Source organism: Blautia marasmi (assembly GCF_900258535.1).
In the GTDB taxonomy this organism is placed as follows: domain Bacteria; phylum Bacillota; class Clostridia; order Lachnospirales; family Lachnospiraceae; genus Blautia; species Blautia hominis.
Genome location: NZ_OIWX01000001.1, coordinates 288,357 through 346,027 on the forward strand (window position 1 = coordinate 288,357; position 57,671 = coordinate 346,027).

Annotated in this window: 43 protein-coding genes and 1 pseudogene (2 of these 44 cut by a window edge); 7 read left to right on the plus strand and 37 right to left on the minus strand. The window is 43.3% G+C overall.

Features of this window, described 5'->3' with window-relative positions:
* From C6P39_RS01220 to C6P39_RS01290, 15 genes are all read right to left on the minus strand, one after another.
* Positions 1–698 carry the beginning of a glycosyltransferase family 2 protein gene (locus C6P39_RS01220; RefSeq protein ID WP_104802497.1) on the minus strand. It extends 1,783 nt beyond the left edge of the window, so 698 of the gene's 2,481 nt are visible here — the first part of the coding sequence; its start codon is at positions 696–698; the stop codon falls past the left edge of the window.
* Positions 691–2,931, minus strand: coding sequence for an SAM-dependent methyltransferase (locus C6P39_RS01225; protein WP_104802498.1), 2,241 nt, complete (start codon positions 2,929–2,931; stop codon positions 691–693). Before C6P39_RS01225 ends, C6P39_RS01220 begins: the two co-directional genes overlap by 8 nt.
* A 29-nt stretch (positions 2,932–2,960) precedes the next feature.
* The gene (locus tag C6P39_RS01230; protein WP_104802499.1) at positions 2,961–4,259 is read right to left on the minus strand and encodes an ABC transporter ATP-binding protein; all 1,299 of its coding nucleotides are present in this window, start codon (positions 4,257–4,259) and stop codon (positions 2,961–2,963) included.
* Positions 4,260–4,271: 12 nt separating this feature from the next.
* Complete coding sequence (locus C6P39_RS01235) at positions 4,272–5,081, minus strand: ABC transporter permease (protein WP_104802500.1); 810 nt, start codon at positions 5,079–5,081, stop codon at positions 4,272–4,274.
* A 15-nt stretch (positions 5,082–5,096) separates the two neighbouring features.
* Entirely contained in the window at positions 5,097–5,663 is a 567-nt protein-coding gene (rfbC, locus tag C6P39_RS01240) for a dTDP-4-dehydrorhamnose 3,5-epimerase (RefSeq protein ID WP_104802501.1), read from the minus strand.
* 21 nt (positions 5,664–5,684) lie between these two features.
* Entirely contained in the window at positions 5,685–7,004 is a 1,320-nt protein-coding gene (locus C6P39_RS01245; protein WP_104802502.1) for a D-alanyl-D-alanine carboxypeptidase family protein, read from the minus strand.
* 252 nt (positions 7,005–7,256) lie between these two features.
* The gene (locus C6P39_RS01250; protein ID WP_158661421.1) at positions 7,257–9,188 is read right to left on the minus strand and encodes a DUF2142 domain-containing protein; all 1,932 of its coding nucleotides are present in this window, start codon (positions 9,186–9,188) and stop codon (positions 7,257–7,259) included.
* Complete coding sequence (locus C6P39_RS01255) at positions 9,172–9,570, minus strand: DUF2304 domain-containing protein (protein WP_104802504.1); 399 nt, start codon at positions 9,568–9,570, stop codon at positions 9,172–9,174. Before C6P39_RS01255 ends, C6P39_RS01250 begins: the two co-directional genes overlap by 17 nt.
* 28 nt (positions 9,571–9,598) lie before the next feature.
* Positions 9,599–10,288 (minus strand): glycosyltransferase family 2 protein, encoded by a 690-nt coding sequence (locus C6P39_RS01260; RefSeq protein WP_104802505.1) that lies wholly within the window; start codon positions 10,286–10,288, stop codon positions 9,599–9,601.
* A 15-nt stretch (positions 10,289–10,303) separates the two neighbouring features.
* On the minus strand, positions 10,304–11,440 hold the full coding sequence (locus C6P39_RS01265; RefSeq protein ID WP_104802506.1) for a glycosyltransferase family 4 protein: 1,137 nt from the start codon (positions 11,438–11,440) through the stop codon (positions 10,304–10,306).
* 1 nt (position 11,441) lies between these two features.
* Entirely contained in the window at positions 11,442–12,722 is a 1,281-nt protein-coding gene (locus C6P39_RS01270; protein ID WP_104802507.1) for a lipopolysaccharide biosynthesis protein, read from the minus strand.
* On the minus strand, positions 12,712–13,590 hold the full coding sequence (locus tag C6P39_RS01275) for a LicD family protein (protein ID WP_104802508.1): 879 nt from the start codon (positions 13,588–13,590) through the stop codon (positions 12,712–12,714). Before C6P39_RS01275 ends, C6P39_RS01270 begins: the two co-directional genes overlap by 11 nt.
* A 3-nt stretch (positions 13,591–13,593) precedes the next feature.
* The gene (locus C6P39_RS01280; RefSeq protein ID WP_104802509.1) at positions 13,594–14,439 is read right to left on the minus strand and encodes a LicD family protein; all 846 of its coding nucleotides are present in this window, start codon (positions 14,437–14,439) and stop codon (positions 13,594–13,596) included.
* A gap of 44 nt (positions 14,440–14,483) precedes the next feature.
* Positions 14,484–15,593: a UDP-galactopyranose mutase gene (glf, locus tag C6P39_RS01285; RefSeq protein WP_104805829.1), complete on the minus strand. Its 1,110-nt coding sequence runs from the start codon at positions 15,591–15,593 to the stop codon at positions 14,484–14,486.
* 112 nt (positions 15,594–15,705) lie between these two features.
* Positions 15,706–16,764, minus strand: a complete 1,059-nt coding sequence (locus C6P39_RS01290) for a pyridoxal phosphate-dependent aminotransferase (RefSeq protein WP_104802510.1) — start codon at positions 16,762–16,764, stop codon at positions 15,706–15,708.
* A 217-nt stretch (positions 16,765–16,981) separates the two neighbouring features.
* Here C6P39_RS01290 and C6P39_RS01295 point away from each other — a divergent pair, with 217 nt between their 5' ends.
* Positions 16,982–20,599 (plus strand): hypothetical protein, encoded by a 3,618-nt coding sequence (locus C6P39_RS01295; protein ID WP_104802511.1) that lies wholly within the window; start codon positions 16,982–16,984, stop codon positions 20,597–20,599.
* Positions 20,600–20,649: 50 nt separating this feature from the next.
* Here the strand turns inward: C6P39_RS01295 and C6P39_RS01300 are convergent, their stop codons facing one another.
* Entirely contained in the window at positions 20,650–24,129 is a 3,480-nt protein-coding gene (locus C6P39_RS01300) for an N-acetylmuramoyl-L-alanine amidase (RefSeq protein WP_104802512.1), read from the minus strand.
* Positions 24,130–24,487: 358 nt separating this feature from the next.
* Here C6P39_RS01300 and C6P39_RS01305 point away from each other — a divergent pair.
* Both C6P39_RS01305 and rffA read left to right on the plus strand, forming a co-directional pair.
* Positions 24,488–26,219: pseudogene (locus C6P39_RS01305) on the plus strand (IS1634 family transposase).
* Positions 26,220–26,619: 400 nt separating this feature from the next.
* On the plus strand, positions 26,620–27,747 hold the full coding sequence (rffA, locus tag C6P39_RS01310; RefSeq protein WP_104802514.1) for a dTDP-4-amino-4,6-dideoxygalactose transaminase: 1,128 nt from the start codon (positions 26,620–26,622) through the stop codon (positions 27,745–27,747).
* A 60-nt stretch (positions 27,748–27,807) separates the two neighbouring features.
* On the opposite strand, the gene C6P39_RS01315 is transcribed toward rffA, so the two are convergent.
* The gene (locus tag C6P39_RS01315; protein WP_104802515.1) at positions 27,808–28,146 is read right to left on the minus strand and encodes an EamA family transporter; all 339 of its coding nucleotides are present in this window, start codon (positions 28,144–28,146) and stop codon (positions 27,808–27,810) included.
* Positions 28,139–28,504 (minus strand): EamA-like transporter family protein, encoded by a 366-nt coding sequence (locus tag C6P39_RS01320; protein WP_104802516.1) that lies wholly within the window; start codon positions 28,502–28,504, stop codon positions 28,139–28,141. The genes C6P39_RS01315 and C6P39_RS01320 overlap by 8 nt, the downstream gene beginning before the upstream one ends.
* 172 nt (positions 28,505–28,676) lie before the next feature.
* On the opposite strand from C6P39_RS01320, the gene C6P39_RS01325 reads away from it, so the two are divergent.
* From C6P39_RS01325 to C6P39_RS01335, 3 genes are all read left to right on the plus strand, one after another.
* Entirely contained in the window at positions 28,677–29,606 is a 930-nt protein-coding gene (locus C6P39_RS01325) for a glycosyltransferase family 2 protein (RefSeq protein ID WP_104802517.1), read from the plus strand.
* 67 nt (positions 29,607–29,673) lie between these two features.
* Complete coding sequence (locus C6P39_RS01330; protein ID WP_104802518.1) at positions 29,674–30,636, plus strand: hypothetical protein; 963 nt, start codon at positions 29,674–29,676, stop codon at positions 30,634–30,636.
* 64 nt (positions 30,637–30,700) lie between these two features.
* Positions 30,701–31,912 (plus strand): ATP-grasp domain-containing protein, encoded by a 1,212-nt coding sequence (locus C6P39_RS01335; protein ID WP_242986860.1) that lies wholly within the window; start codon positions 30,701–30,703, stop codon positions 31,910–31,912.
* A 305-nt stretch (positions 31,913–32,217) separates the two neighbouring features.
* On the opposite strand, the gene C6P39_RS01340 is transcribed toward C6P39_RS01335, so the two are convergent.
* From C6P39_RS01340 to gpr, 17 genes are all read right to left on the minus strand, one after another.
* Positions 32,218–35,187: a L,D-transpeptidase family protein gene (locus tag C6P39_RS01340; protein WP_104802520.1), complete on the minus strand. Its 2,970-nt coding sequence runs from the start codon at positions 35,185–35,187 to the stop codon at positions 32,218–32,220.
* Positions 35,188–35,361: 174 nt separating this feature from the next.
* Positions 35,362–35,667 (minus strand): AzlD domain-containing protein, encoded by a 306-nt coding sequence (locus C6P39_RS01345; RefSeq protein WP_104802521.1) that lies wholly within the window; start codon positions 35,665–35,667, stop codon positions 35,362–35,364.
* Positions 35,664–36,368, minus strand: coding sequence for an AzlC family ABC transporter permease (locus C6P39_RS01350; RefSeq protein ID WP_095173855.1), 705 nt, complete (start codon positions 36,366–36,368; stop codon positions 35,664–35,666). Before C6P39_RS01350 ends, C6P39_RS01345 begins: the two co-directional genes overlap by 4 nt.
* Positions 36,369–36,569: 201 nt before the next feature.
* Complete coding sequence (locus C6P39_RS01355; RefSeq protein ID WP_065540924.1) at positions 36,570–36,833, minus strand: HPr family phosphocarrier protein; 264 nt, start codon at positions 36,831–36,833, stop codon at positions 36,570–36,572.
* Between the two features lie 25 nt (positions 36,834–36,858).
* A complete protein-coding gene (locus C6P39_RS01360; RefSeq protein ID WP_104802522.1) occupies positions 36,859–38,178 on the minus strand; it encodes a CdaR family protein in 1,320 nt (439 codons plus the stop codon).
* Positions 38,156–39,040, minus strand: coding sequence for a diadenylate cyclase CdaA (cdaA, locus tag C6P39_RS01365; protein WP_095173851.1), 885 nt, complete (start codon positions 39,038–39,040; stop codon positions 38,156–38,158). Before cdaA ends, C6P39_RS01360 begins: the two co-directional genes overlap by 23 nt.
* 45 nt (positions 39,041–39,085) lie before the next feature.
* The gene (locus C6P39_RS01370; RefSeq protein ID WP_104802523.1) at positions 39,086–40,144 is read right to left on the minus strand and encodes a hypothetical protein; all 1,059 of its coding nucleotides are present in this window, start codon (positions 40,142–40,144) and stop codon (positions 39,086–39,088) included.
* Positions 40,141–40,572 carry a hypothetical protein gene (locus tag C6P39_RS01375; protein WP_104802524.1) on the minus strand — a complete coding sequence of 144 codons (432 nt, stop codon included), beginning with the start codon at positions 40,570–40,572 and terminating at the stop codon, positions 40,141–40,143. Before C6P39_RS01375 ends, C6P39_RS01370 begins: the two co-directional genes overlap by 4 nt.
* 196 nt (positions 40,573–40,768) lie before the next feature.
* Complete coding sequence (locus tag C6P39_RS01380) at positions 40,769–41,551, minus strand: ComF family protein (protein ID WP_242986862.1); 783 nt, start codon at positions 41,549–41,551, stop codon at positions 40,769–40,771.
* Positions 41,476–43,710 carry an SF1B family DNA helicase RecD2 gene (recD2, locus tag C6P39_RS01385; RefSeq protein ID WP_104802525.1) on the minus strand — a complete coding sequence of 745 codons (2,235 nt, stop codon included), beginning with the start codon at positions 43,708–43,710 and terminating at the stop codon, positions 41,476–41,478. The genes C6P39_RS01380 and recD2 overlap by 76 nt, the downstream gene beginning before the upstream one ends.
* A 160-nt stretch (positions 43,711–43,870) precedes the next feature.
* On the minus strand, positions 43,871–44,863 hold the full coding sequence (mreB, locus tag C6P39_RS01390; RefSeq protein WP_095174341.1) for a rod shape-determining protein: 993 nt from the start codon (positions 44,861–44,863) through the stop codon (positions 43,871–43,873).
* Between the two features lie 109 nt (positions 44,864–44,972).
* Entirely contained in the window at positions 44,973–47,813 is a 2,841-nt protein-coding gene (gene uvrA, locus C6P39_RS01395) for an excinuclease ABC subunit UvrA (RefSeq protein ID WP_104802526.1), read from the minus strand.
* A 570-nt stretch (positions 47,814–48,383) separates the two neighbouring features.
* Entirely contained in the window at positions 48,384–48,833 is a 450-nt protein-coding gene (locus C6P39_RS01400) for a CBS domain-containing protein (protein ID WP_065540917.1), read from the minus strand.
* A 269-nt stretch (positions 48,834–49,102) separates the two neighbouring features.
* Positions 49,103–50,245 carry a radical SAM family heme chaperone HemW gene (gene hemW, locus C6P39_RS01405; RefSeq protein WP_104802527.1) on the minus strand — a complete coding sequence of 381 codons (1,143 nt, stop codon included), beginning with the start codon at positions 50,243–50,245 and terminating at the stop codon, positions 49,103–49,105.
* Positions 50,246–50,273: 28 nt separating this feature from the next.
* Positions 50,274–52,088: a translation elongation factor 4 gene (gene lepA / locus C6P39_RS01410; RefSeq protein WP_104802528.1), complete on the minus strand. Its 1,815-nt coding sequence runs from the start codon at positions 52,086–52,088 to the stop codon at positions 50,274–50,276.
* A 145-nt stretch (positions 52,089–52,233) separates the two neighbouring features.
* Entirely contained in the window at positions 52,234–53,556 is a 1,323-nt protein-coding gene (locus C6P39_RS01415) for a stage II sporulation protein P (protein ID WP_104802529.1), read from the minus strand.
* A 287-nt stretch (positions 53,557–53,843) separates the two neighbouring features.
* Positions 53,844–54,749, minus strand: a complete 906-nt coding sequence (gpr, locus tag C6P39_RS01420; protein ID WP_095173832.1) for a GPR endopeptidase — start codon at positions 54,747–54,749, stop codon at positions 53,844–53,846.
* Positions 54,750–55,151: 402 nt separating this feature from the next.
* On the opposite strand from gpr, the gene rpsT reads away from it, so the two are divergent.
* Positions 55,152–55,412: a 30S ribosomal protein S20 gene (gene rpsT, locus C6P39_RS01425; protein ID WP_095173831.1), complete on the plus strand. Its 261-nt coding sequence runs from the start codon at positions 55,152–55,154 to the stop codon at positions 55,410–55,412.
* A gap of 217 nt (positions 55,413–55,629) precedes the next feature.
* Here rpsT and holA read toward each other — a convergent pair whose 3' ends face one another.
* Both holA and C6P39_RS01435 read right to left on the minus strand, forming a co-directional pair.
* Entirely contained in the window at positions 55,630–56,607 is a 978-nt protein-coding gene (holA, locus tag C6P39_RS01430; RefSeq protein ID WP_104802530.1) for a DNA polymerase III subunit delta, read from the minus strand.
* Positions 56,608–56,801: 194 nt separating this feature from the next.
* Positions 56,802–57,671, minus strand: partial view of a DNA internalization-related competence protein ComEC/Rec2 gene (locus C6P39_RS01435; protein WP_158661422.1) — the end only. 1,344 nt of this gene lie beyond the right edge of the window; only the last 870 of its 2,214 coding nucleotides appear in the window; the start codon falls outside the window, past its right edge; its stop codon occupies positions 56,802–56,804.

Genomic DNA, 57,671 nt, shown 5'->3' on the forward strand with positions numbered 1-57,671 from the left:
TTTTTTAAGCGTCCTTTTCTGGAATGTTCAAAATCAAACTCCTTCATGTTTATTACATAAGATTTTTCAGCCGTACCGTTTGAAAAGATAATGCGCAGTTCTTGTCCCTGTATCTCTTTTCGCATAATGCTGATATTGAAGGCACATTTATAGTCCTGATTGGCTAATTTGTAATTTTTATTAACATCTGGCCGTACCAGGCGTTCCATTCTATGGGGCAAAGATATTCCTCTTTCATCCTCCACTTTTATGCTTTCTTTTTCATCCAGATCAATGACCCAGCCACGGATCACAATCTGCTTTCCTACTAATTCCAGATAATCAACATTAAAAAATATTTTTGCAAACTCATACTCTTTTTGTAATTCTTCTGTCTTCTTGGAGAAAATCTCTTCTTCCCCGTCCGCTGAAATCACGTATATACCAATTGTCTTAAATTTTTCCACAATATCAGGAATATCAGACAGATAGAACGCAAAACCTGCATCTTCTGGAATTTTAATCCCTTTCAGTACCTCTTTCAGGTCTTCCCTTTTCCGTGTAAGTCTTTTACTTGAAAGTACGGCAGAGTTATCCCCCCTGACCTCAAGTGTAAACTCCATACCGTCGGTAAAAAGACACCATCCTTCTATCCTATACTGTCGTTCCTTATGCATCTCTATCTGTGTCAGATCTATACTTTTCAGCAACTCACTCATTTTTAAAACCCTTTTTCATCATCTGGTATGCTCTCCAGACTTTTGTATTTTTCATTTCCTGTATCAAAGCTTCCCTGCCTGCCAGAGTTTCTTTCAACACTCCAACTTCAGAGGCCAGCTCTTCTTTTTGTTTCTTTTCCTTCAGAAGTAATTCTAAAACTTCTTTTCCGCATTCTGCTACCCGAAACTCCACAAGGACAGAAATAGTTTCTTTTGGAAGATAATCCGTTACGAGATAAGGATCCTCCGTATTAAATATCAATCTTTTATCAGAACTGTTTATCCCATTGGCAGCATAGGGTAACGGAATGCAGCCTTCTTTTTCTGTTCTGGCCTTAATTTTTACATCTTCCAGGATGCAACTGCTGCAGCAGGGATCTATCCGTATACGTCTGACATCAGGAGAAACCAGTATCTCGGCTTTAAAACTGCCATCTTCCCTTGTCAGGAATCTGGAATCTTCCTCACTGAAATCATCACCATAATCCTCATAAATCTGCACTTTATCCTTATATTCTAAACTTTGCAGGGCACTCCTGTCCCTAAGGTCAAAGAGGACTCCGGGAGAAATATCCTGGTACATATCACGAATCGGCACCTTATTTCCCAGGATATACCGCTGAAAATTACTTTCCATAATTTCATAAGCTTCTATCTCTTCCCGGCAGATTCCTGCACGAGTGAAAAAGTCCAGTTCTAAAAGTCTGCCTCTGGCAGTACTGGTATATAAGTAATATTTAAGGACACGGAAAATCTGATAATGGACAGGAACCGGAAATTCAAAACTCCATTCATAATCCAGCATCTGCCAACGATCTTCTTCCCATACTATATTATTACAGACTGGGTCAATATTGGTCATCCTAGCACATTTAAGCCCCGTTGGCAGGGACACATCACCAAAGACTTCTCTGAAGCCATCTGTCATAACAAAATCACGGTCATTTCCCACACTATCCAGCACATCAAGATATCGCTTCAGTGTCTGCCATAATTTCTCAAACTTCTTTTTCCGCAGAAAACCATCCAATACCGTCTCCAGTGTAATACCTGTCAGATATTCCAGTTCAATCCCTTCCCCTGTGCTGACACAACGGTTCAATTCTATGGGAGTGCCCGCATAAATATCCGAAAGTTTTTCATAAGTATAAGCAATATGCTCCAAATGCGTTTTCCCCTCCTGGGTCTCAGGGAATTTGCACACTTTTTTTTCTCCATTACTTTTTTTCAATATTTCTGTCCTGATAGAAAAGAATGGTGAACGTTCATTGGAATATTTTACAAATATCCTTGCAAATTCCTCTTCTTGTTCCTGCTGCTTCTCCAGCAAGACCAAAAAAGAATTGGCATACAGATGGAACAATCCATTCTCCAGAATAGAATTATACGTCCTTGTCTCGTCAAACAGACGAACCCGCTGTCTGTCAAAATTATAATTTATTTCCCGCAGTTCCCCTACCTTTGGCAGCCACATATCTGAATAGACATACATGGGAAATTTATAATCCGGATACGGATAATAAAAAGTAAAGGTATCCAAATCTGCTTCCCTAAAAATTTCTTCCAACTCTTTTCTGGTAAATGTCCTGACACCATTTGTATTGGGATATCCTTCAATTCCTTCAAAATATGTCCCCACATGGTCTTCCGTACATCCTGCCCAATATTTCAAACCAAACCTGTTTTCAATTGCGATCACTAATTTTCCGCCGGGCTTTAGATGGCCTGATATAATGCGGAGCATATCCACATACGGGTTATCCGTACCGATATATCCTTCCGAATACTCAAAAACCCCTATGAGAGTGATGTAATCATAATCCGATGGCAGTGTCTTTTCAATATCCTGAAAATTCCCTACCATAATCTCAATGTTTTTCAGTTCCTGGTGCCGATAAGCATTGATCCTGCTTCTCATTTTAGACAAATCTATACATGTGACCCGTCCGGCTTTTTTTGCAAGGGAGCCAGTCACCGCACCGCATCCGGAACCAATTTCCAATACTTTATCCTTCTTACTGATAGGGAGCCAGTCCGTAATATTGTTTCTAACATGTGAAAAATGATATAAAACCGGCCAGCTTTTTTTCTCTGCTATGATTCTGTTAAATTCCTCTCCCTTATGATTACTGGCAATCTCAAGAAGTTCTTCCTCCACTGCTCCATCACTGTATAAATCTTTTCCAGGGTAGAACTCATAGTCTAATACAACATTTCCTATTTTTTCTTTCATATCCTGCCCATTCCGTTTCCCAGCTTGTTTTACTGATAGAAAACCTTCACCTTGGAGTTCATATCATAAAAACCAACTGTATTTTTACTCGATATTACGGTGACATTACAAATATCATAAAGCCGGTGGAATACTACAAATTCCCCATCCTGGTAACCTGTACATCCAAGTGACAGCAAATATTCGCCACCCTGCATATTCATTTCCTGGGTGAATAATACTACCACCTCATTCCCTTCATTTTGCGGCAGTATTTCCACTTTTTCGTACATGGTATTCGTCCCTGTGATTTCTGTACCCTGAATATTCTTAAATGTGTATGCAAAAATAGGCTCAGACACAGGCTTATTGAACCGTACTTTTATCTTTATAGTAAAGCTGCTTTCTTTTTCTATTGTATTTGTCGGAATTCCCTGACTGTCTACAATAGTAAAATCCATAATCTGTGCACACCTGTCCCCATACTCCAGACGCTCAGGGTTAAGCGCAAATGGTTTTGCCCAGGAGTCTTCCTGAGAACCGGATTTTCCTGTTTTTTTACCAGGTTCTTCTTCAGCCGGAGCATCCACCTCTTCTGCTGTATCATCTTCTGCCTGTCCCACCAGGATTTTTTTATAAAGGTCAACCATCTCTTTCGGTTTTCCCTCAGCCATCTTGATCCCCTGGTTTAGAAGTACTACTCTGTCACAATATTTGCTTATGCTTCCCAGGTCATGGCTAACAAACAAAATGGTACGTCCCATCTTTTTAAATTCTTCAAATTTGCGGTAACACTTTGCCTGGAAGAATACATCGCCAACAGAAAGAGCCTCATCTACGATCAGAATTTCAGGTTCTATATTGATTGCCACAGCAAATGCAAGTCTCACAAACATTCCGCTTGAATACGTCTTGACCGGCTGATGAATAAAATCACCGATATCTGCAAAATTTAATATATCATCCAGCCGAACATCTATCTCCTCCCTGGAAAAGCCAATCATAGTTCCATTAAGATAGACATTTTCCAGACCAGAATATTCCATATTAAATCCTGCACCAAGTTCCAAAAGCGCAGAAATCCTGCCGTTTACAGTTATCCCGCCTCCTGAAGGATTCAGAACTCCTGTGATGATTTTCAAAATCGTAGATTTACCGGAACCATTCGTACCTATTATTCCTACTGTTTCCCCTTTATTTACATCAAAAGAAACATCATTTAAAGCAAAATGTTCCTTATATTTTTTCTTTTTTGTAAGGCCCAGGGATTCTTTTAACCGATCCATGGGCTTATCATATAATTTATACATTTTACTAAGGTGGTTCACTGAAATTGCAATATCTGACATGCTTTTCTCTCCTTACAGTACGTCCGCAAAATGTGGTTTCAGGCGTTTAAAAATAACAGATCCAAGGGCAAACAACAAAATAGTAACAATCCAGAAGTAAAGCCCCCATTTCCAATGTGCCGTCAGCCAGGTTCTGCCCAGAATAGAATCCCTGTACCCTGAAACGATATAATAAACCGGATTTAATTTGAACAACTTACTCAAAAAAGGATGTCCGCTCATTCTCGATAAATCCCACATAATAGGAGTCATCCAGATTCCCACCTGAAGAAAGATATTGATAATTTGTGTCAAATCTCTGAAAAATACTACTATGGCACTTGTCGCATAGACCAGTGCCAGAGAAAATAAAAATGTACATCCTGAATAATAGAATATCTGTATCGTGTGTATTGTGGGTGCGTATCCGTTCGCAGCGCATACCACCAACGCGAATGCCACAAAAAATACATGCACAAGCAATGCAGATATCACCTTTACAATAGGAAGGATACTGATTTTAAATACTACTTTTTTTACCAGATAATTATATTCCAACAGAGCATTTGTACCACCGTTCAAGCTGTCCTGAAAGAAAAACCACGGGACAATACCGGATATAAGATATAATACAAAAGGATAATCTTCCATGTCGCCAGCTTTTAGTCCGATAGTAAACACAAACCAATATACCATAATGGTGACAACCGGCTGTATAAACGCCCAGACGATTCCCAGATAAGAACCTGCGTATTTTGTCTTAAAATCATTTTTTGCCAGTGACAGAATAAGACGTCGATTTTGGTATAACTCTATTGGTAAGCCTAATATTTTTTCTTTCATATGTGTCGCTCCTGTTTATTTATTATCCCTGTAAGCCTGAATACCGCCCCACTTGTGGTCCTTCTCAGATATTATCAGATCCTTTTCTTCCATCCCTTTTGGCATGGGCCATTTCACACCGATATCCGGATCATTCCATTTTAGTCCGCCTTCGTCATTTGGATGATAAAAGTCTGTACATTTATATGCAAATTCAGCATAATCGGACAACACTACAAACCCATGTGCAAAGTTTTTAGGGATAAAGAACTGTTTCTTATTCTCCGCTGAAAGCAGTACTCCATGCCATTTTCCAAATGTTTTAGAACCAGGTCTTAAATCCACAGCCACGTCATACACTTCCCCGCTTACGACACGTACCAGTTTGTCCTGGGGATAATTAATCTGGAAATGCAGGCCCCTGAGCACCCCCTTTTTTGAACTGGACTGATTATCCTGGACAAATTCCATATCTATACCTGCCGTTTTATAATCATTATAATTATATGTCTCCATGAAATATCCCCTCTCATCCCCAAAAACTGCCGGTGTAATGATTTTCAGACCTTCAATTTCACATGTTTCCACTTTGATTTTACCCATCGCTTTTTCCTCTTTTCCATATTATTTATTTGTTTTGTTATTTGTTTTATTCTTTCTTTTCTTTCTTCTCTTCTTTTTTCTGTCGTGGCGAATCAACGCAGCTAAAAGGACTATCAGTACAATAGTAAAAACGACCATAAGGATTATAAGAATATTCATTAGCGACCATCCCTTTTGCTCCTTATTTGGGGATTCTTTCAAATCTTTCTTTTTCGTATCCTCTACGTCTCCAGTCTCTGTCTGCTCTTCTGGTTCCGTTTGGACCTGCTGCTCTTTCTCTTTTTTATAGGCACTCCCTACTTCCTGGCCTGCAAAGGTATAACGAATCAATGTCCGTCCATCAGACTGCACTTCTTCTGTCGCATCCAATTGTTCCACTGTGACATCTTTTGGTACAATCACATAACCTTCTTCCAGTTCCACTTTCTCGAAACTTTCAAAGCCATAGTCAAAAAGATTCCTGGTGTCCAGACAATTAGGTCCCATGTCTGCACCTTTCATTACTACCGCTATATAAGTTTTACCATTTTTTTCAGCACCAGTCACCAGGGTTTTTCCCGCCGCCTCTGTACTGCCGGATTTTCCGCCAATACAGCCCTCATAATACTCTGGACTTTCCGTTGCCATAAGCGGGTGGTGTGTGTGCATACTCCGCTCGGCGGCCGTCATATTTGTGGCAGGGATTATATAATTCTGTGCGGAAATCACTTCCCGGAATGTATCATTTTTCAATGCTTCCCGAAAAATTAATGCCATATCATATGCCGTTGTATAATGGTTTTCATCCGGCAGGCCACTGGCATTGGTAAAATGTGTATTTTTACACCCAAATTCTGCGGCTTTTTGGTTCATTAACTCTGCAAATGCACTCTCCGAACCAGATACTACTTCTGCTAACTGGACAGCCACCTCATTTGCTGATTGAATCATCAGACCATACAGACAGTCTTTTATAGTTATTGTCTCTCCTGCAAGCATATGAATCGTACTGCTTCCAGCTATCTGCTCTGCCGCCACTGCCGTTTCTGAAAATGTCACCTGTGTATCCAGTGAGGTATTTTCTATAGTTAAAAGGGCTGTCAGAATTTTTGTGATGCTGGCCGGGTATCTCAGTTCATTCATTCCTTTATTATATAACACAAGACCGCTGTCCGCTTCCATCAGCACTGCAGTCTCACAAGCCACCTCCGGACCCTTGGGCCACCCCTGGATTTCATCTGTGGTAATAGGATAAATCGTACCGTTTGAAACCGCTTCAACCGGAACTGAGGTCATAAAACAACATATCATGGCAACAATTAACGTAATCTTGAAGCACTTTCCACTTTTCTTTTTAATCATATATTAAAATTACTCCTTACACGCAAACCAGCAGTACCCTGTGGATACTGCCGTCCGACTTCATTTATTTGCTTATATATACCTTACCATACTTTTGGCTGTAACCATAAGTATCCATAAAAGGTTTCCTCCCACTTCGCAAAGCTGTAGTAATCTGTTATACTATATCATTTTCAGAATTAAATTTCAACGCCTTATTTCACTCATCCGTTGCTGAACGTTATAAGTCACGAAAGAAATCTTAATGCTTTGCTAAAAAGTTTGAACTATAATTGTATTATAAATAACCGGTAACAGGATAAACAGGGAGCCTCCCGACACAATCACAGTATGAATATGATCTGGAATATCGTTGATCAGATTTTTACTTCTAAAAGCCATGAAAAGTAAGATCGTCACAGGAAAATAATACCTTCCCTGCACTCCGTTAATCTGTCCCGCTCCAACTGGTGTATAACTTAAATAAAGCGCTGTCCAAATCAAACACATAATTCCAAATGAAACAAATACAGCCAATCCTTTCTCCCATACTTTCAGCCCTTTTCTGTAATCTCTTTTTGTAGCCCCCATAATTGTATACATAAATAGAATTACAGCCGGCACCGTCCTGTCTATCACCATAAAATGCCCCATCCGGCTCATTCCTTCTGACCCAAATACAAATCCAAAAAATGTATCCGAAATACTCTTTAGCAACAATTTTGTATAAAACAGCGGATGAGAAAATATATTAGACAATTGTCCTGCAACGCTGGTATCTCCCCCTCTGGCATCTCCCCCCATACTCTGTGGATTCGATATTGCCGGAAGCATAAAAGTGCTCAGCATAAGAAGCATCACCAAAAAAACTGCTCCCCTGAAAATACTGCTTTCCTTTTTTGTCCTGAACTTTTCCTTTGGAAAAAAGCATGCCAAAATGATCATGGGTATATATACAGGTTTTGGAAGGCTGGCTAATACAAAAGCTACTGTAAATATAGCAACATTTTTGTAGGAAATCTTTCTGTCTCTGTCCATCCATTCCATCAACAAGTAAGAAATTCCCAGCATGCTAAATGCATTTACCCAGGCGTCATAGGTGTAAGTAAGGGATGACATCAACGCAGTAGGCATCAACGCAGCAGCCAGCATCAATGCCTTCCCGGTTTTCAGATGCCTGATTGCAAAATATATTACTGTGCTGTACAAAAACAAATTGCCCATACGCCCCATCTTATAGACGATCGTAAACGGCAGATGCAAAAGCATTCCCAATTTTAGCATAAGCCATTGAAAAATATAGCTGAACGTATAAAGATTTAACGAATAGCTACCATCAGTTTCCCATCCTTCCCCAGATTTGTCCATGTAATTGATCGTTTCATTCCAGTATTCATTCTCCGCCTTTTGCTCCTGTTCTGACTGCGGCAGGTGATACGGCCAATTCCGTATAGAAGGATATATCAAATCTTTGATGCCGGCCGGGAATGCAATTTCATCTTTTCCTGCCAGTGTGTCTGCGAAGAAATAGGCTCTTCCAAAGTGTATCTCCTCATCAAATCCTACCTTATGGGACGGCATAGCCATAATGGCAAGCATACCCACTGACATGATAATGACCAAAAACACCACTTCTAATTTAACCGCTATTTTTTTATATAATACCAGAAGTAAAGACAATAAAAAAAAGGCTGCCAGAGTGACGAACCCTATCCTGTAAAAGGAATAATTACGGGTATTGTTCAGTGCAATATTATATATTGTCACATCTGGCACATCTTCCGGCAATCGGATCGTAATTTGATCTGTTACAGCCCGAATATTGACTGTAGAACTACAAAGTATATAATTGTTGGAATCATGAATAGTTCTATTGACAATATTATCATCTGATATATATTCTTTTATATCTATATCACATTCCAATGCATCCCCATAGGAGTATTCATAATAAAATTTGTCCACATATTGTTTTTCAAATCTTATTGTCAAAGAAGCCTTTTGCCCTGAACTGACATACCTCCCATCTTCCTGAAGAGAAAAATCCTGAGGTTCAATTTGATCTGCAGCCATATATTGAAAATCATTTTGTTTTTCAATTGGTAAATTATATATAATCTCACCTAAAACACCTGCCATAAGTGCTAAAACAGGCAGCCAGACAAACTTTACATATTTAAAATATTTTTTAACACTTTCCTTCATACCTGTCTTCCCTCTCAGCATCCGGTTCCTGCCCTGTTCCCTCTTTATGATTTACCTGCTTTTCCAGCAAAGCAATCTCCTGCGTCAATCGCTTCACCTTCACAGAAAGCCTGGATACTGCCGTTGTGAGGGAAAATATAATCAGAAGCGCAAAACAGAAGCCCGCAAAAAACAGCAGGTTGACTGCCTGTCCAATTCCAAAGGTTTTTGCAAGCCAGCTTGTAAGGCTCGGAAAGCAGTCAAAGATAAGGACGCCAATTCCAAGCAGAAACCAGAGTAGTGCATATTTTAATTCTAATTTATTTTTTCTGATCAGGTTGATCAAAATTCCCAGTGACAGAAAAACCACGGCTGCCACCAATATTTGTGTTTTAATGTTCATACAGAATCCCTCCATATTGGATGTCCGGCTATTTTCGTATCCGCTCTATCAAGATGGCAAGCGACACTTTGATCATATAGTAAACAGACTTTTTCGCTGAAATAGATGATACCCCTCCTGTACGCTCATGCATAACGACTGGAATTTCACCCACTTTCATCCCTTTGCGGATAATCGCCACAACGCTCTCAGGTTCCGGGTAATCTTTCGGATAATTCACTGAAAAGATTGACATTATAGTCTTATTTACCATCCTGAGACCAGAAGTAGGATCCGTGATGGTCTTTCCTGTCAGTACTTTGATCAGACCGGTAAAGTAACGGATACCCAATCGGCGAAGACCTGTGGACTGGAATCCTTTTTTCTCTATAAACCTGGAGCCGATTACCATATCCAGATTATTTTGCTGCAGTGTATCTGCCATCTTTTTCAAAAAAGCAGGATCATGCTGACCGTCTCCATCGACCTGAACAGCCATATCATATCCATTACGGCAGCCGTAGAGATAACCTGTCTGCACCGCACCGCCAATTCCCAGGTTCTGGGGAAGGTTGATCACATTGAAATTGTTTTTTTTACATATTTCAAGTGTATTGTCTGTTGAACAGTCATTGATAATGACATAATCAAATTCATCGGCAAATTTTTCTATATTCCTGACTGTATCTTCTATGCTTTCACTTTCATTATATGCAGGTATGATAATTAACTTTTTCATTTTTTTCTTCCAGTCTTACAAATTTCTCACTTTCTCTGATGTGATATCCCAAGTGAAGTTTTCCAATAACCTCTTATACGCCTTTTCGGCGGCTTTTCCCCTGTACTCTTGTTTTGGGATCAGCTGCTCAAGTGCGTGCTGTATAGTCCCAACATCATTGTCCCGGATAATACAGCCATATTCTTTGCTGGTGATCAATTCTTTTGAGCCGCCCTGTTCAGTCGTCAGCACATAGCATTTGCAGGCCGCGGCTTCCAGTACAGAAGTGGAAAATCCCTCTGAATCAGAGGGGAGACAGAAAATATCCGTCTGCATAAGCAGCGCTATGATATCCTCAAAGCCCAGGCGTCCCAGAGGGAAGACTCCCTCCTCCTTCATTTGCATGATGGTGTCCTCTTCGTCCCCATCCCCGGCAATCATGAGATAAAGATCCGGATTTTTTTCTCTTATATTATGAACAGCTTTTATTAACTGTAATATTCCTTTTTCCTTCAGCAGGCGGCCTGTAAAGGTGATCACAAGGGCTTCTTTTGGTATTTCGTATTCTGCCCTGAAATCTCTCTTCTCTCTTTGCTGCACTTCTTTTATTTTCTCCATATCCACGGCATTATATAAGGTTCCCTTTGCCTTAATATGAAAATGTTCCAGCCATTTTACACAGGCTTTTGACACCCCGTAAAAATCTTTGCAGAATATTTGATCTAATTTTGTGATCGTATGCTCCACCAACTGTTCAGCCATATCTCCAATGGGGTTATGAACCGTCATATGGGATGTACCATGGTCAATGATAATGCATTTTGCTCTCTGTTTTCGTGCAAAAAGCGTACCGTACAGGGAATGTGGATAAAACCGGGTGTTGATTATGACAAGATCAAACTGTGTCCGCATCAGTATGCGGTTTATTTTTAAAAATTCACGGTTTATTTTCAGCACAGGATAACGGCCATCCATAAGGCTGATGCAGGGAACACGATAAACTTTCACCCCCTCCATCACCTGGCAGGCCACAAGTTTCTCCACATTTGATGTTACGATTACAACCTGGTCGCCTTTTTTAATAAGATACTTTGCCAGATTGTATGTATAGCGCTCCACACCACCCAGATGCGGAAAATATTGAGCTGAAAATATACAGTATTTTTTTCCCACCTTATAATTCCTCGTTTGTAATATTCTTTCTTTTATTCGTTACTATTCCTATCGCAGCCGCAAAAAATACGGCTGTCAGCATCATCGGAAGCCCATATGAAATGGATGCGCCGTGTATGGCAAACCGTTTTACAAGCAGGGGCGCCAGAATCCAGGCACTTAAAAATCCGATACCATAACCAACCAGCACCAGCGCCTGTTTTCTCATCACTGTAAGAACATAATAAAATACCGTGATAAAAGCATTCATACTTCCACCCAGCATGATCAGCACCAAATCCAGCCTGTAGAGATGCAGATCAAGGCCCGAGAAAACATTCAGAATCGGAATACCCAGTAAATAGGCTCCTGCAACACCCCCAACAGTCAAAAACAGAATCCAGGCTGTGGATTTTTTTATGACTCCGAAAAATTCTTTCTTTTTATCATCCTCCCAATACACTGCCAAAGTAGTCAGCATAGGCCGGAAAACGAATAAACTAAACAGATTGATGACAAATGCCGGCATCAGGAGGAAGCCAAAATAATTCTGTATTTCATCTGTCAGGTAACGGTCAATGGCATATTTGGGCGCACTGATAATATAACCCGCCATAAAACTTCCTATAAACAGCGGCAGGCACTCCCAAAACAGCCTTTTTACCGCCGATAGGTTAAACCGAAATCCAAATAGTGCATAATGGGCTGAAATTTGCTTGTCAAACAAAAGTATTATAACAATAGAAACTATACACATGATCATGCTGGCGGTCAACAGACTTTTCGTGAACAGTAAGGCTCCGGCAAAAAAAAGTGTGCTGAAAATCACTCTGATCCCCAGAGACATACCTGATAGATCAATCCTGTCCTCAAGCTGAAACAGACCCTGAAAGGAGTCTGACAGGCAGTCCAGCGCTTTGTAAAAACAGATCAGAAGAATAACCGCTGCTTTCATTCCTTTCTGTCCCGTCCATACCACATATACAAAAGCCCCTGCCATCATCAGAACACAGGTCATGACACGGAAGGAAAAATAATCCTTAAATGCCACCCTGCCTTTTACATCTGTCGCCTGTATTGCCCTTGTCTCAAAACAACCAATCGTGGTTAAAAACTGGGCTGTGGAAAATGCCAGAGAAAAGATTCCCCCATCTGCACTTCCATTTATTCTGGTCACGATTGCCAGCAGGAGGAAAGATGACAGCGCATTGCTCATGCTCCCCACCATGTTCCATATAAATTTCTGTCCCGAGGAGGCTGTCCCTTTTAATCCCCACGGCATTTTCCGATTATCATAAGTCATGTGTTTCTTCCTGTTCCTTACCAAAATCCAGAACATGAGGACAGTGGTTTACCCTCTTGTCCGGCTCTGGCATTTTCATATAGTCACCGTACTGTCTTCTGAGTATTATGTCGTGCTGTTTCGGTACACTTATGAAGGTATCCTCAAAAGGCTTCTCTGCCAGAGGAAAGACTTCCTGCCTTCTGACCCTGGATTTCCATGCCAGCGGATCCACATACTGTACCATATACTCTGTTTCTCTGTCATTATAAGTCTGCGCAAGTTCATCCAATCTTTTGTAAATCTTCTGCCCTGTCAGACCAAACAGCTTCATTCCATAATGACCGCAAAAGCACACTGCCTGTGCAGCCTTTTTCTTAACTCCGCACATAGGGATATTCGGATACGGGGTCCCGGCCAAAAACAGGAGCCTTCCCAAAAACCACGTCTTCCGTATTATTTTTTTCCTGCTTTTCTTATCATCCGGCAAATTATCAAAGGGATATATATCAATGTTTATACCCATGTGGCATTTCATCCGTTCTCCAAAACAGGGAACAAATGTGGTTCCTTTTTTCTGGAGATGTGTGATCGTGCAGGTAAATCCAGGCTGTATGAGCGGAGTCAGGACTTCATATTCTCCCCCCATCTCCTGTTCCCATATCTGAAGAAATTTCTCATAATCTTTTCTCGTCATGGCCATGTCAATATCATCGTCCCATGGAATGAACCCTTTATGGCGTTCCACTCCAATACCTGTTCCCCAGGAAACAAAACAGGACAGATCATGACGGCGGCACACTTCCATAAAATCTTTTAAAATCTGCAGTTGTACCTGGTGTACCTTATGAAGTGTCACCTCATCATACTGTTTATATGTAACAGACATTATTTATTCCTCTCTGCCATCTCCAAAATCCAGAAGGTATGGGTAATGGTTCTGCCTTTTTTCCGGCGGTGGCATCTGCATATAATCCCCATACATCTGTGATAATATTTTCTCATTCGCCTTTGGTACACATAATTCAAAATCTTCAAACGGAATTTTCTTAACTGGCAGCAGCTCATCTATAGACAGGGCACTTTCCATTGTCCCGCTGTCACACAGCTGTGTCACCATGCTGCTTCTGCCGTTAAACGCCGTGGCGTGTTTCAGGTACTGTCTGTATATAAAAGTACCGGGAACGGCCTGCGCCAGGCAGTGTGCTATAAGGCTGGCAAGTCTTGGTATGAAGTTCCCCTTTTTTGACACACTGTTTGTAAAAAAGTTTACGTTCCTGACCATATTCAGGCGTCTCCAGAAACTGGTGCAGGCAATCTGCCTTTTTCTGTCTTTTTTATCTTCGGCAAGACCATCATAGGGAAAAATATCCACAAGGATTCCCACATGATATCTTCCGTGGTCATACTGTGTACATAACCGAGTTCCCACTTTGCTTACATTAGGAATCAGGTTGTAATATTTTTCCTTTGTATCAGGGCCTGAGATTTTATATTTTCCCTTAAATTCTTTTGGTGCCACCTTTAAAAAATGTTCATAGTCTTTTCTAAGCATACCAATATCAATATCGTCATCCCAGGGTATGAACCCTTTATGGCGTACAGCCCCAATCGCTGTGCCAAACAGCGCAAAATAAGTTATATTATGTTTTTCGCAGACCCTGATGATTTCCTTCAGTACACCAAGTTCCTCCTGCTGCAGTCTTTTCAGTACTTCCGGTTTATATTGTCGATACATGTTAAAACCTTTCCTCTCACTGTTTATGAATTTCCGGACAGGCTCTAAATGACAGCATTCAGTTCTTTTTTCGCCAGTGCAAATGCAGCTTCGATCACCTTATCCATATCGTAATATTTATACTCTGCCAGACGCCCACCGAACAGGGTGTCTTTTTCCCGGGAAGCCAAGTCTGCATATTTTCCATATAATTCCTGATTCCTGGCATCATTAATGGGATAATAAGGTTCCTGTCCCTCTTCCCAGTCCGCCGGATACTCTTTGGTAATGACCGTCTTTGGCTGTGTCCCATATTCAAAATGTTTATGCTCTATGATCCTGGTATATGGAGTCTCCCTGTCTGTATAATTGACAACTGCAACTCCCTGATGATTTTCCTCATCCAGAACTTCGGTTTCAAACCGTAAGCTCCGATACTCCAGCTTTCCGAATTGATAATCATAATAAGAGTCCAGTGTTCCGGTGTAAAGGACTTTATCTCCTGATTCTCTGTATTTTTCTCTGTTATTGTTAAAGTCTTCTCCTGTTACGATTTCACATCCGTCAAATAATTTTTCTATGAGGGCATTATACCCCCCTATTGGAATACCCTGATATAAATCGTTAAAATAATTGTTGTCATATGTGTACCGCACCGGTATCCTCTTAATTATAAATGAAGGAAGTTCTTTACAGCTTCTTCCCCACTGTTTCTCTGTATAACCTTTTATTAATTTTTGGTAAATATCATTGCCCACAAGGCTGATTGCCTGTTCTTCCAGATTCTTTGGCGTCTCTTTGATGGCAGCTCTCTGGCTCTCTATCTTTTCCCGGGCCTGCGCAGGTGTTCTCACCCCCCACATTTTATTGAATGTATTCATATTAAAAGGCAGGTTGTAAATTTCGCCACGATAATTGGCTACCGGTGAATTGGTATATCTGTTAAATTCCACAAGTGAATTTACAAAATCCCACACTTTCCGGTTACTTGTATGAAAAATATGTGCTCCATACATGTGTACATGGATGCTCTCCCGGTCTTCACAGTACAAATTACCGCCAATTGTATCTCTCTTTTCCACTACAAGGCATTTCTTACCATTCTCCATTGCCAATTTTGCAAACACACCTGCGAAAAGTCCGCTTCCAACAATAACATAATCATATTTTTTCATAATATTCTCCGATACTTCAATTAATTCAAATACGTTTATTATATCCCGATTTTCAACAAAAAGAAACCATTTCACTCAAAAAACTTCTTAATACTATTTTCTGCACTGTGCCCTATACATCCAATTCAAAAAACGCATCCAGGAATATTTTCATTGCCCCCTCGGAACCTACAGACACCCGGATATAGTCTTTTAACAACTCATTATTATAGGCATGGACTAAAACTTTCTTCTCATTTTCCAGCCTGTCTGCTATAACTTTTGCGTTATGTTTTGGCTTAATAAAAATAAAATTTCCCCTGCAGTCCCTGCATTCATATCCACGTTCCTGAAGCATGTCCAGCGTATATTTTTTACCTGCGTTTTCAGTGCGGATCAAATTCTCAATCATTTCAGGATTCTGCAGGATTTTTTCTGCGAATAACAAAGCGATCGCATTCGCATCAAATGTCAGGCGGGCATTCTTAACATAATGTATGATTTCAGGATTGCTTATAATTACCCCTAAACGGCAGGCCGCAATGGAAAAAAGCTTTGAAAACGTCCTGAGTATGATTACGTTATCTCTCTCCAAGGCATATTTTAAAAATGTCTGTGGATAAAAATAATGATAAGCTTCATCTATAATAACAACAGCGCCAACTTCCTCTGCCCTGTCAATAACACGCTGCAATTCCTCTTCTGTATATACATTTCCGATCGGATTATTTGGGTTGAGAAGCACAACGATTCTTGAGTTTTCACTGATAGCTGCTATTATATTTTCGATTTTGATTGTAAGATCTTTTTCATAAGGAACAGGGACATGCTTAAGCCCAAGAATTGAACAGTTCACCCAGTACATTTCAAAGGAAGGAGCAACTGTAACTACCTCTTTGCCCTTTTCACCGAAAGTCTCCAGAAGATAACGGATTGCCATATCAGAACCATTTGTAGTCAGTACATTTTCGTATTTTGCACCTATATAAGAAGCATATGCATTCAAAAAACGGTCCGGCTCAGGATAAATCGTGAGAAATTCCGGTGTGATCTCTTTCAATACCGAATCCACAAATTCTTTTGGCAGCCCTTCCGGGTTTTCATTCATATCGTACCGGTAATATCCGTATCTTCCCTGTTTCGGAAATATACGCTGTGTATTTTTTATATCTTCATTAACAAAATATTTCATATTCATCCTCCTAAACTGTATCTTCTGCATAGTTTTCTGGTACATATTTGAAGAATTATATAGTCCCGTACCAGAACCTTTTTATACAAGATAACACACTCCTGCAAGAGAACGCAATAGATATCTTAAATGAAGACCGGAAAACTTGCATTAACAGGCAAATAAATGGTATAATAGTGATAACAAAATTTTAATATTTTATGGAAAGGGCATTATCATGCAAAAGTATTTGAATCTAAAAAAGCTTTTTTGCTACTTGCTGGCCTTTGTTTTATTTTTTTGTGTTGATATTTATACCCCCGGCTCTGCCAGGGAGGTAAAAGCAGCAGGAAATGACTGTAAAATCCATTTTATCACACTATCTGATAATTCAGATGCCATCCTGCTGGAATGCAATGGACAGTTTGGAATGGTTGATTCCGGTGAAGATAGCGATTATCCCCGCGGTGATAATCCCATATACCCACTAAGGGCCGGGATCACGATTGGCAATGGCTCGGAGAAGAAAGTCATATCCTATATGCATTCTGTGGGAGTGACGCCCGATAATTTTGAATTTTATATCGGCACACATGCGCACAGTGACCATATTGGCTCAGCCGATGAGGTGATCAATGAATTCAAGCCCAAACGTGTATACATAGAGAAATATTCAGACAATGATATCACTGTCCCCTCTAATCTGTGGGATAACCTTTATGTATATGATAATATGGTATATGCTGCTTTGGAAAACGACTCTACGCTCATCCAAAGTTTTAAGGAAGGTGCACCTCTCTACCCTGAAACGGTTTCCGTAACTGGAACAATCGTCTGGGAAGCGCCTGCCGCTGAAAGTCCGGATGATACAGCCCCTGGCAGCCAGGATGAGAACAGCATGGAACCGGTGACTCCCACAGATCCATCTGCTGCAGAGACCGGTCTTACGAATACCGCTGCAGTATCTGGTGCAGAACCAACAGAAAAAAACGACGTCTCTGAAGAACAGGACGACGATCAGGACATAACCAATTCCCGCAGTCATAATAGTTCCGATGCACAAACCATCCCTGAAAGTCAGGTTAACAGCAATGAGCTGGATATACCTGAAGAAACAGAAGAATCTAAGGAGCCGGAGGAATCAAAAGAACCTGAGGCGTCTGAAGATACAGCGCCTGTGGTGACTCCGGCACAGCCTCCAAAGAGCATTTCGGTAAGCCTGCAGTATTCCACAACAGATGCCGAAACCACAGTTCCGCAACCTTTGACGGTCACTGCTTTAAAAGATCCCCAAAAGGATATTTGGACTTATAAGTTTACCGGTGTCAGGAAATACGATGATACCAAAACACCTTTTACTTACGCAATTGCTCCAGAAGCAGAGGGATATGTTTTCATTCCGTCTGAGGCAACAGAGGAAACAGAACATAATTTCACCTGTCAGCCTGCGGCTCCTGTCCAGAACAGACAGGCACTGGAAGAACCTTTCCCCCAGGAGATCACCCCTGAGGAAGGAATCAGCAGTATTACAGATGAAGTACCGGAACCTCCCGCAGATTCAGAGTCCGATGACCTGACTACTGAAAACATTCCGGAGACTGACCAGGTAAATCCCAGCCTGCCGGCCGACCCAACAAATGCTAATATTTCCACATATGCAGCCCCTGCCCAGACAGGTGTTTATGAAGATCTTTCGGGGTATCAGTCCACACCTGTTTTCTATCTGGGAGGAAAGAATGGAGCAAAAATAGAAATAAAGAACTATAATGCTCCCCGCCCCCAGCAGGATGCCAACTTTTTCAGTCTGGGCGTGAAAGTAACCTCAGTCTCAACAGGCAAGACAGCCTTTCTTTCCGGAGATATCAACAATTATACAGGTACGGAAACAGTTCTTTCCAATGAATTAGGAAAAATCAATGTACTGAAGCTTGGTCATCATGGTTCCTACGGCTCCAATACTTACACTTATTTAAAAAAATTGAGCCCTGATCTTGCAATCATGACTGGAAATTATAATTATGTTTCCAACACTACCTTCGGCAATGAAATGGGAACCCTGGATACCCTGCTCCAATTGGCCAGGGATGGTACCCCGCTGTATGCAACCAGTTGGTATACCCCTTATGTGGACGCATTTGTGATACATCTGGACGGCCGGCTCAGCAACAATATCCCCAAAGGCAAATCTTTTGTAGCCTGTGCAGAGCGGATAAATCCTTATCATCATATTTACTACCGTGACGGCTTTCCTACTGCTTATACTGGATGGCAGCAGGCCGCCAATAAATCCTGGTATTATTTTGAAAATTCCTACAACGCCTCTGCCAATAAGTGGGTAAAAGACAGTTCCGGTAAGTGGCTTTATCTGAGAAATGACGGTACTATGGCCGTTGGATGGGTTTCTGTAAACGGCTACTGGTATTACATGGATACCAACGGTTACATGACAAAAGGATGGCAGCAGGTAAACGGTTCTTGGTATTATATGGATGAGGCCGGCCATATGCTGACCGGACGCCACAGGATTGACCAGGATTACTATTATTTTCACTCCACAGGTGCTATGGCCACAGATGAGTATGTGGATGGACAGTACTACAACACTTCCGGAAAATGGCAGCCTGACTTTAGAGATGCAAGCTGGAGACAGGATTCTACCGGATACTGGTATCGGTTCGGGGATGGTACTTATCCCAAAAATACATGGATGAAAATACACGGTACATGGTATTACTTCTATCCATCCGGCTATATGGCTACTGGCTGGCTGAAACTTGGCGATACCTGGTACTATATGGGCGGACGCAATGATGGCGGCATGAAAACCGGATGGTATAAGGTTGGTAATACATGGTACTTTTCTAATTCTTCGGGAGAAATGATGACCGGCTGGCTGAAAAACGGCAATGCCTGGTATTATCTCAGCAGTTCCGGTGCTATGCTCACCGATTGGATCAATCTGGGCGGCACATGGTATTACCTGAACAGTTCAGGTGCCATGCTCACTGGCTGGCAGTATATACGCGGCTCCTGGTATTATATGGACGGTTCCGGTAAAATGCTTACAGGACTGCAGAAAATCGGGGGGCAGACATATTTCCTCAACAGTTCCGGCGCCATGGCAACCGGATGGGTATATCCTAATGGAAAATGGTATTATCTCACATCAAACGGAGCTGCCGCAAGAGGCTGGTATAAAATTGGCAGTACCTGGTACTACTCCAACTCATCTGGAGAAATGCAAACAGGCTGGCTGAACCTGGGAGGAACCTGGTATTATCTCAGTGGTTCCGGTGCTATGCTCACTGATTGGATCAATCTGGGCGGCACATGGTATTACCTGAACAATTCCGGTGCCATGCTCACTGGATGGCAGTATATACGCGGTTCCTGGTATTATATGGACGGCTCCGGCGCCATGCTCACTGGACTGCATAATATCGGAGGACAAAAATATCTTTTCAGTGCTTCCGGTGCTATGGCTACCGGCTGGGTATTCCAAAATGGAACATGGTATTATTTTAATGCCAGCGGTGCAGCTATGAGAGGCTGGTATCTTGTAAACAATATATGGTACTATTCCAACGCTTCCGGAGAAATGCAGACTGGTTGGCTGGATGATGGAGGACATAAATATTACCTTAGCAGTTCCGGTGCCATGCTTACTGACTGGATTCACCTAAACGGGAATTGGTATTATATGAACAAATCCGGTGCCATGCTCACTGGCTGGCAATATATACGTGGTAATTGGTATTATATGAATCCGGCAAATGGTATTATGTACGCAAATACATGGACGCCGGATGGGTATTTTGTTAATGTAAACGGTGCCTGGACGGGCCAGAAACGCTGAATTAAAAAAAGAAGTCAATCGCAGATATACTCATTGCGATTGACTTCTTTTTAGATACTTTTCAATTTTTTTATCATATCCACAAGGTCCGTGCCATAACCAGCTGTCGCTGCCCATCCAGCCTTTGTGGGGTTATCAGGAATTCCCAGCCATTCCACATAAGGTGCGCTATTTCTTGTCACATTATCAAAACGTAAATCAACACAGGTATTGTTCAAATTCTCGGTTGAGGCATACGCCTTCAAATGCTGAACCTGCGCACGGATACCCGTGCGCACATCCTTAAAGGAATTTCCTTTTACTCCGTTTCCCGTTGCACCAAGACCACAGAAATTAAACTGTTCAATAGAAACATCACCACCAAACTTTAACCAGCCTGTTTCCTTCATAGCCTGAGTAAATACCACTTCTGCCCTTATCCCTTCGGCGTTGGCTTCTTCCAAAACAATTTTTGAAAATGTTTCAATATTAGATGCACCACCCTTTGCCAACTCCGCTGACGGATACTTTACTTTGGCGGAATTAAAATATTTTGTCATCTGATCCGCCGTAACGCTACTGTTTCCAGCTATAGCATACAAGTTTTTATTATCTATTACCGGTTTCGTGGTCTCCTCTTTTTTTGCTCCCGGAATCCATACACCGGATCCATTCATATAATATTCTTTGCCGTTAACCGTAATCCAACCGGTCATCATAGCTCCGCTTCCGTTTAAATAATACCAGCTCGACCCAAGCTGCAACCATCCTGTCTGCATGGCTCCGCTTCCGTTACTGTAATACCAAGTATCCCCAATTTTATACCATCCTGTACACATAGCTCCATTTATAGGGTTCATATAGTACCAAACGCCCCCAACGGCTATCCAGCCTTCTGCCATGGCTCCACTTCCGGTCAAATAATACCAGGTCGACCCTTGATGCAGCCATCCTGTCTGCATGGCTCCACTTCCGCTGCTGTAATACCACCTTCCGTTTGCTTTATACCATCCTGTACACATGGCCCCATTGCCAGGTGTCATATAATACCATGCTCCCTCTATATAAGCCCAGCCTTCTGCCATGGCTCCGCTTCCGGTCAGATAATACCAAGTTGCTCCCTGATGAAGCCAGCCTGTCTGCATGGCTCCACTTCCACTACTGAAATACCAAGCGCTTCCTACCTTATACCAGCCGGTCTTCATTGCTCCGTCTCCAGGTGTCAGATAGTACCAAGTTCCACCAAGTGCGACCCATCCTTCAGCCATAGCTCCACTTCCAGTCAGGTAATACCAAGTTGCTCCCTGATGAAGCCAACCTGTCTGCATGGCTCCATTACCATTACTGTAATACCAGGTGTTTTTTACCTTATACCAGCCAGTTTTCATAACTCCATTTCCAGGCGTTAGATAATACCAGGTCCCTCCGATATATACCCATCCCTCTGCCATGGCCCCACTACCAGTGAGATAATACCAGGTTCCTCCCTGGTTCAACCATCCAGTTTGCATGGCTCCGCTTCCAACACTGTAGTACCAGGTATTTCCTACCTTATACCAACCGGTACGCATAGCACCTGTTCCTGGAGTGAGATAATACCAGGTTCCTCCCTGATTCATCCATCCTTCAGCAACAGCTCCATTGCTCTTCATATAGTACCAGGTGCCACCCAAGTTATGCCATCCCTGGCCCAGCATGGCTCCGCTTCCCTGCAAATAATAGCGATTTCCTTCGATAGTTTGCCAACCGGTCTGCATACTTCCTGAAGCATTCAAATAATAATAACTACCATTTATATACTGCCATCCAGTGAGCATATGTCCTGAAGAATTCAAATAATACCAATATCCCCCAATGCTCTGCCAGCCTTTCAGCATCACTCCACTGCCGTTAAAATAGTACCATATGTTATCAATTCTCTGCCAACCGGTCTGTTTTACATTACCAATATAATAATATGTATTGCCTCCAGATTGCCTCCACTCCCCTTTGGGTTCCGGAACCGGCTCATATGTCTCTCCGCCTGTTTCAATGTTAAAATACTGTGCAATACCATAAGCATCTGCTTTAGCAAGATTTTTGATAGACGCTTCATTGTTCAAATACTGTTTATCCTGCGCCCCTGTCAAAAATGCATGTTCCACAATAATAGAAGGGATGGATGCCTTCATACCTTCCCTGATAACGGCATAATAATCAGCTGTGCTTCCATCACTGTATTTGCCGCCATTTTCCGAATCTCTTTCCTTCAATCCCCTGTCATAAAGTCCAAGGGATGTCAGTCTTTTTAATATATTATTGGCTGCCTTCTGCGCATTTTCTGCAACTGCAGAATTGTACCTTCCTGTTTTAGGAACCAATACCTCTGCTCCATGTGCAGTTTCATAATCGAAAGCGTTTAAGTGAAGGCTCACTAACAGATCTGCATGTTTATTAGCAGCAAAATCCACTCTTTCTTTCAGTGTCATTTTAACTGCCTTGGATGCCCCTACCGTGTCGTGTGTCATATAGACAGTAATTTCAGGATACTTTTCAAGTTCTTTCTTCACATAATTGGCAATCTTCATAGTAAGATCAGCCTCTACAAACTTTGTTCCGTCACTAAAAGTATGGTCAGCTCCTGGATCATAACCATCTGTATCAATTGTCCCATGTCCGGGATCCAAAACTACTATGTACTCTTCTTTTTTTTGTGGATCCACCGCAACTGCAGACGGAACATCTGTACTGTCTCTCAGTGAAAATGTAGAAATATCATCACTCGATGATTCTGCCAGGGCATTATTATTTATTATAGCACCTTTAATGTCATCAGCAGAAATTCCGTTTTCATCTGCGGCAACTACTCCATTTTCTACCTGCTCTGCCGTCTGGGCATCCAATCCAGCTTCCTCATTATTGCTTTCTTCTACAACCTGCGCCGCTTCCTCGCTACTCACTTCAACCTGAGCCATGTCTTCTTTTTGCCCCAAAGAAACATCATATTCCTGCCCACCTACAACTGCTTTCACTGATAAAAAGGCTCTCTCCTGTCCTTCTACAGGAAGTTCAAGCAAAAAGGCCGCAATATTTTCCACAATTTCTTCAGCCTGTGCTGTCTTTATATCACCCTCTTTGTCTTGATAAAAAAGAATTACACTTTCCAGATTCGTAGAGGATTCCTCCCCTAACTCAATAATTACAGATTGATGGATATCGTCCTCCTGTGTAAAAATGTAATTACAAATCAAGTCACCTATCTGTTCTCTCTCACCATTCTGTTGCAACATTACATCATTATCTGGCTTTGCTTCCGATTCATTGACACTAGACGGCTTCTCCCCAGGCATATTTCTTTCTGCTTCCTGATCCGATTGTTCATCCCCGTCTGCTTCCGTCTGATTTTCTTGTACAGTCTGGTTTTCTCCAGCGATCTGCGTCTCCTCGGTTACCTGTTTTTCTGTAACTTCCGTTCCTGGCAATGCTTCAGCACCGAAGACCGGTGTGTACATACTCAAAAGCAATGTAAGAACCAATACATACACCAGAAACTGTTTCCCTAATTTCCTCATCCTCTACCCCTTTTCTTTTTTGTTTCTTGCAATTTTGTTACATATATTACTGAAATATTACATATTATACACTATTATTCATAAGAAATCAATCGATTCACAATTTAATGTTTTCTTTTTTTAGGGACTGTGCTACAATGTTAGTGTTTTTAATAAAGTATCCGAGAGTTCTCCTGTTTTCTTTATGCGGGAGACTGATTGCTCGTACACCACACTTTTGCAGTTACTTTCTAAGATGATATATCTCGATTGCTTTATTCATAAGGCATTCGGGCATTTTTTGTTTTATTTTTTTGTCATGTTTTACTGGATATATGTGGATGTATATGATATAATAAGGGTATTGGAGGTGTCAATTATGCATTTAAGAAAAACTAAAACATCAAAAGGACGTATCTATCTGGCAATTGTAGATTCCTATTATGACAAACAGCGAAAAATGTCTCGTTCTAAGACTGTTGAATCTTTGGGCTATCTTGATGAATTGGAAAAACTATATGATGATCCTATTGCCCACTTTCAAAAACGTGCTGAAGAATTAAAAATCGAAAAAAATGCGATGCAAGCTCCCATTAACTTTACTTTTTATCCTTCCGATCGTTTGTGCACGGATGATACTTCTCTCCGAAAAAACTTTGGCTATGCTGCTCTAAGTAAGATTTATCATGAACTTGAAATTGATAAGTTCCTTATTAATCGCAGGCGCCATTCAAAAGAGAAGTTTGATGCAAATACTATCATGAAGATGCTTGTATATTCAAGGCTTCTCTTTCCAGCATCAAAGAAAGCTTCTTTTGATAACAGGGAACAGTTCTTCGAAAAAACAGACTATTCTTTAGATGATGTTTATCGCTGTCTTTCCTTCTTTTCAAAACACAAAGAAAGCCTTCAAGTCTGGATGAACGATAAAATCAAAGAGAAATACGGTAGGGACACCAGCCTTATTTATTACGATGTGACGAATTACTATTTCGAATCAGATGACCAGAATGATTTCCTTCGAAAAGGTGTTTCCAAGGAACACCGTCCAAACCCAATCGTACAGATGGGATTATTCATGGATAACAATGGAATTCCTATTACCTACGAACTTTTTGCAGGAAATACCAACGACTGCCTCACCTATCGTCCAAACTTTGGGCGAATCAAAAAAGAGTTTGATCTTGGTCGTGTTATTTCTGTTGCAGATAAAGGAATGACCACTGGTGATAACATTTGGTATACCATTAATACTCCCACAAAAGATGGCTATGTATTCAGCATGTCTGTACGTGGTGCTGATAAAGAAATGAAAAAGTATGTGCTCGACGAAGAGGATTATACCTGGCTGGGCACTGAATATAAAAGAAAGTCACGCAAGCACCCTCGCACGATTCAAGTCACCTCTCAAACCGGACGCAAGCTAAAGAAAACTGTACATGAAAAGCAGGTTGTCTTTTGGAGTGAAAAATATGCGAGACGAGCAAAAGCCGATCGTGCTGCGGCTCTTGCAAAAGCTGCAGACCTTGCAAAAAATCCAGGTGGTTATACCCGAGCAACTTCTTATGGTGCAGCAAAATATGTAAAGAAAATCGATTATGATAAAGATACTGGTGAAATTTTAACCGCATCTTCCATCTTAGAAATTGACGAAGCAAAGCTTCGTGAAGAAGAGGCACTTGATGGTTATTATGTTTTACTTACAAGTGAAATGGATGAAAGTGATGACAAAATCATTGACATGTACCGAGGACTTTGGAAAATCGAAGAATCATTTAAGGTAACTAAAAGCGAATTAGAAGCCAGACCCGTATATGTATGGACAAGAGAACATATAGAAGCACATTTTCTTACCTGTTTTGTGGCCCTTACCATCGCTCGCATACTTGAAACAAAGTTAGAGCAAAAATACAGCATTGGTAAGCTTCTGGAATCACTCTCTAAAGCAAGCTGTACCCTAATTCAACAGAACTATTACTTGTTTGATTACTACGACAATGTACAGAAAGACATCGGCAAGGTTCTTGATATTGATTTCAGTAAGAGAATCAGAACTCTTGGTGAAATAAAAAAAGTTTTAGCAGCCACAAAAAAGTGAAAATACACCATGAAAATATGACAAAAAGACAAACCCGTTAGTCAGCTTATTTGCTGGGCTAACGGGTATTTTTATACTTAATCATCTGCAAAAGTCAGGTTATNAATAAAAAAAGTTTTAGCAGCCACAAAAAAGTGAAAATACACCATGAAAATATGACAAAAAGACAAACCCGTTAGTCAGCTTATTTGCTGGGCTAACGGGTATTTTTATACTTAATCATCTGCAAAAGTCAGGATATTATACACTATTATTCATAAGAAATCAATCGATTCACAATTTAATGTTTTCTTTTTTTAGGGACTGTGCTACAATGTTAGTGTTTTTAATAAAGTATCCGAGAGTTCTCCTGTTTTCTTTATGCGGGAGACTGATTGCTCGTACACATTAATTGAAATAAAAAGGAGTTCTTTATGATTGATTTTAATATTCCGCCCTATGTTGGAAAAGAATTAATTTACATAAAAGAGGCGATAACAAACCGCAAAATATGTGGTGATGGAATATTTACAAAACGCTGCAGCAACTGGATGAAGGATAAGTTCCATGTAAACCAAGCCTTTCTTACCACCTCCTGTACGCATTCCTTGGAAATGGCTGCTGTTCTGTCAAATGTCCAACCCGGCGATGAGGTCATTCTCCCTTCCTACACCTTCGTGTCCACAGCTGATGCCTTTGTACAGAGAGGAGCATCTCTTGTTTTCATAGACATTCGTCCGGATACATTAAATATTGATGAGAAATTAATTGAAGATGCCATAACCCCCAAGACAAAAGTAATTGTACCTGTCCATTATGCTGGCGTAGCTTGTGAGATGGATACAATCATGGAGATTGCAAAACGCCACAATCTCATGGTGGTCGAGGATGCTGCCCAGGGATTTGCATCCTCTTATAAGGGTAAAAGTTTAGGAACAATAGGCGATTTCGGCTGCTTCAGTTTTCATGAAACTAAGAATCTTAGCATGGGGGAAGGCGGTGCCCTCCTTTTCCAGGATAATTCGTTTCAGGAGAAGGCCGAAATCCTCAGAGAAAAAGGTACAGACAGAAGTAAATTCTTCCGAGGACAGATTGACAAGTATACCTGGCAGGATTACGGCTCCTCCTACCTCCCCAGTGACATGAATGCTGCATATTTGTGGGCACAGCTTGAAATGGCAAATGAAATCCAGAGAGACCGCATGGAAAGCTATAATTTTTATGACCAAGCTTTGAAACCGCTGGCGGAAAAAGATTTTTTTGAACAGCCCTGTGTACCAGAATACTGCCAACATAATGCACATATGTACTACATCAAACTGCCCGATTTAAAAAACAGGACAGAGTTCATTTCTTATTTGAAAAAAAACAAAATTTTGAGCGTCTTTCATTATATTCCGCTCCACTCTGCACCTGCCGGAAAACGTTATGGACATTTTTTTGGAGAGGACAAATATACCACCAGGGAAAGTGAACGCCTGGTACGACTCCCTATGTATTACCATTTGAGTCAAGATGACAAAGAGTATATTGTGGATACCATTTTCCACTATTTCAAATAACAGCATACAAAAGCGGCACATTTCCCTAATGCAGGAACGTGCCGCTTTTCATTGGTATTTTTATCCCATGGTATAGATAAAAATACCAGTAATGATAATTAAATTTCCAATTAGTTTTCCTTTTGTGAACTTTTCTTTTAGGATAAAAAATGATAGAAGCATGACAAATACATAACTAAAAGTGTCGATGACTGAACCATATTTCATATCTACTTTTGTAAAGGCATAGGTATTCATCAAAAGCACACCGCCAAAGATACCATAGGCTGTTATGACGCGCCAGTTCAAGTATTCATATATCTGATTCCTATATTTCCTGTTTGCACTCTGCTTCAGGAGTAACTGAGAAAATGCTGTAAAAAAAGTTCCAAGAAACAATATCATCATATATTTATTCATATTTCTGCACCACCAATACTCCAAATAATACCACTAAAAGCCCCATTACATTTCTAAATGATAGAACTTCATGAAAAATCAAGACTGCCCATATTTGAGACCAGACCAGATAGACACTTTTATTGGCATAAGCCACACTGAGTTCAAATTTCTGAATGATTTTCTGCCACGCCAGCGCATAGATAAAACAATCCAAAAGCATGAGGAAAAAAAATAGATACAATCTTACTCCCCAAATTCCATTTTTGTTAAATTCCATAGAGGCCATTTTAGTAAAAACAGGTGTAAAAGAAAAAATCATAATACTGATATGAAGAAAAAAATAATCTTTCAAACTGCTCTTCGCAGAAACTGCCATTTACTTCCCTTCTTTCTACTCATATTTAAATGTGTCTGCACAACTTTTTATATTATAACACTCTTCCTACCCTGTAACAAGTCTATTGAAACCCTCGACATAAAATGTTATAATAAGCCTGGTAGCTTTTCAGCTTTTTTTGAGGAAACATAAGCTACCCGGAGGTAAGATTATGAGTTTATATTCAATTGTTGTTCCCGTATATAATTCAGAGCAAACATTGGAGGAACTTTATAGCAGAGTTCGGAATGTATTTGAAAATACTATACATCAAGAATTTGAATTAATACTGGTGGATGACAGTTCCAGAGATAATTCCTACTTAGTAATGCAGCATCTTCACAAGTCAGATTCCCGAGTTAAAATTATACAAATGGCAAAAAATTTCGGACAACATCCTGCTCTTCTGTGTGGTTTTTCTTTTGCCAAAGGTGACTTTGTCATAACCATGGATGATGACCTCCAGCACCGACCCGAAGAGATTCCTAAGATGACAGCAGTTATGGATGAGCGGGATGATGTAGATGTAATTATTGCCAAATATGAGAATAGGAAACACAATTTTATAAGAAAGCTTGGAACACGGATTTCTGTATATGCCACATCCCGGATGTTGGGTAAGGATCCCAATCTGGAGATTACCAGCTTTCGATTAATGCGAAAGTTTATTGTAGATGCTATATTGAACACAAATACACATCTGCCACAGATTGGCAATCTTCTTGTCCAAAGCAGCAATCGAATCGTTAATGTTCCCGTACACCACGATGCCCGCAAGGTAGGGCGCAGTAATTATACGTTCCACCGCCTGGTAAAGGATTTGTTCTATGACATCACGTCCAACTCTGCATTTCCTCTTTTATTAGTGCGGGATCTTGGTATCTTCAGTTTTCTGGTCAGTGTGGCCTTGGGCTTTTTCTATTTGATACGCTATTTCCTGTATGGTGTTTCTGTGGAAGGCTGGACAACCCTGGTTCTCCTGATTCTGGCATATAACGGAATTATACTGTTAGCCATTGGCATAATTGGACAGTATTTGATAAATATTCTGAACGAGGCAAAGAAAATGCCAAATTATATAATAAGAAGAAAAGAATTTTAACTAAAGAATGAAAATACACTTTGTAGGTTTCCTGCTGACATGAAGAATAAAAAGGATGTGGCTATATATGAAGGAAATAGGCGGTTATTTGGAAATGGAAGAACTTTTTGGAGAGGAGTATTACCCGGACTTACTACGGTTTAATTTGGGGCGTACAGCAATAAAATTTGCCCTGAATATTTTGGGTGTGAAAAAGCTCTGGCTCCCTTATTTTCTCTGTGATTCCATTATATCGACTTGTAATAATGCAGATATAGAAATAATGTGGTACCACATTCACAGTGATTTTTCTCCTCTTATGCCGGGCAAAAGATTAAAGGAAGGGGAGTATCTATTTCTTGTTAACTATTATGGACAGCTTTCCCCTGAAAAATTATCAGGATACCATGAAAGATATGGAAATATCTTATTGGACAATACTCATGCATTTTTCCAGAAACCCGTAGAAAATATTCCTACAGTATACTCCTGTCGGAAGTTCTTCGGCTTGCCTGATGGAGCCTACTTTTTTCCTGGAAAACAAGGAAAAAAAACATACGACAGCCTTCCCCTGGATTCTTCCAATGAACGGATAAGTCACATTTTAGGCCGCTATGAGCATTCTGCTTCTGATTATTATTCCTCCATGCTTAAGACAGCCCACTCTTTCTATAAAGAACCCATAAAAAAAATGTCACGACTGACAAAAAACCTGCTTCGCGGCATAAACTATGATAACGTGCGGCAAAAGCGAAATGAGAATTATACAACATTGGAACAGGTCCTTAGAGGACAAAATACTCTTATTCTAAGAAACCAGGACGGGCCTTTTGTCTATCCTTATTACTGCCCCAATGCTATTCAAATACGCAGAAAACTAGCCCGTCAAAAAATATTTATTCCAACTTATTGGAGCAATGTAGTGGCAGAAATGCCCAAAGACAGTCTGGAGTATGACTATGCGGCAAATATTCTGCCACTCCCTTGTGACCAGCGTTACTATAGAGAAGACATGGAATATCTTTTAGATATTTTAAAACAATGTATATAAGGAAAGGCCAAAACTACAAATGAATGAGCAAAGACTTTTAATTTTAGGATCTCTGAGGGAATTTGTGCAGCTTATACAGACAGCCAAAGCTCGAGGAATATATACCATCGTCTGCGATGGCTATCCTAACAGCGTGGGCAAAAAATACGCAGACAAATCCTATAACATTGATGTTGGAGATACAGACCGAATCGTCTCTGTCTGTCAGCTAGAGCGAGTAGACGGTATCATCACCTCTTTCTCTGACTATCTCTTTGAATGCATGGTTAAGATTGCCAACAAGGCTGGACTTAAATGTTATTTCTCACCTGAGAAACTGGACTATTATAGAAACAAAGACATTATGAAACAAATGTTTGAAAAACTACACATCCCCAATTCAAAATATGTCCGGCTAAGCCCTGGATTTACTGATTCTGAATTAGATGCTTTAGAGTTTCCCGTTGTGGTAAAACCCCTTGACAAATATGGCTCACGAGGAGTTCTGCTACTCTATTCGGTGGAAGAGATACGAAAGCATTTCGATTTTATTTGTGCCACTTCTAATGTGAAAGAAATCCTTGTGGAAGAATATAACGAGGGCTTTGAATTCAATATGATGAGTTGGATATTAGACGGAAAGGTCCATGTTATCAGTATAGCAGATCGAGAAAAGACTCCGGTATGCACCAATGAGATTCCAGTCAGTTCCCGCAATGTATATCCTTCCAGACTAATTTATAATGTATACGAGGAAGCAAAGGGAATCCTCCAAAAAATCGCCAACTTCACAGGGCAGACAAGCGGAGCCCTCTCCATGCAGTTTTTCTGGTCACCTGGCGACTCCATCTCGGTCTGTGAAGTAGCTGGCAGATTTTTTGGATATGAGCATGAGCTGGTAGATTATTGCTGTGGTCTGAAGATAGAAAACTTGCTATTGGACTATCTCTATGATGAATGTTCCCTGCGCAGTGCTTTAGAAAAGCATTCCCCCTTCTTTGAAAAAAACAGTGCGGTCCTCTATTTCCATGGAAAAAATGGTATGATGATAGAAAATCAGAATTCTGCCAAAGAACTGTCTTCCATGAAGGGTATAAAGGACTCCTGGATTTTTTATAAACCGGGGGAACGGATAATTTCTCATGGAGTAAATCCCTATGTAGTGCGCTACTATATCGCTGATGGGTCCAGGCAGGAAATTGACCGGATGACAAAGCATATTTTTGAAAACATTTCCATCACTTCGCCAAACGGGGAGCAGATACTTTACCAGAATCAGATTCCAGAGTATCCATGATAATCAATATCCTTTTTCCTCAAAACCGCATAAAAACAGTTAGGAATGCACTTGAACCTCTCCCCGTTAAGTGGGCAATTTTAAAAATATTATTTATCTGCCAGTAAGTATTGTCTGCTGGCAGTTTTTCTTTTCACAGTTGAGCAAATGAACAAATGATTTCAGAAGAAAACTTTGCCTCCCTAAATAAAATACGCCCCCTTCTAAGCGACAAGTTTTTTACATTTTCCTTGTCTACCTGGAAGGGAGCATATCACTAACTGTGAGTCCTTACTTTTTTATAATATAGATTTAATATTGCACTTCTACCAAATATCTGTAGGATCTTTTAAATACATACCAGGTGCAAGCTTAATGGTTGCCGGTTTATCGAAAGGTTCATAGAAATTGTCACCAATTGTCACCATGGTACCTCTTCCCGTATTATCATATATCCACTTTGCGTCTCTCACACATACACGGATACATCCATGGGACGCCGGCATTCCTAACATATTATAATCACTTGCCGACAAATTATATTGACTCTTGGGATTACCAGCCACTGAATGAATGAAAATTCCATTCACCACATGCGATGTCCACTGTCCCCAGGACGGCCCCATAAGAATATGCCATCTGTCTTGATCACCAATATAGAATGTGCCTGCCGGTGTAAGAGTAATCGGATTTCCTACAGAACAGGTTATCGATTTAACAGGAATAATCCACCCATTGCTTCCATCTTTTGCCAAAACAGTGATTTGACATTTCGTACGATTCACACGCAATCTGTAAGGGCCGCCTACCATTCCGCTTACATCCTGCTGAAGCGCTCCGCTCCCAGAAAAATACATCTTATAGCCTTTGATATACTGCCATCCAGTCAGCATGACACCATTGTCATTTAAATAATACCAATTACCATTCCAGGCTATATACTCACCTTTTGCATAAGTTCCATTACTTTTTTTAAAATAATAGGTTTCTCCCTGCTGTTCCCAAACACCATTTGTATTGACATTAACAGTACCATATCCAGGAACCCATCTTCCGTTTTTATCCACGTAGTAACCACCAATCGTGGTATCCCTAAGCATCGCCCCGCTGCCTCCAACATAATAATATGTATCAATCCAGCTATTAGAGGCCATTGCACCGCTACCGTAAGAATAATACCATTCTCCCCCCACCTGATACCAGCCAGTCTTCATGGCTCCGCTTCCAGGTGTCAGATAATACCAGGTCCCTCCCAGGTTAAGCCAACCAGTTGCCATAGCTCCACTTCCGGTCAAATAATACCAAGTATTTCCTACGCTCAACCAACCAGTTGCCATGGCTCCGCTTCCGGTCAGATAATACCAGGTTCCATTCAGGTTAATCCAACCAGTCACCATGGCTCCGTTTCCAGGCGTCAGATAATACCAAGTTCCACCCAGATTAATCCAGCCAGTTGCCATGGCTCCGCTTCCAGTCAGATAATACCAGGTATTACCTGATTTCAACCAACCTGTCATCATAGCTCCGCTTCCACTGCTATAATACCATATTCCGCCCACTTGGTACCAGCCTACCCTCATAGCACCGTCACCAGGTGTCAGATAATACCAGGTCCCTCCTAGATTAATCCAACCAGTTGCCATGGCTCCGCTTCCGGTCAGATAATACCAAGTATTTCCCAACTTCAACCATCCGGTCTGCATATCTCCGTTGCCATTGCTATAGTACCAAGTTCCTCCAACTTGATACCATCCCGTCTTCATTACTCCGGTTCCAGGTGTCAGATAATACCAAGTGTTGTTCAGCTTTAGCCAACCCGTAACCATGGCCCCTTCACCATTTAAGTAATACCAACTGTTACCCAGTTTCAGCCAGCCGGTCTTCATATAGCCATTACCATCAAAGTAATACTTCTGGCCTTTCACTTCATACCAGCTATTTACCGGCCAGGAACCATCCTCCTTCTGATACCACCAACCATTATTATTTCTCTGCCATCCTTCTGGATGTATTTTATAAGACTTACTACTCTTTCCATCCGAACCAAAGAAATAGCGTACACCGTTTAATACTATTGAACCATTTCTCAGTACTGTACCATCTTTGTTTACATAATATTTACTTCCACTGATTGTCTGTAATCCTGTTTTTGATAAATCCTGTTTGCCATCCGTGCCAAAGTAATAATATTTACTGCCATCCGTTTTCCAACCGGATTTCACATAACTGCCATCATCATTTAGCCAATAAAAAATACTTTTGTCAATCTCCTGGCGTCCTGTCTTTACCGTCTGCGCCCCAGTCACATCAAAATACAGGTACTTTCCATCCGATTCATGCCAGGACGATACATCCGGTTTACCGTCTTCCTTCATCCAGTAATTGGTACCTTCAATATTTTGGAGACCGCTTGGTGTTCCAGCAGTAATCTGCATGCCATCTTCTCCAAAATAATAAAAAATTTTCTTTCCCTGCTCATCTATATGAATCTTCCAAGTATTTGTCTGAGGCATCCCCTGATCATCCAGCCAGCATGCTAGTTCTTTGCCATACTCATCCTGTAATATCTGCAGGCCTTCCATCTCATCAGTGGGAATCTGAAGTCCATCATAAAGCATCGGATTCCATTCACCCTCTAAATCCACTTCACTCTTTTCAGTTATATAGTGGTAAGAACCATCAGAAGAATAAATCAGCCAATATCCTCCATATCCCTTTAGTCCGTCCACCGTATTTTCAAATGCATATATAAGTTTTATTAATCCGTCTTCTTTGTCATTTATAACCCCTGTTTCATAAAGATTCAGAGTCTTACCATGCATCACAAATTGATTCTCATCAACAGGGACCGGCACCTCTTCCGTCTCAACACCATTTTCATCGACCTCGTAATAAGTCCAAATTCCTGAAGAGGTATTCAACACCCATTTTTTCTGATATCCCTGCTTCGTTGCTGCATCCTCATAATACCTGAGAACAATTTCCTCAGCATTTGTGGTCTTATCCAGCGTCCAATGGTCATCCTGGGCCGCCTCCGCCTCATGGCTTACTTGCTTTGTCTCGCCATCTGTTTGGCCGTCATTCGTTTGGCTGTCGCCAATCTGTCCATCTCCTTCTGCATCCCCCAAACCGTTATCCGTTGCTCCGCTCCCTTCATCCAGCGGATCCGTAAGGCTTGTAACCTGCTGCGGTACTTCACTTCCATCCGTAGCTGCTGCTCCTACCGGAAGGACAGAAGTGATCGTGACCGCTGCCGTAAGCATCAGCGCCAACAGCTTCATCCTACGCTTCTTCATACTATTCCCTCTACTTTCCAGCTTTACGCTCTTATTTATCTCCCGGATACTTTCGTATCAACTAGGTATACTCTCCCTCTAGAGATATCACTATTTTACCATTTTTTACAGGTTATTACAACCAAACAGGGGAAATGTAATATTAAATTTGTTTTACAGTCTCATGAACTATACTTATAATAGTTCCAAAATCCGTTCTGTGATAAATACACCGATACAGGAAAAACATGCAACCATCACAAGGCTTCTCTCCTTCATAGCAAAAAATACTGCCACGGCCAGGCCGGCAAAAGCAGATACCGGTGACTCCGTTGCATATAAAATAGCAGGAAAGGTCATGGCTGTCAGGCATGCATAAGGAACATAATATAGGAAAGAACGTATGTAAATATTAGAGATTTTTTTCTGGATCAATGTCAGAGGCAGCATACGGATCAGATATGTCACACCTGCCATAACAAATATATATGCATAAATCATGCCTCCACCTCCTCCTTGATCGGAAATAAAACAGCACCGATACCTGCTGCCAGCAGGGTGCAGATAATGATCATAAAGCCGCTGGAAATTTGTTTTAATACCGGAAGGTAGTAAAACATACTGCTCAGAGCCAGGGCAATAAATACAACAGTCCTCACAGTGGATTCCTTTTTTGCCGGAGGCACAACAATGGCGATAAACATTCCGTAGAGTGCCACCCCCAAAGCGCTGCGCACAAATGCGGGCATAACCGTGCTCGCTATGGCTCCTGTAAGCGTTCCCCCTACCCATCCCAGTACCGGCAGGCAGATCAGCCCGTACATATAATACTGCCCCACACTTCCCCTCTTTGAACTCGCCACAGCGAATATCTCATCCGTATTTCCATATGCGATGAGAAGCCTGTGGCGCGTCTTGACACACTTGTCAAACTTTTGGGATAAAGAAAGGGACATAAGCGCATACCTCATGTTGATAACAAACTGCGTCAATGCCATTTCCAGCAGCGATGCCCCCGAAAGGATCACATTCAGACCGGCAAACTGCCCTGCGGATGTGAGATTAAAAAGGGAAATCAGCACCGCGTGAAGAGGAGCCATACCGCTGTTCACTGCCAGCATGCCAAATGTGAAACTGACAGAAAAATACCCCAGTGCGATAGGGATACCATCTTTTAGGCCTTCTTTCATGTTATTATGCATGATTGCTTTCTCCTTAAGTAATATTAGTATTCTTGCATTACGATTCACAACCTCTGTCCCGGGAGGATGGGATTGTTTTTGCAGGGCTGTAATTCGTAACATTCTTGTCCTTGAGATTCCCGGCAGGCAAAAATCGAGGGATGAGACAGCCTTGACTGTCCCATCCCCGGAATTTTCCTGCTCAGGATCATAATAAAACAATTATTCCTGTAAACCTTCCTCCAGAATATATACCAGATGTTTTAATGCCTCTTCCTCGTCTTCCCCTTCGCATACCAGTTCAATTTCATCTCCGCCTTTCACACATGCGCCAAGAACACTGAGGACACTCTTTGCATTTGCGGTTACATTATTATAACTGAAGGTAATCAGTGATTTGAACTGCATGGCTTCACTGCAGAGACGGCCTGCCGGTCTTAAATGCAGTCCGATCAAATTATTTACTTTTACTTTCTGACTTACCATTATTCATCACTCCCCTGCTTCTATTTTATGGTTCCGATCTCTGAGTTACAACATTTGCGTTGGCATCTGTCAAAGTGACCTTCACATTGATCTCATCAACCACCTGATATCCATCCGGCACTTCAATTTTAACCGGTACCTCGTATTCGCCGGCTGCTGTATAAGATTTCAGATCAATACTGAGATGTATTTGACTCTTATCCAGCTTATCTAGATCTTCTTCTTTTCCCTCAACCCGAACCAGAACTTCCACTTTGTCCATAACCACATTCATATTGGCAGGACTATTTGCAACTTTCATTTCATTTGTGGAAATATTATACTCTTTACTATTCAGCGGAAGTATCTTTACTGTTAAAAGAGCTGTATCATTTACGCCTGTTGCAAGTTTTATATCTTTTGGCAAAAGTTCTGTCAGATCAACTGAAAATTCACAATCAGAGGACTTACCCGAAATATCCCTCTCATCCGATTGAGGGATTGTCAGTTTGTTTCCGTTTACCGTGAATTTCTGCAGCGCCTCTTCCGAACCCACTATACTGATCTCGCTTGGTGTCGATGACACCGAATCTACCTGATACCCACTCTGCGGGCTTCCCACGTACGCATTGGAGACATCAATTGTAACATCCTTCAACATTCTCCATAATTCAACATAAACCTGGACTGTAGTGCTGGGCACATCGAATTTAAGATAAGACATCTGCTTTTCACTTAATTCATCGTGGTTTTTATCATATATCTTTAATGTAGCTTCCCGCTCACCACTTGCGGCCATCCCGTCCACATTTACCTGGGCTGTCACACTGTCTATTTTTTCTATAATAGATTTTGGCCCTACAATATTGATCTTTTCCGGATTGGCAGTTATCTTTCCAACCTCGTAATTATTGTCGGGCTTAGATTCCCCTATGAGTTCCGTACTGATGATACGGTCAAGACTTTTTCGTTCATCTATTTTGATGGGAATATTTTTAGGTGTCACTTCTATATCCTCATCATCGACTCCCGCACAGGTAACCGTGACCGGCACCATAATAGGATCAGAATCCATATCAATGATCTGTGTCAGATCAGCCACCGCTGTAATATTCTCTTTGCTCAGTTTCTTGATTGTTTCACTTGCAGCCCGGATACGGACATTTACAGAGTCTTTTCCATCCACCATAAGTGCAATGTTATTCATACTTTCTATATAAGACTCATTGACAAATGTAACCGGTATATCCATGTATGTCTGGGTGATGGAAGGGTTCTCTATATTCATGACCAGCAGCCAGATCAATATGGCTATCAGCAGAGAAAGGATTTTCAAGGTAAATTTATTCATCAGACTTTTCTTCATTCTTCACCCATCCCTTCCATATTTTGCGTTTCTGTTTCTCTGCGTTGGCATTCTGCTCCTTTAACAAGATTGCTTTGAGTTCATCTCTGTTTACCCCTACAATAAGTTTGCCATGATGGGCTACGGATACCCGGCCGGTTTCTTCTGAGACAATGATCGTGATAGAGTCACTGACCTCACTGATCCCCACACCTGCGCGATGTCTGGTCCCAAGATTTTTATTTAGTTCCATATTATCTGAAAGCGGCAGATAACAGGTGGCTGCAACTACACGGTCCCCTCTGATTATAACAGCGCCATCATGAAGAGGCGTATTATGCTCAAAGATATTGATCAGGAGCTGACTTGTCACCAGAGAATCCAGATAAATACCCGTTCTGGCAAACTCGTTTAATCCTGTCTCCTCCTCGATCACGATCAAGGCCCCGGTCTTGACCTCCCCCATTTCAAAGCTGGCACGCACAATTTCATTTAATGTACGGTCACTGAATCTTCCGCTGTCCTCTTTTTTCCCGTTGTCAAACGGAAGAATGTTGCTTACGATCTTCTTATGTCCTAACTCCTCCAAAGCCTTACGCAGTTCCGGCTGAAAAATAACCAATATGGCTGTGATCGCATAACCACCTGCATTATAGACCAGCCAGAGAATGGTATTCATCTTTAAAAGGAATGCGATGAAGATAAACGCCAGGACAATCAGGATTCCTTTCAGCAGAGAATACGCCCGGGTATTTCTCACCCACAGCATGAACTGATAAACAAAAACAGCTATCAGCAGAATCTCAATAATATCGATCCAGGCTATACGGGGAAGTGTCATCTTACCCAAATACTCTTTTAAAATTACTGTAAAATTCCCCATATCTCCACCCCCTTAATTATGTATAATTCCCTTATGGGATTGTCTTTATAAGTCTTTCAGCGATTCTTCCAGCTGTTTCTCAAAATCAAAATCCTCTTCAGAAACATGCTCCACAGGCGCTGCCTCTTGCACTACATCTTCATCTATATCCTCTTCGTCTAAATCTCTGTCAACGGATTTCTTATTAGATGAAAATTTTTTCACACTCTTTTTTGTTTGTGACACCAGTGATTTGGGAACTGCTTTTACATAATATACATATTCGTCATCCTCAAACTGTGTCACTTCACTTCTGGAGTAGTCCACTCCCAGTACAAAAAATTCAATGACAAGGCCAATCACTGCGGAAACCACACCGGCAATAATGACACTGCCCATTTCCATACTGATACTCATAAACATATTTCCAAACAGCATAAGGACAATATATATCACGGCACCAGTAACCACCCCAATTCTCCAAGAATAATCAAAGGAAGAATGACGAATGAGATATACCAGCAGAGTGACTGTAGCAAAAGCTATGATTGCCAGCCACATTTCCTGATTTTTTACCAAACCATCAAGTAAAATTTGAAGTTTTTGGACAGATTCTGTCTCTTTTCCCTGCAACACTCCTGCCTTGTCTTTTACCAGACGCATAAAGTAGTACAGAACAACACCGCAACCTGCAGGCACCGCACTTGCAGGTCCCCTTAAGAGGCCACAACCAATAGGTACCGCTGCCGGTATATGAAAAGCAAAGGATACTGGAGTAAGTACAAGTGCCACATTATCCTTCGATGTAAACCGCAGAAATAATATCATCAGCAAAATCATAAGGAGCAGGGCAAAACCTGCAACCTCGATTCCCATAGCGTAACAATGACCAATAATCAAAACACAGCCCAGGATCGTCATGGCATTGATAGGCATAACTGAACATAAAAGGGCAAGAATCATAACAACAAAAATGTTATCCAGTTTTTCCATAAATCCCAGTGTAGTGTTAATGCCTTTGAAAAGGCCGAATGCTAAAATAAACTTCAGGATCGGAAGGATCCAGGTGTCATGCTCCCCGTAAAATTCTTTAATTTTCTGTTTCAGTATCAGTAACGCTGTCATGTGCCTTTCCTCCTTCCGGTCAGTCTCCCGGCTCTCTTTTCTTCTCTGTCATATATTTTTTCCAGCTGCCCCAGTTCTCTGTAATACTCTTCCACACCTTTCTGGGCACTCCTGTATTTGACAGAGCAGTAAATATACGTCAATATGCTGTAGGCCACCAGCAGTACGATATATATAATGATAATCTTAAGCCCCAATGAAAACAAATCCATCTTATGGAGATTATCCATCATATATTCGCTCTTATATCCAAAATAGACAGCCAGCAGCAACGCATAGGCAATGGTAGTGATAAAAAAGTTTTTGATCAGCGCAAGGCCTATGTAATCACTTCTGTAGTAATTGCTGATCGACAGATCTTCTCTTCCCTTACCGGATTCGTAAGCAGCTAATTTTCTCATTTTCTTGATTTTTTGTTCATTTAACATAAGCTTCCTCTACTTCCTGTGAAACAAGGATTTAGATGTCTTCACAGTGTAATTATGCAGCGTTTCCTATCGTTATGCCCAAAAAGTCTCCTGCATTTTTGACACAACAAATGTGCCACTTACTACATCTCTTAAATGGCATCCAATGTATACAACTTGCATTATAGCATAAATAAAGCAGGCGAATCAAGCCTTATCAACAGAAACCTGTGCCTATGGCTATGGTTAAAAAATATACCTGCTCTGCGCCGGCAGCTTTCAGTGCAAGGCTTACACCGTCCACAGTACTTCCTGTGGTGTAGATGTCATCAATGATCAGTATTTTTTTCCACGGAAGCTTTGCCTGCCTCACAGCAAATGCACTGCGCAGATTGCTTCTCCTCTCCTTGTCATTCAGTTCTTTCTGTGGTTTTGTGTTGACTCTCCTGACAACCGTTTTTGTGTCTACAGGTAACTGCAGTATCCTGCCAATCTCCCCTGCGATTATTTCTGCCTGGTTATATCCTCTCTTTTCCATCCTTTTTGGATGGAGCGGAACAGGGATCAACACCTCCGGGCCCCACAGGCGGATCTGTTCCCCTGCACAGGCTGCGGCATAGCGTCCGTAAAAACGTCCGTATTCCTGCCTTTGGTGATATTTTAACTGATACAGGGATTGTGAAAGAACGGAGCCGTAAGGAAAAATACTGATTCCACGGTCATAAGAATGTTTTTTTGATGCACAGTCATAGCAGAACTCCGCCTCACGGTCAGAAAGAGGCTTAGAGCACTTGAAACAGCGCGGCCCATGTATGGGCACAAGTTTATCCAGGCATTCCCGGCATATGGCCCTTCCCCGGGGGACTGCAATGTCATGGCAGACTGGGCAGCGCCTGGGATAGACCAGATCAAGGACAAAGGAAGCTAGAAGCTTTCCTTTATCCGCAGATCCAGAGTGGTATAACGGCTTTGTTCCATCTGGTTTTTTTCCATTTCCCAAAAAGTATTTTCATCTCCTACCAGTGTCACGCACTTTCTGGCCCTGGTCACTGCCGTGTAGAGTAGATTTCTGTTCATCAGCATCCTGGGGCCTCCGAGCAGCGGTATGACCACTGCAGGATATTCGCTTCCCTGTGATTTGTGGATAGTGATCGCATACGCCAGTTCCAGCTCATCTAACTGTTTAAAGGCATACTCCACAAAACGCCCCTCATCAAACTCTACGGTCAAGGTCTCTGCAAAGGTATTGATCTCCCGCAGGATTCCCGTATCTCCGTTAAAGACACCTACGCCTTTTTCCACGGGAATGCCGTATTTACCCCGGACTTCCCACTCGGTCTGGTAATTGTTCTTGATCTGCATGACCTTATCCCCCTCACGGAACAGGCCATTGCCGTGTTCTTTTTCTTTTTTATCAGGGGATGGGGGATTCAGATACTGCTGCAGGATACCATTGAGCCGTTCAACACCCAGAAGACCTTTCCGCATAGGAGTCAGGACCTGAATGTCATAGGGAGTGGCATCCACAAACTTTGGCAGCTTCTTCTGGATCAGGGTAATGACAACACTGATGATCACATTGGCATCATACCGCTTCAAAAAGAAGAAATCCATACTCTTGTTATCCAGGACAACAGGGACACCCCGGTTGATCTTGTGTGCGTTCACTACAATATCACTCTGGGATGCCTGACGGAAAATCTTAACCAGCTCTACAACCGGAAATTTTCCGGAACGGATGATGTCTTTGAGTACACTTCCCGGTCCTACGCTTGGAAGCTGGTTTACATCTCCCACCAGGATCAGGCGTGTACCCGGCGTAATGGCCAGGAGCAGCGCGTGCATAAGAAAAATGTCCACCATGGACATTTCGTCAATGATAACTACATCCGCTTCCAGCGGATTCTGTGCGTTTCTTTCAAAATGGATACTGGCTGAGGAATCATCCGGCATTCCGCTCAGTTCCAAGAGCCTGTGTATGGTTCTGGCCTCATAACCTGTGGTCTCTGTCATGCGCTTTGCTGCCCTTCCCGTAGGGGCCGCCAGACAGATATCCAGACCTTCCAGCTCATAGTAGCGGATGATCGCATTGATCGTGGTGGTCTTTCCGGTACCGGGACCGCCGGTGATGACCAGGAGACCGTTTTTCACAGCCTCTATGACTGCCTGACGCTGTTTTTCATCCAGCTGGACGTTTCCGTTCTTTTCAAGTCTGGCAAGCTTTGTTTCCATCCCGGCCTCATCCACAGTATCCTCCAATGCCAGTTCTTTCAGCATCTGAGCCACATGCAGCTCAAGCTGATAATACTGGCTGGCGTAGATAACAGGCTCGGGCTGCACACCCTCTCTGAGTGGGGTTTCTTTCACCACAATCTTTCTGTCTATGGCCAGATCCATAATATGTTTTTCCATATAAGGGGCTGCAACGCCCAAAAGGGCAGATGCCCGTTCCAGCAGTATGCGCTGTGGAAGGAACACATGCCCTTCTGCAGTTGCCTGCAGTAATATGTATAGAAGACCGCTTCGGATACGGTAGTCGGAATCTGTGTGGATTCCAATCCTGGCAGCGATCTCATCTGCCATCTTAAATCCCACTCCGTCTATATCCTCAGCCATCTTATAGGGATTCTCCCTTAATATGCCGTACATCTCTTGTCCGTATTGATTGAATATTTTAGCTCCCAGTGACAGGGATATGCCGTATTGCTGGAGAAACATCATGGCCTTGCGCATGTCTGCTTTCTCAGATACCTGTGCTGCGATCTCTCTGGCCTTTTTTTCACTGATCCCTTTTATTTCTGCCAGCCGCTCCGGCTCCTCCTCCACAATTCGCAGTGTGTCATCCTTGAAGCGTCTGACGATCCTGGCTGCCAGAGCTGCACCAATTCCCTTGATGGCACCGGAACCCAGGTAACGTTCCATAGCCATGGAGTCCTGGGGCACTACGGTCTCATAGGAGGTGACGGAGAACTGTCTGCCATAGGACGGATGCTCCGTATAATGTCCATAGGCTTTGATGGTTTCCCCTTCACTCAGATACTGGAAACTGCCCACGCAGGTCAGCTCTTCCTCCTCAGCGATCACAACCATAACCGTGTACCCATTGTCCTCATTCCGGAAGATAATATGGTCCACATATCCTTCTATGGTTTCTTCCATATCTTACCTCTTTTGTTTTATTGTCACTGTTCAGTACCCACACAGTTACAGGCAAAAATCCATGCAAGATCACCTTTGGCGACAGCATTTTTGCTTGGCTGTGGAATGCTTTCTTACAGTCAGCACAATGTATGCGCAGACCTGCTGAATAGTTCCCGATTTATTTACCGTTTATCTTACTCATAAGCTCCATGTACTGGCCTGTGCCGATGGCCACAGCCATGGCCGGCTCCTCAGCAACCACGGTGTTGATGCCTGTCTCCTCCTCGATGAGTGTCTCCAGGCCTCCTAAGAGCGCACCGCCGCCGGTGAGAACAATGCCTCTGTCAGCAACATCAGCCGCCAGTTCCGGAGGTGTTTTCTCCAGAATTCCGTGTATGGTCTCCATAATCTGTACAGTCGCATCTTTTAAGGCTTCCCTGATCTCCTCTGAGGTCAGAGTAACGCTTTTGGGGAGTCCTGTGATCGTATCCCGCCCTTTCACATCCATGGTCTTAGGCTGGGGATGAGGATAGACAGTTCCTATCTGGATCTTTGCATCCTCCGCAGAACGTTCCCCGATCATCAGATTATGTTTTTTTCTCACATAACGCATGATTGCCTCGTCAAAATTGTCTCCTGCCACTTTGATGGAAGTGGAGACAACAGTTCCTCCGAGGGAAATCACCGCCACATCAGTGGTGCCTCCGCCGATATCCACGATCATGTTGCCAAAAGGTCTTGTGATATCAATACCCGCCCCGATGGCTGCCGCTATGGGCTCCTCGATGATATTTACCTCTCTGGCTCCTGCCTGGTAAGTGGCTTCCTCCACTGCTTTCTTTTCTACCTCTGTCACACCGCTGGGTACGCAGATGCTGATGCGGGGTTTTCGGAAAGCTTTCTTTCCCATAGCTTTAGAGATGAAGTATTTCAGCATTTTTTCTGTCACCTCATAGTCTGAAATGACACCCTGGCGCAGGGGGCGGACTGCCACAATGTTGCCGGGGGTCCTGCCGATCATCTGTCTTGCCTCTTCTCCTACCGCTCTTATTTTATTATTATCTTTATCGTATGCAACTACGGATGGTTCCTTCAGTACAATGCCTTTTCCTTTTGCGTAAACCAGTATACTGGCCGTTCCCAAGTCGATTCCAATATCTGTCGCTGCCATAGAATACCCCTTTCTATTTTTGGATATCAGTCTTCTGCCCGGCACTTTAGTCCCGGGCCCACTGATATCCTTCATTATACCCAACTTGTCCCGAAATGAAAAGGGGCAATCAATTCAAATATTTTGACACGTAACGACCTGTGTAGGAGACAGGATTCGCCGCCACATCCTCCGGTGTACCGGTAGCTATCACGGTTCCCCCTTTATCGCCGCCTTCCGGGCCGATATCTATAATATGATCCGCAGTTTTTATCACATCCAGGTTGTGCTCAATGACAACCACTGTGTTCCCTCCCTCTGCCAAACGGCGGAGGATCTCAATGAGCTTATGCACATCCGCAAAATGCAGACCTGTGGTAGGCTCATCCAGAATGTAGATAGTCTTTCCCGTACTTCTCTTACTCAATTCTGTTGCCAGCTTGATCCTCTGTGCCTCACCGCCTGACAATTCCGTAGACGGCTGCCCCAGACGGATATAGGAAAGTCCCACATCGTAAAGGGTCTGGATCTTTCTCTTGATGGATGGAAGGTGTTCAAAAAAGGTCAGCGCCTCCTCAACGGTCATATTCAGCACATCGTATATACTCTTTCCTTTATATTTCACTTCCAGAGTCTCTCTGTTATATCGTTTTCCCTGGCAGACCTCACAGGGGACGTACACATCGGGAAGAAAGTGCATCTCTATCTTCAGAATTCCGTCACCGCTGCAGGCCTCACATCTTCCGCCTTTTACATTGAAGCTGAATCTTCCTTTTTTATACCCCCTGGCCTTTGCGTCCGCAGTGGTTGCAAAAAGGTCACGGATCTGGTCAAAGACTCCCGTGTAGGTGGCCGGATTGGAACGGGGTGTTCTGCCAATGGGAGACTGGTCAATGTCAATGACTTTGTCAAGCTGCTCCACACCATCAATCCCTTTATGTTTTCCGGGAATCACTCTGGCCCGGTTCAGCTTTCTTGCCAGGCTTTTGTATAAGATCTCATTGATCAGGGAACTCTTGCCCGAGCCGGAAACACCGGTAACGCAGGTCATAATTCCCAAGGGTATTTTCACATCAATGTTTTTCAGATTGTTTTCCGAAGCTCCCCGGATGGTGAGAAAACCTGTGGGTTTTCTTCTCTCCTTTGGTACAGGGATTTTCATGGCGCCGCTTAAATACTGGCCGGTGATGGAATCTTTATTTTTCATCAAGTCTTCCGCCGTACCGATCGCCACTAACTGGCCGCCGTGCTCCCCTGCGCCGGGACCGATATCCACAATACAATCTGCTTCCCGCATGGTGTCCTCGTCATGCTCCACGACGATCAGGGTGTTGCCCAAATCTCTAAGGTGTTTCAATGTGGCAAGCAGTTTATCGTTGTCACGCTGGTGCAGGCCGATACTTGGCTCATCCAATATATAGGCAACTCCCACAAGACCTGAGCCGATCTGGGTTGCCAGACGGATCCTCTGTGCTTCCCCGCCGGACAGGGTACCTGTTGCACGGGATAGTGTCAGGTACTCCAGTCCCACATTCATCAGAAAGCCCACTCTGGCACGGATTTCTTTTAATACCTGTTCGCCAATCATCTGCTGGGTGGGAGTGAGCTGCAGTTCATGCAAAAACACCTGCAGTTTACGGATGGACATGGACGTAACCTCATGTATATTTTTGTCTCCCACAGTGACGGCTAGGGCTTCCTTTTTCAGACGCTGGCCCTTACAGGTAGGACATGGTGTGATGCGCATAAAGGATTCATATTCCTGTTTGCTGGACTCCGAACCGGTCTCTCTGTAGCGGCGCTCCACATTTTTAACAAGCCCCTCAAAAGCCACGTCGTATATACCCTCGCCGCGCTGGCCTTTATAGTGTACCTTTATCTCTTTGCCGCGGGTTCCGTTGATGATCACGTCCTTGATCTTGTCAGGATAATCCTGAAACGGTGTATCCAGTTCAAAATGGTATTCCTCAGCAAGGGCATCCAAAATGGCCCTTGTAAAGCTGCCTTTATCCGTGCAGGACTGCCAGCCAAGAACCACAATGGCTCCCTTTGCAATACTCAGGCTTTGGTCCGGTATCATCAGATCCACGTCAAACTCCATCTTATACCCCAGTCCAAAGCAGGCAGGGCAGGCACCGAAGGGATTGTTAAAGGAAAAAATCCGAGGCTCAATCTCGTCAATGCTGACACCACAGTCCGGACAGGAAAAGCTCTGGCTGAAATTCATCTGGTTTCCATCCATAGTGTCCACAATGAGAAGTCCGTCAGCCAGATTCAGAACGTTTTCGATGGAATCTGTAAGTCGTTTTTCAATCCCCTCTTTCACCACAAGACGGTCCACAACGATTTCAATATTGTGCTTAATGTTCTTATCCAGTTTTATCTCTTCACTGAGTTCATAGAGATTGCCGTCAATCTGCACTCTCACATAACCGCTGCGCTTTGCCTGATCCAGAAGCTTTGCATGGGTACCTTTCCGGCCTCTGACCACAGGTGCCAAAAGCTGCAGTTTTGTCCGCTGGGGCAGGCTCATGATCTGGTCAACCATCTGGTCAACGGTCTGCTTTTTAATCTCTTTTCCGCATTTCGGACAGTGGGGGATACCGATCCTTGCGTAAAGAAGACGGAAATAATCGTATATCTCCGTAACGGTGCCAACTGTGGAACGCGGGTTCCGGTTGGTGGATTTCTGGTCAATGGAGATAGCCGGGGAAAGGCCTTCAATACTTTCCACGTCCGGTTTCTCCATCTGTCCCAGGAACTGCCTTGCGTAGGATGACAGGGATTCCATATATCTTCTCTGTCCTTCCGCATATATGGTGTCGAATGCAAGGGAACTTTTTCCTGAACCGCTCAGCCCGGTTAAAACCACCAGCTCATTGCGGGGGATGTCTACATCCAGATTTTTCAGATTGTTCTCGTTTGCTCCGCGTATTTTGATAAATTGGTTGTCATGTGTTCTTACTGCCATTTTTATCTCCTTATTTTTGATCAGCGCAACAGTTTCTATCGGATTCTCATTCCGAAAAGCACCATAACTTCTACCTTTCGGCAGATTGGGGATGCGGTTTTCGGGGAATGTATGTTTGTTTTTATGCTACCTGCCATTATATCACAGGCTATGTGTATTTGCAAACATATGTTCAGAGAGATTTTTAGGAAATGTTGGGGGAAAACGGGGATTTTCTGGGCGGGGTTACGGCAAGGGGGGACGGGATGTTGGGGGAGTCTGCGGGCCTCCTCTGGCAGCCAGCTTCGTTCCCCTTCAACTAAGCGCTAACTCCGACTAAGACGCTCAGCAAAGGCTTCGCGCCAAGTCTCCATAAGCGCTGGATTTTCAGGCTCTCTACCGCAATGTCTGCCTGAGGAGGCCCGCAGACTCCCCCAACATCCCTGGTTTTCTCTTCCGATAGATATAAAATGCATAAGTTCTGCTTTTAGAAAGACTAAATGCAAACCGTATGCTATGCGGATTCGCTGTCCAAACCGATTGCAGTACAAAAAAGGCCCCCGCAAACGCGGCAAGCCTTTTTACTTTTTATCATACAGACGCATGCTGTACATAGGTTCTGCATTCTTTTTTATTTTTATTCTGATGCTCAGAACAGATATACTGCATGATGTCTCTTCTTGTGACAATACCTATAAAATTCTTCTGGTCATCAATAACCGGTACGAAATTCTGCCGCATGGCCTTGTCCAGCAAGTCTTCCATATCGGAATCCACACGAACGGGTGTATAGTTGGCCCGGCGCTTGAATGCTGTGATGGGAATCTCCTCCGCAGCTTTCAGATTCAGGTCGCCGCGGTTCTTTAGTCCCCAAAGTAAATCCCCTTCTGTAATTGTCCCCACATATTTACCATTCTCCCCGATAATCGGAATGCACGAATACCGGTGATATTCCATCTTTTCCAAGACCTGCCTTAAACTGTAGGTGTCATAGATATAGGCCACATCACTCTTCGGAGTGAGAAAAAATAAAATATTCATTATACCCTCCCAAAATGTCATGCAAAACGGTCAGAGACCCCCGCCGTTTCATCATATATTACCTTCCTTTATTCTGACACATTCTATATTAATTTTCCAGAGATAAACTGTAAAACTTTATTAAATTTCTATAACCTGTGTTCATAAAATGTTACTGTTTACTCTGTGTCCGGTAACACGCTCCGCGATGCACAGATATGTCGCCTCCCGGTACAATGGCCTGTAAACAGTAACCATAAAAAGTCACTGCCTGCAGAAATCTGTACAGGTCAGTCGAATAGGAACTCAGAGAGGACTGTATTACTGAGGAGCACCCCTTCTTTTGACAGATACAGCCTGTCCTTTTTCTCCAGGAGCATTCCATTTGACAAAAGTTTTTCCAGGGCTTTTTCATAGACCAGTTCTATATCCCTGCCAAAAATACGGCGGAATTCTTTTTTGGATATTCCCCTAGTTTTGCGAAGCCCTAAGAACATAAATTCTTCTATCTGCTGCGGTTCCTCCAAAAACTGTACATCCGTGCGCATGGTCTTCGGCTCTTTGCATTTTTCCAGATATGTATTCATATCCCCGGTATTGCTCATACGCATGTTCCTCACCATGGATGCAGCGCCGAGGCCAAGCCCCAGATAGTCACCTCTTTCCCAGTATTTCAGATTATGCCGGCATTCTCTGCCTTCCTTCGCATAATTTGAGATCTCATACTGGTGAAATCCATACTCTCCCAGCACCTCTTCCGTCGTCTCATAAATGGCTCTGCTCATCTCCTCGTCCGGAAGCAGTTCAGGATGTCCTGCATACGCTTCATAAAACGGGGTACCTTCCTCCAGGATCAGCTGGTATACGGAGATATGTTCCGGGGAGAGTTTTGCTGCTGTTTCCAGTTCCTCTGCCCAGGACTCTTTTGTCTGCCCCGGCAGGGAGGAGATCAAATCCAGGTTGATGTTTTGAAAACCGGCCTCTCTTGCCAGACGGAAGCTTTCCAAGAACTCCTCAAACGTGTGGATCCTTCCAAGCAGCTTTAAATTGCTGTTTCTGACTGACTGCAGTCCCATGCTCAGTCGGTTGATGCCGCAGTTTTTGTATGCCTGCAGTTTCCCGGCCGTTACGGTGCCGGGATTCATCTCCATGGAAATCTCCGGCATTTTTTCTATTTCAAAGGTATCCCTGATCGCTCCAAATATCCGCTCTGTCTGATCTGCTTCCAGACAGGAAGGGGTTCCCCCTCCCACAAAAACAGTGGAAACCCTGTATCCTTTCGCAAAATCACCGTAGCTTCGGATCTCTTTTTCCAAAGCCTGTACATAATTCTCTTTCTCCTCCCCGCTGCCTGCTGCGGATAAAAAGTCACAGTATCCGCATTTTTGCATGCAGAAGGGGATATGAAGGTACAGCCCCAAATCTTTTTTCATCTTATCTTCTCCTGTAATCTCCCAAATCCTATTTATCGTCCAGCTTCAGGACACTCATGAAGGCCTTCTGCGGAATCTCTACATTACCGACCTGGCGCATACGCTTCTTTCCCTCCTTCTGTTTCTCCAGAAGCTTTCTCTTACGGGAAATATCACCGCCGTAACATTTGGCAAGTACATCTTTTCTCATGGCCTTCACGGTCTCACGTGCAATGATTTTGCTGCCGATGGCTGCCTGGATGGGAATTTCAAAGAGCTGGCGCGGAATCTCTTCTTTCAGCTTCTCACACATTTTCCTGCCGCGCTCATAGGCAGAACCTGCAAACACAATGAATGACAGTGCATCCACTTCCTCTTTATTCACCAGGATATCCAGTTTTACAAGGTCACTGCGCTCGTAACCCAGCATCTCATAATCAAAGGACGCATACCCTCTGGAACGGGATTTCAGGGCATCAAAGAAATCATAGATTATTTCATTCAGCGGCAGGTGGTACTTCAGCAGCGCACGGGTAGTCTCCATATATTCCATCCCCTGATACTGCCCGCGGCGCTCCTGGCACAGATCCATGATCGGACCGATGAACTCTGTGGTCACCATGATCTCCGCTTTCACCATCGGTTCTTCCATGTACTCGATCTCAGAGGGGTCCGGAAGATTGGAGGGATTTGTCAGCTCTATCATCTCACCGTTTGTTTTGTGTACCTTGTAGACAACGCCCGGCGCAGTTGTGATCAGATCCAGATTGTACTCCCGTTCCAGACGTTCCTGAATAATTTCCAGATGAAGCAGTCCCAGAAAGCCGCAGCGGTATCCAAATCCCAGCGCCACCGAGGTCTCCGGCTCAAACTGCAGGGAGGCGTCATTTAACTGAAGCTTGTCCAGGGCATCCCTCAAATCCTGATATTTTGAACCATCTGCAGGATATACGCCGCAGTATACCATGGGATTTACCTTCTTGTAGCCCGGAAGCGGTTCTGCACAGGGATTCTCGTCGTCGGTTATGGTATCACCCACCCGGGTATCCTTCACGTTTTTAATACTTGCAGTGATGTAGCCTACCATGCCGGCAGACAACTCATCACAAGGCAAAAACTGTCCTGCCCCGAAATATCCCACTTCCACTGCTTCCTCTACAGCGCCTGTTGCCATCATGCGGATTTTCGTTCCCTTTTTCACGGTACCCTCTTTGATCCTGCAAAATACAATGACCCCTTTATAGGAATCATAGACAGAGTCAAAAATAAGAGCCTGCAGAGGTGCCTGGGCGTCTCCTTTTGGAGCAGGTATCTTCTCCACAATCTTCTCCAGAACCTCTTCAATATTCAGTCCCATTTTGGCAGAGATCAGCGGCGCATCCTGGGCTTCTATGCCTATAACGTCCTCGATCTCGTTCTTCACCCGGTCCGGTTCCGCGCTGGGAAGGTCAATTTTATTGATGACCGGAAATACATCCAGGTCATGGTCCAACGCCAGATAGACATTTGCAAGGGTCTGGGCCTCGATCCCCTGTGCAGCATCCACCACCAAAATGGCGCCGTCACAGGCGGCCAGGCTTCTGGACACCTCATAATTAAAGTCCACATGGCCCGGTGTGTCGATCAAATTAAAAATATATTCCTCCCCGTCCTTTGCCTGGTAGACAATACGGACAGCCTGGGACTTGATGGTGATGCCTCTCTCCCTCTCCAGATCCATGTTGTCTAAGACCTGTGACTGCATTTCCCTCTCAGTCAAAAGACCGGTCTTTTCAATGATCCGGTCCGCCAGGGTGGATTTTCCATGGTCTATATGTGCGATGATACAAAAATTACGGATTTTGCTCTGGTCAACTCCTGCCACTGCTTGATTCCTCCTGTTGTTTATCTCTATCTTTTCTCAAATTATCAGTTCTTTTTACATTTTAAATGGGCTTCCTGCATTTTACAGCAAGCCCATGTTAGTATAGCACGAAGGTTTGGGGGGAATCAAGCATTTCTTATGATGATCACTCCCCTTTTAAAACTTTATTTAACACATCCGCCAAGGGTTCCATGGCATTCATTTCCTCCTCCACGGTATTGGTCTGGGCACCGCATTCCACCAGGAGGGCTTTTGGCCGCAGATGCAGGTTATAGCGGTATCCTCTCAGATATATGGTGCGCAGCCATTCCGGGTAATACTGCTTTGCCTGGAGAGCGAGCTGCAGGGAAAATGCCAGGTTATCCTGAATGTAAGGGTTTGGCAAATACTCAATATCCCCGTTTTGGTTGGTACGGCTCAATCCGTTGAAAAACATGATCTTCGCAGTTGGCTTGCCGTTCACGTCCGTGACCAGGTGTTTATCGTCCGGCACGCCGTCTCTATGTAAATCAATGACTACCTCCACGCTGGGGTTCTCCTCCAGCACCTGGCTGATTTTGTCCTGTGCATAATTATATGCTTTGTTTCTGTCCAGTTTTCCGTCCACAATGTCAAAGGTATCCGTCACATGAAGCACATTGTAGCCGTATGTATCCCGCAGCAGCGTAACCAGATACTCCCCGACTCCCACAATGCTGGTACTGGGATCGCCGGGATTGGAATCAATAAATTCCTCCTGGGAGTGGCTGTGGTACACCAGGATCTGAGGCTGGTCGCTGCCTGTTGTCATTTTTAAATCCTCCGACACAAGTGCCGGGGCATTGAGCTGGTCACTGTTGATGCTGGTCGTCTTATCTATCGTATAAAAGTTGCTTATCACATAGTCAAAATCCTGGAACATATCAAGTGAAATAGGATTCACTATAGCATTGGCGGCAGAGGCCTCCTGCTGCCCTGCGTCTCCCGCGTCTGCTGTCTGTGTATTGTCTTTGCCTGTCCCGGCCTCCTGCTGGCTCCCGCCCTCTGTGTTCCCGGCGCTTTCCCTGTTCTCACTCTGGGCATCCACGCCTCCTGTATTTTCCTCACCGGAACCGACCGGTCCTGCCTCCTGGTTTTCCTCCAGCAGCTTCGCTTCCAGAAAATCGGAATTCTCCTCCATGATCTTCTTGTCTGTCTCCTGGTCTTTCTCCGTCTCTTCCATTTCTTTTGCCTGGATAGTCCCCAGAAACGGAAGCTGTTCCTCCACCTTGCTGCAGAGCCACTCCACAGGCGTCTGGGTCTTCACCCCCTCCGTCTCCAGGATTCCCGGCAGATACGCTTCGATGGCTTTCTCCTGGGCGTCCCTGCACATATTCACCAGCGTTTTTTTATCTAATGACATTCCTTTTATGAGAATATATGCTCCAACAGCACATAAGAGCAGCCACAGCACGATCCGCAGAAGCTTTCCATCATCCATCTTCTTCACCCTATCACCTCATATCTATATATGAGACAACTTACATGAATTATGCGTCCGGAAGAAAAANGGAATATATGCTCCAACAGCACATAAGAGCAGCCACAGCACGATCCGCAGAAGCTTTCCATCATCCATCTTCTTCACCCTATCACCTCATATCTATATATGAGACAACTTACATGAATTATGCGTCCGGAAGAAAAAAACAAGGACGTGTTTCCGGCTGCTGTCCCCTTACGATCCCACTTTCGTGTATCAGTGGGATCATGGGACGGATGGAGTGCAGGATGTTGTCAAGCCTGCTCGAATGCCATGTTCAGCCCCTCGGAAATAGTATAAGACAGGCGTTTTACGGTCTCATCCACATCCTTTGGGGTCACAAACATACTGTGCAGGGAAGGGGAGATCATTTCTTCAAGAAATTCTTTTTTCTCTGATTCTTCCAGCGTATCCAGCAGGTGAGCCATGGAGTCCTGCACGATCGTGGCCGCATCCACCACGGTGGGCACACCGATGCCGATTACTTTCACCCCCAGGGTTTCCTCACTCAGCCCGTTTCTGTGATTTCCCACGCCGGAGCCGGGATTGATGCCCGTGTCTGTGATCTGGATGGTCCGGTTCAGGCGCTTTGTGCTGCGCGCCGCCAGGGCATCCACGGCAAACACCACGTCCGGCTTTGTCTCATCCACCACCCCGCGGATGATCTCCAGAGTTTCCATACCGGTCTGGGCCATAACGCCGGGAACCAGACCGCTGATACTGTTGGCATACTCTTTCCCCATGCTCTGCACACCGTATTCCTGGATGACATGTCTGGTGATGTGCAGATTGGAGACCACATCAGGACCCAGGGCATCCGGCGTCACATCCCGGTTGCCAAGCCCTACCACCAGTGCAGTCAGTTCTTTTTCCACAGGTACCAGCTTTTTAATGTGCTTTGCCAGTTCTTTTGAAATCTCCCTGTGATAATCTTCATCCGGCACAGACATGTTGGGGGCTTCCAGCGTAATATAAACCCCCTGAGGACGTCCCATAGCTTTCGCTCCGTTTTCTGTCTCTATCTTCACCGTAGTGGTGCGGATATCTTTCTCCTCATTGTAGTCCTCCTCGATGATCACACCTCGGATCTCCACATTGTCCTCCTCGAATTTCTCTTTCGTCTCCAGTGCCAGGTCCGTGCGTATTCTTCCTAAAGCCATATCAATCTTTCCTTTCCAGATATTTATATGCTGCTATTCACAGGTACTGTCCCGGGAAGTGTTTTGCAAAGCAAAATCCCGGTTAGCCAGCGCCCAAATGCAAGTTATTGCATTTTGCACCCTTAAGGGCAGAACTGTGCACCGCGAAGCCTGCTGCTGTCCGCAGTTCTGTCCTGACAGAGCTGTGAACAGTAACATTTATGCCTATTTTTTGCATTTTGGGGGATTTTATGTATTGACATTTACATTTAAATCAACTAGAATAAAAAAGCATGTGGTACCGGCGTGTCCGTGTCTAACCGGTACAAAACCATAACAAACGGTAGAAAGCAGGGTTCGCAGGCTTTTTATTGTAACGAATAAAAATAATTATAGAAGAAATTAATTTTGGAGGTGTACGGTTTGGCAAATATTAAATCCGCAAAAAAAAGAATTTTAGTGAACAAAACAAAGGCTGATAGAAATAAATCTATCAAATCAGCAGTGAAAACTTCTATCAAAAAGGTAGAAGCAGCAGTTACAGCAAAAGATAAAGAGGCAGCTGCAGCAGCACTGCTGAATGCTATCTCTACAATCGACAAAGCTGCATCCAAAGGTGTTTACCACAAAAACAATGCAGCAAGAAAAGTTTCCAGATTATCCAAAGCTGTAAACGCACTCTAATCCTATAGACAGAATTTACAGATCCCGGCTGCCCGTCATCAGCCGGGATTTTTTTATACCCCTTTCCGGTCTCCAAATACCGAACGCTATTTTCAGATACACGCCTCTGCCGTGTGATTCTGCCGGGATGGAGCACCAGTTGCCCGCTATCCGCGCCGGGTGCACGCCTGACGCGGATATCAGGCACTGTTTACTGCAAGACTTATGCAGCGTTGTATTAGCTGCTGAATTTCACCAGCAGAAGTTCCACGCTCATCACATCATTCATATAGCCTGTCTTTACTTTCGCCTCTGTCTGTACACATTCCTCCACCGTGGCCCGCAGATCCTCTGTGCTGTACCTGTTTGCATAACCGGCATAATTTCTCACTACAAAAGGCTGGAGTCCTGTTCTCTTGGCGATGGCTGACTGGTCATATCCTTCCTTGGAAAGCTCTTTCACCTGCATGATCAGATTAAACTGGCGGGCAAGCAGAAAAAGGATCCTCATGGGCGGCTCTTTTAAGGACAGCAGGTCATAATACAGATCCAGCGCTCTCTTCTGCCTTTTCTCCGTCACGGCTTTGATCATGTCAAAAATATGATTGGTGATCTGTGTGGTGCACACAGCCTCTATATCCCCTGCAGTGATGACATCCCGGCCCATGGTGTAACAGAGAAGCTTTTCCAGCTCCTTTTCTATGTTCCCCATATCTGTCCCTGTCTTTGTCAGAAAAAGTTCCATATCCCCCTGGGTTATCTTCTTTCCTTCCCGCTTCATCATATTTAACACCCACCGGATCAAGGTTTGGGAATCCTGTTTTGCAAATTCCACGACTCTTCCGTACTTCTTTACTGCCTTGTACATCCGGCTGCGCTTATCTACTTCATCCTCCACAAAGATCATACAGAGGTAATCCGGCAGTTCCGCCATGTACTCCGGCAGATCCGTACACTGACTTTTGAAAAATCCCGTATCTTCCAGCATGATCACTCTGCGGTCAGCAAAAAAGGGCATGGTCTCCGCCAGGTCAATCACACTTTTAGGCTCTGTCTTTTTGCCCTCGAACAGGGAGAAATTCATGCTGTCATCTTCCGGCAGCAGGGCTGCCTTCATTCTATGTTTATACTGCTGTTTCAGATAGGCCTCCTCCCCGCAGAAAAGATAGACCTTTTTGAAATCCTGGTTTTTTATGTCTTCCTGTAAACTTTTCATTATAGTTACTCCTTTTGCTGCGCTTTCAAACTCCCGTGCAGATTAGATGTAACAGTTCAGACAAGCTGAACCGTTACGCATCCAGCCATTAAAAATCGCTTCGCCATGGGCCGGATGCCTGCCGGCACTACTTTTTCATACGGTCAGCGCAGTAAATGCGCAGACCTGTCTGCATTGTTACGATTAGATACCCTCTAGTTTACCATGGATTTTTTATGCTGAAAAGATACTTCTGATCTTTTTCCGTCCGTGACCAGAAACACGGCTCCCAGTTCTTTTGTCTGAAATATTTTCACCTTTTCCTGTAAAAGCCTTTCGGTCAGCTCTCTGTGGGGATGTCCGTAGCGGTTATCCTCCCCGCAGGATATGATGCCGGCAGCAGGCTTCAACGCTTCCAAAAAACGGAGGGATGTGGAATTCTTTGAGCCGTGATGCGCCACTTTCAGTACCTGCGCCTCTATCTGTTTCTGCTCCAGAGCCTCTGTGACTGCTGTTTCCCCCGCGCCCTCCATATCCCCGGTAAAAAGCGCCCTAAAATCCCCCAGAGACAGAAGAAGGACCTGGGAGGCTTCGTTGCTGTCTCCCTCTGTATTTTCATAGGGATAAAGACAGCGCAGTTCCAGCTCTCCGCTTTTGATCCTATCCCCTCCATAGAGATATAAAATCCGGCATCCTGCCTCACGCCCGTTCTTCTCTATTGCTTTGCGCTTCTCCTGTTTGTCATTGCACTCTGATAAAAAAAGCTTTTCTATCCGCAGAGTTGTCTCCCGGTTTCTGATGGCCTCCAGCAGCTCTCCGATACCATTTATGTGGTCATCATCCATATGGGAAAGAAAAATAGCGTCAACCTTCCGGATTCCCATGCATTTTAAAAAAGGCAGGATCCTGTAATTACCCACACCGGACACACTGCTGCTCCCGCCGTCGACGACATAGGTTTTTCCCTCATACATAACCACAGAGCAGTCCCCCTGGCCCACATCTAAAAAGGTGATCCTCAGTTTTTTGTCCGGTACCCTTACGAAGAGCAGAAAAACCCCCAGAATCAGGAGAAGATACCGCAG

What these genes read in the sequence shown, in the direction of transcription:
- holA (WP_104802530.1), bottom strand. Translation starts at nt 56,607, where the DNA reads ATGAAAAGTTTACAGGAAGACATAAAAAACCAGGATTTCAAAAAGGTC.
- C6P39_RS01320 (WP_104802516.1), bottom strand. Translation starts at nt 28,504, where the DNA reads ATGGCAGTTTCTGCGAAGAGCAGTTTGAAAGATTATTTTTTTCTTCAT.
- C6P39_RS01295 (WP_104802511.1), top strand. Translation starts at nt 16,982, where the DNA reads ATGCAAAAGTATTTGAATCTAAAAAAGCTTTTTTGCTACTTGCTGGCC.
- C6P39_RS01370 (WP_104802523.1), bottom strand. Translation starts at nt 40,144, where the DNA reads ATGACAGCGTTACTGATACTGAAACAGAAAATTAAAGAATTTTACGGG.
- C6P39_RS01280 (WP_104802509.1), bottom strand. Translation starts at nt 14,439, where the DNA reads ATGTATCGACAATATAAACCGGAAGTACTGAAAAGACTGCAGCAGGAG.
- C6P39_RS01245 (WP_104802502.1), bottom strand. Translation starts at nt 7,004, where the DNA reads ATGATTAAAAAGAAAAGTGGAAAGTGCTTCAAGATTACGTTAATTGTT.
- recD2 (WP_104802525.1), bottom strand. Translation starts at nt 43,710, where the DNA reads ATGGAAGAAACCATAGAAGGATATGTGGACCATATTATCTTCCGGAAT.
- C6P39_RS01225 (WP_104802498.1), bottom strand. Translation starts at nt 2,931, where the DNA reads ATGAAAGAAAAAATAGGAAATGTTGTATTAGACTATGAGTTCTACCCT.
- C6P39_RS01340 (WP_104802520.1), bottom strand. Translation starts at nt 35,187, where the DNA reads ATGAAGAAGCGTAGGATGAAGCTGTTGGCGCTGATGCTTACGGCAGCG.
- C6P39_RS01300 (WP_104802512.1), bottom strand. Translation starts at nt 24,129, where the DNA reads ATGAGGAAATTAGGGAAACAGTTTCTGGTGTATGTATTGGTTCTTACA.
- rfbC (WP_104802501.1), bottom strand. Translation starts at nt 5,663, where the DNA reads ATGGGTAAAATCAAAGTGGAAACATGTGAAATTGAAGGTCTGAAAATC.
- uvrA (WP_104802526.1), bottom strand. Translation starts at nt 47,813, where the DNA reads ATGGCAGTAAGAACACATGACAACCAATTTATCAAAATACGCGGAGCA.
- C6P39_RS01360 (WP_104802522.1), bottom strand. Translation starts at nt 38,178, where the DNA reads ATGAAGAAAAGTCTGATGAATAAATTTACCTTGAAAATCCTTTCTCTG.
- C6P39_RS01350 (WP_095173855.1), bottom strand. Translation starts at nt 36,368, where the DNA reads ATGCATAATAACATGAAAGAAGGCCTAAAAGATGGTATCCCTATCGCA.
- C6P39_RS01325 (WP_104802517.1), top strand. Translation starts at nt 28,677, where the DNA reads ATGAGTTTATATTCAATTGTTGTTCCCGTATATAATTCAGAGCAAACA.
- C6P39_RS01255 (WP_104802504.1), bottom strand. Translation starts at nt 9,570, where the DNA reads ATGAACATTAAAACACAAATATTGGTGGCAGCCGTGGTTTTTCTGTCA.
- C6P39_RS01290 (WP_104802510.1), bottom strand. Translation starts at nt 16,764, where the DNA reads ATGAAATATTTTGTTAATGAAGATATAAAAAATACACAGCGTATATTT.
- C6P39_RS01260 (WP_104802505.1), bottom strand. Translation starts at nt 10,288, where the DNA reads ATGAAAAAGTTAATTATCATACCTGCATATAATGAAAGTGAAAGCATA.
- C6P39_RS01345 (WP_104802521.1), bottom strand. Translation starts at nt 35,667, where the DNA reads ATGATTTATGCATATATATTTGTTATGGCAGGTGTGACATATCTGATC.
- C6P39_RS01330 (WP_104802518.1), top strand. Translation starts at nt 29,674, where the DNA reads ATGAAGGAAATAGGCGGTTATTTGGAAATGGAAGAACTTTTTGGAGAG.
- C6P39_RS01275 (WP_104802508.1), bottom strand. Translation starts at nt 13,590, where the DNA reads ATGTCTGTTACATATAAACAGTATGATGAGGTGACACTTCATAAGGTA.
- cdaA (WP_095173851.1), bottom strand. Translation starts at nt 39,040, where the DNA reads ATGGGGAATTTTACAGTAATTTTAAAAGAGTATTTGGGTAAGATGACA.
- C6P39_RS01315 (WP_104802515.1), bottom strand. Translation starts at nt 28,146, where the DNA reads ATGAATAAATATATGATGATATTGTTTCTTGGAACTTTTTTTACAGCA.
- C6P39_RS01355 (WP_065540924.1), bottom strand. Translation starts at nt 36,833, where the DNA reads ATGGTAAGTCAGAAAGTAAAAGTAAATAATTTGATCGGACTGCATTTA.
- C6P39_RS01250 (WP_158661421.1), bottom strand. Translation starts at nt 9,188, where the DNA reads ATGAAGGAAAGTGTTAAAAAATATTTTAAATATGTAAAGTTTGTCTGG.
- glf (WP_104805829.1), bottom strand. Translation starts at nt 15,593, where the DNA reads ATGAAAAAATATGATTATGTTATTGTTGGAAGCGGACTTTTCGCAGGT.
- C6P39_RS01375 (WP_104802524.1), bottom strand. Translation starts at nt 40,572, where the DNA reads ATGTTAAATGAACAAAAAATCAAGAAAATGAGAAAATTAGCTGCTTAC.
- C6P39_RS01270 (WP_104802507.1), bottom strand. Translation starts at nt 12,722, where the DNA reads ATGACTTATGATAATCGGAAAATGCCGTGGGGATTAAAAGGGACAGCC.
- C6P39_RS01235 (WP_104802500.1), bottom strand. Translation starts at nt 5,081, where the DNA reads ATGAAAGAAAAAATATTAGGCTTACCAATAGAGTTATACCAAAATCGA.
- C6P39_RS01230 (WP_104802499.1), bottom strand. Translation starts at nt 4,259, where the DNA reads ATGTCAGATATTGCAATTTCAGTGAACCACCTTAGTAAAATGTATAAA.
- gpr (WP_095173832.1), bottom strand. Translation starts at nt 54,749, where the DNA reads ATGGCTTTAGGAAGAATACGCACGGACCTGGCACTGGAGACGAAAGAG.
- rffA (WP_104802514.1), top strand. Translation starts at nt 26,620, where the DNA reads ATGATTGATTTTAATATTCCGCCCTATGTTGGAAAAGAATTAATTTAC.
- mreB (WP_095174341.1), bottom strand. Translation starts at nt 44,863, where the DNA reads ATGGCAGCGACAGATATTGGAATCGACTTGGGAACGGCCAGTATACTG.
- C6P39_RS01400 (WP_065540917.1), bottom strand. Translation starts at nt 48,833, where the DNA reads ATGAATATTTTATTTTTTCTCACTCCGAAGAGTGATGTGGCCTATATC.
- hemW (WP_104802527.1), bottom strand. Translation starts at nt 50,245, where the DNA reads ATGAAAAAAGATTTGGGGCTGTACCTTCATATCCCCTTCTGCATGCAA.